The 44,625-nt window shown below is 45.2% G+C and carries 41 protein-coding genes and 1 other annotated feature; of the genes, 5 read left to right on the top strand and 36 right to left on the bottom strand.

Going from position 1 to position 44,625, the window contains the following annotated elements:
• Positions 1-60: 60 nt before the first annotated feature.
• Positions 61-225, bottom strand: coding sequence for a hypothetical protein (locus AB4Z17_RS10200; RefSeq protein ID WP_162839330.1), 165 nt, complete (start codon positions 223-225; stop codon positions 61-63).
• A gap of 141 nt (positions 226-366) precedes the next feature.
• Between AB4Z17_RS10200 and AB4Z17_RS10195 the strand changes: the two genes are divergently transcribed.
• Positions 367-879: a 2'-5' RNA ligase family protein gene (locus AB4Z17_RS10195; RefSeq protein ID WP_441959633.1), complete on the top strand. Its 513-nt coding sequence runs from the start codon at positions 367-369 to the stop codon at positions 877-879.
• Between the two features lie 67 nt (positions 880-946).
• On the opposite strand, the gene AB4Z17_RS10190 is transcribed toward AB4Z17_RS10195, so the two are convergent.
• The 16 genes from AB4Z17_RS10190 to lspA all read right to left on the bottom strand — a co-directional run bounded on the left by AB4Z17_RS10190 (position 947) and on the right by lspA (position 21,985).
• Positions 947-2,452, bottom strand: coding sequence for an ABC transporter substrate-binding protein (locus AB4Z17_RS10190; protein ID WP_441909641.1), 1,506 nt, complete (start codon positions 2,450-2,452; stop codon positions 947-949).
• A gap of 6 nt (positions 2,453-2,458) precedes the next feature.
• On the bottom strand, positions 2,459-3,349 hold the full coding sequence (locus tag AB4Z17_RS10185; RefSeq protein WP_441909960.1) for an ABC transporter ATP-binding protein: 891 nt from the start codon (positions 3,347-3,349) through the stop codon (positions 2,459-2,461).
• Positions 3,350-3,357: 8 nt separating this feature from the next.
• Positions 3,358-6,276, bottom strand: a complete 2,919-nt coding sequence (locus AB4Z17_RS10180) for an ABC transporter permease (RefSeq protein ID WP_441959631.1) — start codon at positions 6,274-6,276, stop codon at positions 3,358-3,360.
• A 3-nt stretch (positions 6,277-6,279) separates the two neighbouring features.
• Positions 6,280-7,341 (bottom strand): efflux RND transporter periplasmic adaptor subunit, encoded by a 1,062-nt coding sequence (locus tag AB4Z17_RS10175; protein ID WP_441959634.1) that lies wholly within the window; start codon positions 7,339-7,341, stop codon positions 6,280-6,282.
• Positions 7,313-8,044, bottom strand: coding sequence for an ABC transporter ATP-binding protein (locus AB4Z17_RS10170; RefSeq protein ID WP_076268190.1), 732 nt, complete (start codon positions 8,042-8,044; stop codon positions 7,313-7,315). Before AB4Z17_RS10170 ends, AB4Z17_RS10175 begins: the two co-directional genes overlap by 29 nt.
• Positions 8,045-8,221: 177 nt before the next feature.
• Complete coding sequence (locus AB4Z17_RS10165; RefSeq protein WP_441959629.1) at positions 8,222-9,949, bottom strand: methyl-accepting chemotaxis protein; 1,728 nt, start codon at positions 9,947-9,949, stop codon at positions 8,222-8,224.
• A gap of 177 nt (positions 9,950-10,126) precedes the next feature.
• On the bottom strand, positions 10,127-10,774 hold the full coding sequence (gene pyrE, locus AB4Z17_RS10160; RefSeq protein ID WP_076268188.1) for an orotate phosphoribosyltransferase: 648 nt from the start codon (positions 10,772-10,774) through the stop codon (positions 10,127-10,129).
• Positions 10,767-11,504 (bottom strand): orotidine-5'-phosphate decarboxylase, encoded by a 738-nt coding sequence (gene pyrF, locus AB4Z17_RS10155; RefSeq protein WP_441909646.1) that lies wholly within the window; start codon positions 11,502-11,504, stop codon positions 10,767-10,769. Before pyrF ends, pyrE begins: the two co-directional genes overlap by 8 nt.
• Before the next feature lie 137 nt (positions 11,505-11,641).
• On the bottom strand, positions 11,642-14,866 hold the full coding sequence (carB, locus tag AB4Z17_RS10150) for a carbamoyl-phosphate synthase large subunit (protein WP_441909647.1): 3,225 nt from the start codon (positions 14,864-14,866) through the stop codon (positions 11,642-11,644).
• Positions 14,853-15,998 (bottom strand): glutamine-hydrolyzing carbamoyl-phosphate synthase small subunit, encoded by a 1,146-nt coding sequence (gene carA, locus AB4Z17_RS10145; RefSeq protein ID WP_339208742.1) that lies wholly within the window; start codon positions 15,996-15,998, stop codon positions 14,853-14,855. The genes carB and carA overlap by 14 nt, the downstream gene beginning before the upstream one ends.
• A 60-nt stretch (positions 15,999-16,058) precedes the next feature.
• On the bottom strand, positions 16,059-17,345 hold the full coding sequence (locus AB4Z17_RS10140; RefSeq protein WP_441959627.1) for a dihydroorotase: 1,287 nt from the start codon (positions 17,343-17,345) through the stop codon (positions 16,059-16,061).
• Positions 17,346-17,385: 40 nt separating this feature from the next.
• A complete protein-coding gene (locus AB4Z17_RS10135; RefSeq protein WP_076268183.1) occupies positions 17,386-18,285 on the bottom strand; it encodes an aspartate carbamoyltransferase catalytic subunit in 900 nt (299 codons plus the stop codon).
• On the bottom strand, positions 18,282-18,857 hold the full coding sequence (pyrR, locus tag AB4Z17_RS10130; protein WP_441959625.1) for a bifunctional pyr operon transcriptional regulator/uracil phosphoribosyltransferase PyrR: 576 nt from the start codon (positions 18,855-18,857) through the stop codon (positions 18,282-18,284). Before pyrR ends, AB4Z17_RS10135 begins: the two co-directional genes overlap by 4 nt.
• A 339-nt stretch (positions 18,858-19,196) precedes the next feature.
• Positions 19,197-20,432: an LL-diaminopimelate aminotransferase gene (locus AB4Z17_RS10125; RefSeq protein WP_339208739.1), complete on the bottom strand. Its 1,236-nt coding sequence runs from the start codon at positions 20,430-20,432 to the stop codon at positions 19,197-19,199.
• A gap of 112 nt (positions 20,433-20,544) precedes the next feature.
• Entirely contained in the window at positions 20,545-21,483 is a 939-nt protein-coding gene (locus tag AB4Z17_RS10120) for an RluA family pseudouridine synthase (protein WP_441909651.1), read from the bottom strand.
• The gene (lspA, locus tag AB4Z17_RS10115; protein WP_441909652.1) at positions 21,464-21,985 is read right to left on the bottom strand and encodes a signal peptidase II; all 522 of its coding nucleotides are present in this window, start codon (positions 21,983-21,985) and stop codon (positions 21,464-21,466) included. Before lspA ends, AB4Z17_RS10120 begins: the two co-directional genes overlap by 20 nt.
• Positions 21,986-22,213: 228 nt before the next feature.
• Here lspA and AB4Z17_RS10110 point away from each other — a divergent pair, with 228 nt between their 5' ends.
• A complete protein-coding gene (locus AB4Z17_RS10110; protein ID WP_441909654.1) occupies positions 22,214-22,945 on the top strand; it encodes a TraR/DksA C4-type zinc finger protein in 732 nt (243 codons plus the stop codon).
• Here the strand turns inward: AB4Z17_RS10110 and AB4Z17_RS10105 are convergent, their stop codons facing one another.
• From AB4Z17_RS10105 to AB4Z17_RS10065, 9 genes are all read right to left on the bottom strand, one after another.
• On the bottom strand, positions 22,946-23,284 hold the full coding sequence (locus AB4Z17_RS10105) for a DUF5665 domain-containing protein (protein ID WP_256710892.1): 339 nt from the start codon (positions 23,282-23,284) through the stop codon (positions 22,946-22,948). It lies immediately after the preceding gene.
• Positions 23,285-23,429: 145 nt separating this feature from the next.
• Positions 23,430-26,528 carry an isoleucine--tRNA ligase gene (gene ileS / locus AB4Z17_RS10100; RefSeq protein WP_441959623.1) on the bottom strand — a complete coding sequence of 1,033 codons (3,099 nt, stop codon included), beginning with the start codon at positions 26,526-26,528 and terminating at the stop codon, positions 23,430-23,432.
• Between the two features lie 46 nt (positions 26,529-26,574).
• Positions 26,575-26,876: a binding site (T-box leader), on the bottom strand.
• A gap of 79 nt (positions 26,877-26,955) precedes the next feature.
• On the bottom strand, positions 26,956-27,453 hold the full coding sequence (locus AB4Z17_RS10095) for a DivIVA domain-containing protein (protein WP_076268175.1): 498 nt from the start codon (positions 27,451-27,453) through the stop codon (positions 26,956-26,958).
• A gap of 96 nt (positions 27,454-27,549) precedes the next feature.
• Positions 27,550-28,332, bottom strand: a complete 783-nt coding sequence (locus AB4Z17_RS10090; RefSeq protein ID WP_441909658.1) for an RNA-binding protein — start codon at positions 28,330-28,332, stop codon at positions 27,550-27,552.
• Positions 28,333-28,350: 18 nt separating this feature from the next.
• On the bottom strand, positions 28,351-28,617 hold the full coding sequence (locus AB4Z17_RS10085) for a YggT family protein (protein ID WP_054027981.1): 267 nt from the start codon (positions 28,615-28,617) through the stop codon (positions 28,351-28,353).
• A gap of 10 nt (positions 28,618-28,627) precedes the next feature.
• The gene (locus tag AB4Z17_RS10080) at positions 28,628-29,077 is read right to left on the bottom strand and encodes a cell division protein SepF (RefSeq protein WP_053375511.1); all 450 of its coding nucleotides are present in this window, start codon (positions 29,075-29,077) and stop codon (positions 28,628-28,630) included.
• Positions 29,078-29,079: 2 nt separating this feature from the next.
• A complete protein-coding gene (locus AB4Z17_RS10075) occupies positions 29,080-29,799 on the bottom strand; it encodes a YggS family pyridoxal phosphate-dependent enzyme (RefSeq protein ID WP_441959621.1) in 720 nt (239 codons plus the stop codon).
• Positions 29,800-29,802: 3 nt separating this feature from the next.
• Positions 29,803-30,654, bottom strand: a complete 852-nt coding sequence (gene pgeF, locus AB4Z17_RS10070) for a peptidoglycan editing factor PgeF (RefSeq protein WP_441959620.1) — start codon at positions 30,652-30,654, stop codon at positions 29,803-29,805.
• A gap of 102 nt (positions 30,655-30,756) precedes the next feature.
• A complete protein-coding gene (locus AB4Z17_RS10065; protein WP_076268170.1) occupies positions 30,757-31,038 on the bottom strand; it encodes a YlmC/YmxH family sporulation protein in 282 nt (93 codons plus the stop codon).
• A 178-nt stretch (positions 31,039-31,216) separates the two neighbouring features.
• Between AB4Z17_RS10065 and AB4Z17_RS10060 the strand changes: the two genes are divergently transcribed.
• Together AB4Z17_RS10060 and AB4Z17_RS10055 are read left to right on the top strand one after the other, a co-directional pair.
• Complete coding sequence (locus AB4Z17_RS10060) at positions 31,217-31,783, top strand: TetR/AcrR family transcriptional regulator (protein ID WP_441959619.1); 567 nt, start codon at positions 31,217-31,219, stop codon at positions 31,781-31,783.
• 16 nt (positions 31,784-31,799) lie between these two features.
• The gene (locus AB4Z17_RS10055; RefSeq protein ID WP_441959617.1) at positions 31,800-32,228 is read left to right on the top strand and encodes a DUF3995 domain-containing protein; all 429 of its coding nucleotides are present in this window, start codon (positions 31,800-31,802) and stop codon (positions 32,226-32,228) included.
• A 54-nt stretch (positions 32,229-32,282) separates the two neighbouring features.
• Here AB4Z17_RS10055 and sigG read toward each other — a convergent pair whose 3' ends face one another.
• The 3 genes from sigG to spoIIGA form a co-directional block, all read right to left on the bottom strand.
• The gene (gene sigG / locus AB4Z17_RS10050; protein ID WP_054027974.1) at positions 32,283-33,065 is read right to left on the bottom strand and encodes an RNA polymerase sporulation sigma factor SigG; all 783 of its coding nucleotides are present in this window, start codon (positions 33,063-33,065) and stop codon (positions 32,283-32,285) included.
• Between the two features lie 104 nt (positions 33,066-33,169).
• Positions 33,170-33,892, bottom strand: coding sequence for an RNA polymerase sporulation sigma factor SigE (gene sigE / locus AB4Z17_RS10045; RefSeq protein ID WP_054027973.1), 723 nt, complete (start codon positions 33,890-33,892; stop codon positions 33,170-33,172).
• 38 nt (positions 33,893-33,930) lie between these two features.
• Positions 33,931-34,848 (bottom strand): sigma-E processing peptidase SpoIIGA, encoded by a 918-nt coding sequence (spoIIGA, locus tag AB4Z17_RS10040; protein ID WP_441909666.1) that lies wholly within the window; start codon positions 34,846-34,848, stop codon positions 33,931-33,933.
• Between the two features lie 509 nt (positions 34,849-35,357).
• Here spoIIGA and AB4Z17_RS10035 point away from each other — a divergent pair.
• Positions 35,358-36,041, top strand: a complete 684-nt coding sequence (locus tag AB4Z17_RS10035) for a DNA-binding response regulator (RefSeq protein WP_441959616.1) — start codon at positions 35,358-35,360, stop codon at positions 36,039-36,041.
• 681 nt (positions 36,042-36,722) lie between these two features.
• On the opposite strand, the gene ftsZ is transcribed toward AB4Z17_RS10035, so the two are convergent.
• From ftsZ to AB4Z17_RS10000, 7 genes are all read right to left on the bottom strand, one after another.
• Entirely contained in the window at positions 36,723-37,838 is a 1,116-nt protein-coding gene (gene ftsZ, locus AB4Z17_RS10030) for a cell division protein FtsZ (RefSeq protein WP_441882996.1), read from the bottom strand.
• A 119-nt stretch (positions 37,839-37,957) separates the two neighbouring features.
• Positions 37,958-39,199: a cell division protein FtsA gene (ftsA, locus tag AB4Z17_RS10025; protein ID WP_339208723.1), complete on the bottom strand. Its 1,242-nt coding sequence runs from the start codon at positions 39,197-39,199 to the stop codon at positions 37,958-37,960.
• A gap of 236 nt (positions 39,200-39,435) precedes the next feature.
• Positions 39,436-40,188, bottom strand: coding sequence for a cell division protein FtsQ/DivIB (locus AB4Z17_RS10020; protein ID WP_441959615.1), 753 nt, complete (start codon positions 40,186-40,188; stop codon positions 39,436-39,438).
• A gap of 111 nt (positions 40,189-40,299) precedes the next feature.
• Complete coding sequence (murA, locus tag AB4Z17_RS10015; protein ID WP_441959613.1) at positions 40,300-41,568, bottom strand: UDP-N-acetylglucosamine 1-carboxyvinyltransferase; 1,269 nt, start codon at positions 41,566-41,568, stop codon at positions 40,300-40,302.
• Positions 41,569-41,583: 15 nt separating this feature from the next.
• Positions 41,584-42,489, bottom strand: coding sequence for a UDP-N-acetylmuramate dehydrogenase (gene murB / locus AB4Z17_RS10010; RefSeq protein WP_441959612.1), 906 nt, complete (start codon positions 42,487-42,489; stop codon positions 41,584-41,586).
• A 546-nt stretch (positions 42,490-43,035) separates the two neighbouring features.
• A complete protein-coding gene (gene spoVE, locus AB4Z17_RS10005; RefSeq protein WP_076268160.1) occupies positions 43,036-44,133 on the bottom strand; it encodes a stage V sporulation protein E in 1,098 nt (365 codons plus the stop codon).
• A 46-nt stretch (positions 44,134-44,179) separates the two neighbouring features.
• A partial coding sequence (locus tag AB4Z17_RS10000) for a glutamate ligase domain-containing protein (RefSeq protein ID WP_441959610.1) occupies positions 44,180-44,625 on the bottom strand: 446 nt, incomplete at its 5' end.

Raw genomic sequence — 44,625 nt, 5'->3', positions numbered from 1 at the left:
ATACTATATAGGTGTGTTTTAAGTCAAGCAAAATATTCTAATTTATTTTCTTTTTATTTTTTATGGTATAAACCTCACGCCGTATCGCCCTTTTCGGGATCGAAATACCTCTACCTCATGCGGAGTTTCATAGCCATACATCCAACCGTCATTCTCCATTCTCCTAACCAAACAACCCGCTTGAAATTTGGTTTCATATAGGCGAACCCAATATACCCATCTCATGTCATCCCTCCACTATCTTATTGGAGAAGCTGATGCTTATCACTCCAATAAAGGCTGTATACATTAGAATACCCCAAAATTGGGATCATACATGCAAATGGGGTATACTCAAAATAGGTCATTTCGAAGGAGCTGAAGACCATGTTATATGGAATTGTTGTTTTCCCCGAAAAGCATGTACAGGACTTCGCTAATAGCTGGCGAAGACGCCATGATCCGCATTACACAGCTGTACCTGCTCATTTGACAGTACGATACGCAGAAGATTGGTCAGACGATGAATTGCAGCTTGCAGTCGCTCATTTAGAGCAAACAACATCTAAGCTGCCTGCTTTCTCTATCCATTTGAACCGTGTATCTACTTTTTTCCCTGTAAGTCATGTGCTCTATTTAGCGCTTGAAGACACCGTTTCCATGCAGAAGCTCCAGGAGAACATATGCAGCGGTCCGCTGGCCATTGTCGAGCCCAAATATGTTTACACGCCACATGTCACGATAGGGCAAGAAATCTCAGCTGATGAGCTGCATGATTTATTCGGAAATCTGCGCATGCAGTCCATTGATCTTACTTCGAGAATTGATCGCATACATCTGATGTATCAGACCGAGAACGGCTCTTGGACCGCTTACCAGTCCTTTCTATTACGAGGTTAGACAAATATTAAGGAAAAAGCCCGCAAACGACGCAGAGGTCGATTACGGGCTTCTTTCTTATTTCAAATTATCTAGGCATTGGCATAATTTCGACTCCGCCGCCGTTGCCTTCTCCAGTTGGATTGTTTTTAATTTTCTCCAAAACCGCATTTCCGCGTGTTTCCCACTCAGCTAGCGCCTCACGAGCAGATTTTTTCTTATCGATTACGGCTTGGAACAGTTCATAAGCAGGTTGCTGTGCTTCCCATACGCCTGGTTTCTCACGGAAGATTTTGTCCGTATCTAAAGCTGGCATTGGCTTAAGTGAAGTAAATGCGTCAATATTGTATTGCAAACCGCCGATTGGCGTCAAAAATTCCTTACGTGCAACCATTTCATAAAGACTTCTTGATTTCAGCTTAGCCCATTCCTTGCTATTGGAGAACTTGATGAAATCCCAAGCGTCTTTATCGTTTTGAGCTTTGTTGTTAATACCCATCAACTGGCTCAATGAAATACTGCTGCCCACTTCTGGATCGCTTGGAGAAACGGGAACTGTCACAACGTCCCAATCAACAGCTTCAAAATCTTTAATTTTCGATGCGTTGTCCGAAGCTCTCTTAAGCTCATTGATATAACCATAATCACCGATCGTCATCGCAATTTTGCCTTTGATGAACAAATCACCATAGAATGGGTCATTGCCGCCTTCCGCGTTTTGCTTCTCATACATTTTATTCATAAATTCTTGTGTTGGAATAACTTCTTCTTGATACAGCGATGCAACAGTGCTCCATACATTTTCCCACTGATCGCTATTGACGAGCATTTTCTCGCCTTTGTCATCCCACATTTTTAGCTGCAATGCTTGGCTATAAGACTGCGCATTGCTAAAGCCGTCATTGGACCAGCGATTGAAGGAGAATCCAAATTTACGGTCCACGCCTTCACCTTTTGCCACTTGACGTGCCAAGTTAAGAACTTCAGTCCACTCCATTTTGTTTGTCGGAGGAGTTACACCAGCATCAGTAAACATTTTTTTGTTGTAGTAAAGTGCAGAAGAGTTAAAAGTTGGCGTCAATGCATACAATCCGCCATCGCCAGCAGCTTTAATGCCTTCAATAACAGTTGGAACATAATCCGACAAGTCGAATTTATCTTGTGCTACTAATGGATCCAGCGGTTGCAACAAGTTGTCTTGTGTCATCCGACGAAGCATATTGTAATCCAGAACAACAACATCGACTGGATTTGATCCAGTTAGCATTTCTTTCATTTTTTCATATGGATCTGGCTGCTTCGTTGGCTTTGCAGGATCTTGCTGTTCAAAGCGTTGATCATCATAGTTGATTGCGCCTACGATTTGGAACTCAATGTTAGGATGAGACATTTCATACATATCCGTGTATTGCTGACGGAAGTAAGGCTCATTATCCGAACCGCCATAAAGCACGCCAATGCGTAAAACCCGTTTTTCAGTAGAGCTGTCTGAGCCGCTGCTGCACGCTGCAAGCAGGCCAATAAGCAGGGTAAGTGTTAACGATACTAAAGTAAATTTGCGAATTCGCTTGCCTGACAATCTTTTATTATTCATTTGGTTTTAACCCCCTAGTGATTTAGGCGGAGTAATAATAATCCGCTCGCCGTCAAATTCCATCGTTGCTTTGTCTTTAATATTAAGAGCAGATAAATATTCCTTAGGCACTTGTAAACGTCCAACTCGATCTACCACGACATAGGCTTCATGCACAGACTGCAGTCCGCTGCTTGCAGCTGGAAGCTCTGCCTCACCTCCATCAAGATTAATATTCGGATTGCGTTTAATAAACTCGGTGCTCGTCAAGCCATCGCGAATGGCAACCACTCGGTCTACCTTGCCAGCAAGCGTCAAGTCATGCGTTACAATGACGATGGTAATACCGATCTCGCGATTCAACCTGCGGAAAATACCCATAATCAAATCGGAGGTAGCCGTATCAACCGAACCTGTCGGTTCATCCGCAAGCAGAAGCTTCGGGCGATTCGACAATGAAATCGCAATGGCAACCCTTTGCTGCTCACCGCCTGATAATTGATGGAGCTTGTTATGCATTCGCTCCTTCAAGCCAACCCATTCAAGCAGCTGCTTCGCATATGCGCGATCAACCTTTCCCGAGAGCATCATCGGCATTTCTACATTTTCGAGGGCAGTAAGATAAGGCAGCAGGTTTCTCGCATTATTTTGCCAAATAAATCCTACCGTCTCCCTCTTGTATTTCACTAGATCCTCTTCGGAAATCTTCAGAAGATCCCAAGGACCTACATGCACCTGGCCGGCTGAAGGGCGGTCAAGACCGCCCAGCGTATTCAGAAGCGTCGATTTCCCGCTGCCGCTGTTGCCGATGATAGCCATTAGCTCGCCTTCGTTTACTTTTAGGTTCAAGCCTTGCAGGGCAACGACCTCTAGATCGTCTGTCTTGTAAATTTTCACTAGACCTTCGCAATCGATCATCGCTGTTGTCATCGTTCTTCTCCCATCTTGACCGCTTGATGCACTCTAAGCCTGCGTATGTGCAGGAAGAGAAGCAATGCGCCGGTCAGCATCATAAATCCGACAACTATGAACAATTGGTTCGTATCGCTAGACTCGAATATGACTCGGAAAGGCGGTACTGTTTCTGCAACGTTTTCTGTCGTTTGCAAGAATGGAAGGAAGAGCAAGCTCACACCTTTACCAATTAACACGCCAAGTCCTATCGCAAGTCCTGCTGTAAATAGCTGCTCCAGAAGCAGCATCCCCGTAAGCTGTCTTCGCGATAATCCCATTGCCCGCAATACCCCGAATTGGACAACACGCCCTGAGAGATTGAAGAACCAGAATAGAACGTAGCCAGCTAGTGTGATGATGACCGAAACAAGGAAACCTAAGCTCAATATTCCGAATACGCCGCCCCTAGTTGGAAGCTTCGATTGAATGATTAGCTCGCTTCTTACATCTTTAATAGCTGCTATCTCCACCCCAGCCTTTTGCAGCGCTTCAACGATCGGAGCTACTTTAGCATCAGGCTTCATCTTCAGCCAAACCTCATAAGGAATAAGCGGAAGCTGGTCATAAATATAATCTAAATTCGTGATAATAAACGGTGATTTATCCGGATATTGGCTAGGCCAATAAGGCAAAATGCCAACGACCATAAAATCCACTTTACCTTCGGCGAATCCAACTGATACGGGATCTCCGATTTTTAATTGATATTTCTCTGCTACTTTCGAAGGAATAAGCGCCGCATGCTCATATTTACCCAAGTTATTTAAATAATAATTCGGATGTACAGGATATAAATCATTGCGGAACCAGCCGACCTTAGCAAAGTCGACATTATCAATACCCATTACGGTTCCTTGACCAATCGATTTGCCTGAAATGACTACGCTGCCCTTCGTCTGTAGTACACGAGCAGCCGCTTCTACGCCTTCAAGGGAACGGAATAGCTCAAATGGCGGTTCACTGAACAACATCTTTGAAGGTATGGTTTGACCGCCACCGCCTCCGCCGCCTGAACCACCGCCGTTGCCTCCTCCACCATTTCCGCCGTTTCCACCGCCGCCATTGCCTCCACTGCCGCCGTTACCACCATTTCCTCCGTTGTTGCCAGGCGTCGTAGTAATTTCCGGAGAGCCTTCCCAAACCGTTTGAATGGTTACGTCTGCTCCGTATTTATACAGCGTACGTTCCGTGGAGTTCAAATCAATCGTTCTAGCTGCCGATGCGTTATAAACACCAAGCCCCAGCGTCAGCACCAATAGAATCATCAATGGGTAATATCCCTTGGATGAACGTGATAGCTGAGTCAGCGTCAAATAAAGCGGAACCGGCAAAAATTTGCGTCCTAGCCATGTAAACACCTTCAATAGCCATGGGAATAATCTTAAGAAAAACAACCCAAATGCAAAGATTGATAAGGCAGGAACAAAAAATAAAAATGGCTGTACGTTTAATTGATCCGTTGTCATGCCTGTTTTGAAAGTCAACATTTGGCGCTCATTGAACATATACCAGCCATAACCAGCAGCGGCAATTAACAAGACATCAAGATACCAACGCTGCCAAACTGGCTTGCGATCAGAACGCGCAAGATCCTGCTTATAACTTACGATTGAAGATCTTGCATAAATAACAGCTGGAATAATGGTCGCCATAAGCGCTAGAAAGACTGCAGCTCCACCCGCAATAATGGCCTCCGTAGAGAAGCCTACCGGTATGGACTTCCGATTAACGAAAGAGAGGAAGCCATTGGCTGATCCGATACTCTTCGCCATGAACCAACCGATAAACGGACCGCTTCCAAGCGCGATACCGCCGAGCAGTAGTCCTTCGAGCAAATAAATCCATATGATTTGCCGTGTGCCGGCACCCCTGCTTCGAAGCACTGCAATGTCGCTTCGCTGCTTATCCAGTGACTGCCTTGCATTCATGGCAATGAAGAAAAACACCATCGCAAGCATTGGAGCAGCTAGCGTAAACAGCAATGTTTGCAGCTGCAGGCTTTGTTTCTTAAACTCTGTAAGCGTAGATGCAAAAGAAATTTCTACTCTTGTGTCCTTAAGACGCTGATACAGCTCAATATTCAAGCGTTCTAGCGTCTTGCTTAACGGTGTTAATTGACTCGTTTTTACTTCTGATAAATCAAATGCGTAGTACCAGCTTGCATTATGCAGCGGTATTTTTTTATTCGCTAACAGCGTCTTTTCGAATGCTGCTTTGCTTATTTGGAACGTGTTCAGCAAGCTTTCCATCCCTTGATACCAGTATGAACTCGTATCAGTAAGCGGTTTGACTGCTCCGACAATTTTCACTCGCAATGTCAGATCCAGTCCACCGTATATCGGATATTCAAAAACATCGCCGATATGTACATCATTTCTATACATTGCTTCCTCGAACATGACTGCTTCGAGTATGTCTCCATCCCCTTCGGTATTTGAAAACCATTTACCTTGGGTCAGCTCTGTATTTTTTTCAAGTTCTGACAAATTCATAATCGTCAGTTGACGGTTGCGTCCTGCGTCTACTTTGCTTGAATCCTCAGGAACGACCTCAGCACCGCGAATGGAATAGCTGTTTACATAAGTACCAAATGGAAATCCAATTTCTTTCGGTATTCCATCTTTAATATACTTTTCAAGCTCCGACAGCGCTGCTAAATCCGTTTTCCCGCCAGCAGGTGATTGATATCTCATGAGAAGCGAGCCCGCAGGTAATCCGGTACTCTTCTGCTGCAGTGATTCGGCTACTACTCTCTTGAGTGCGCCATCTGCATACATAGGGATACTCGTTGCAAATGCAACCGCCAGAGTTAGCCCAGCCAGCGTGCTTAAGGTTAGCCAGCGCGTGTTCCACATTTTGCGGAACAAAAAACGAAACAGCGGAATTCCCATTGGCTATCGACCTACAACTTTCTGCCCCGGTTTCAACCCTTTGAGGATCTCAATATTCGTCGAGGTTTGTTGGCCGACCTCTACGTCAACTTCGCGCTTAACTTCGCCTTCAATGACCTGCACGTACGTACGAGATCCAATAGAACGAAGCGTAGAAGGAGGAATAACAATAGCATTTTCAGTGCGCTTCGTAATGACTTTAATTGAAAGCGGCATTCCGCGGTTCAAGTTTTTAGGCAAATCCTTAAGATCAACGATTAAGAAGTCTTCGGGTTTCTCCGGTTTCTCTACTCCAGAACCACCGCCGCCGCCGTTGTTCTGTTCCTCCGTTTTGTATGGGAGCTGCTTGATCTTGCCTTTAAATTTACCAACGCTCGTAATATCAGCCGTTACTTCCAATCCAACGCCTAGTTTTTCTAGCTCTGACTTAGAAATTTTGGCTGCAGCTGTAATCTTGCTCGTATCGGCTACAATTGCAATTGGAGCATAGGCTTTAATCAAATCGCCCTTCTGCACGTTAAGCGATACAATCGTTCCGGCAAATGGAGCTTTTAATGTCGCTTTCCCGATTTCCTCTTCCATATCGACTAGCTTCTGCTTCTGTTCTTCAAAAGCAATCAGCTTACCTTCGAATTCAATCGGATCCATTTCATCACGCTGGCGAAGCGTGTCTTTCATCTCATTTTCGATTTTCCTAAATGAAAGCCGCTCTTGCCGCAAGCTTTTAACCAGTACATCAACGTCCAGCTGACCAATCACTTGACCTGCTTTTACAGCTGTTCCTACTTTCACATTCAGCTCTTTCAAATTCTTGCCGTCCAATGTGAAAAACATCGTCTCTTCTTCCAAAGAGATAAGCTTGCCGATCAGCGGTATCGACGTTTCTAATGTCGTCGTCGTTACCTCATACTCGGGCTTTTTGGATATTTGTGCAGGGGCAATCTCAGGTATAACCTCTTCTTCATCTTCTGCGGGAAGCAAGGAGCACCCGCTTGAAAGCACCAAAGAAGCACTTAATACAACAACCATTGAACGCTTAAATAAATTTTCCGTCCACCATTTCATAGACAATGTCAGCAACCTCCAAAATCGTAGGATCATGTGTAGTCATACAAATAGAAACTTGTTCAGTGCGAATAATATTTTGGAAAACCGCCATAATTTGAGCCGACATGCCAGTATCAAGCTCTGCCGTCGGTTCATCAGCAAGCAGCAGCATTGGCTTATGGGCGATCGCCTTAGCAATTGCGACCCGTTGCTGCTCACCGCCAGAAAGCTCGAAGGGACGATGATTCATTCGGCGCTCCAAACCAACCAGTTCAAGACATTGCGTAACTCTATCCTTCCATTCCGCTCGCGGTACACCAGCCATCCGAAGAGACAGCTCCACATTCTCACGCGCGGACAATAGCGGCATAAGTGCGAAGGCTTGAAATATAAAGCCCATGTGCTTTCGCCTAACTAAAGTGCGTTGGTCATCGCTCATGCTGTGAAACTTCAAACCGTTAAACAAAATCTCTCCTTTGCTTGGCGTATCGAGCCCGCCCAAGCAATTCAGCAGCGTCGTCTTGCCAGAGCCTGATCTGCCTCTGAGCATGACTAATTGACGCTCCTTAAGCTCCATATTGATGCCCTTCAGTACAGGCAGCGGAGTTCCTCCAACTTGGAAGGTTCGCTCTACATCAATAACTTTAAGCAGATCGCGTCTTTCCTCAGTCGTTTCAACCTGCTCTTCTACCTTCTGTTCTTCTTCCTGCGGAATGGCCATTAGCGCTTCCGATCCCTCCTCAACCAACTTTCATAATTCTCATCTTACATGATAGACGTAGGACATGCTCAAAAAGTTACGTCAAATTCAAACAACTTTTTAAAACCTTTTTCGAACAAAAAAAGCTGCTTTTAGCGAAGGCTTAAACTCCGCATAAAAAACAGCTTTTACATTATCTTACTTCACCTTGAAATGAGAAATAGCAAGGTCCAAATCGCGTACAATTTCCTCTAAATGAACAGCTGCTGAAGAAATGTTATCCATCAAAGCGAGCTGCTCTTCCGTTGCGGCAGCAACATTTTCTGTCTTCTCCAGATTAACGGCAGCTGTAGCAGCCGTTTGCTGCATTGAGGCGCTTACCTGCTCCGAGCTGGCTGACATTTGCTGAGTAATTGCAGAATTTTCATGAATCTGCTCACTCATCTGTGTAATAGAAGCAACGATGACATCCAAGTTCTGGCGAACCTCGCCTACCCGCGCGCTGCCTCGCTCCATTTCTAGAACCGTTTGCGACATGTAAGCAGAAGCTCCTGCGATTTCACTTCTGGTAATGTCTACGAGTTGATGAATCCCGTCAGCGGATGCAAGGGATCCCGCTGCCAGCTTCCGAATCTCTCCTGCAACGACCGCAAAACCTCTGCCGTGTTCGCCTGCACGGGCTGCTTCAATTGATGCGTTCAGCGACAAAATATTCGTTTGATTTGAAAAGCTCGTTATATTCTCGGCAATTGCACCTATCTCTTTGGAACGATGCTCAAGCGTTTCAATTGTATTCGATAGTTTGCCAGTTACTGAAGTTACCTCGCTCATTTGATCAATTAACCGGAGCAGCGCTTCATGACCAAGTTCAGCCTGCTTAGAGGTTGAAGATGATTTATCGGCAATCGAGGCTGTGTTTTCTGCGATTCGTTGAATGCCTATCGTCATCTCTTCGATCGCTCTAGATGTTTCTTCCGCACCTCTTGCTTGTACTTCTGAGCCATTCGCTACTTCCTGAATATTTTGAGCGACATGCTCTGCTGCATCTGCAGATTCCTTAGATGCAGTCGTTAACTGATCAGTTGATTTGGTCACTTCAACTGCATTGCTAGCAATACCGCTAATCAGCTGCTTAGTAGCTTCAATCATATGATCCACCGATTGCGAAATACGGCCAAGCTCATCCTTGCTGTATTTCTGATCCGGAAGAATTGTTAAATCCCCTTCTGCTACTCGCTGTGTCTTAAATACAACACTCTTGATTGTCTTCATTATATGACGCACTGTAAAGTACATAGCAATTAATATAACTAATGTAACCACAATGATGCAGATTAAGAGAGTAAGCTGCGTTTTTCTAAGCTCATTTGTAATATCATTAATTGTGGTTTGTGCATAAATTTTAATATTTTGACCGATTTCATCAATCCCTGTACGGCTTGTTAAGAAGCTATTATCAATCTGTTTATTTTGGAAATTGTTCTTTCCATCCGCTGCTGCTTTTATCGCTGCAGCTGACCAGAAATTAAAATTAGCCTTAAACTCAATTAAAATTTGGTTTATGCTGCGCTCAGAATCCCCTTCTGCTAAGTTCTGAAGGCCCTTCTCATATAAAATGGCTTGCGCTTCTCCTACCCGGTCTTCAACTTGTTTTATATTTTCGGCTAACTCCGCTCGAGCAGCGTCTGCATTTACTTGATCCAAAGTACCGGATTCTACTCTCAAGTAAGCTTGATAGGCCTGATACATATCCCTATCCGCGTTTAATACTAATGTGTCTACTTGATTAGAAGTTTCATAAATACGATCCGTCATGTCATTCAACACGCGCCACTGCTCATTGAGCAAATAAAGCCCTGTAAATGCATAAAACATAAGTGGAACCAAAGACAACAAGACTAGCCTAACACGTAAAGACAATTTCATTAAAACCCCGCCCCTCAATTCATGACTATACTCTATATTTATTTATCGGAGACAAATAGCTATTTAGAAGAGTCCCTTTCAAAAAAAATTAATTTTTAGTGTCGAATTATGAACAATTTTGTCACAAAAAAAAAGCGAGCTCTCATGGAAATGAGCACGCTTTTTTTATTTAAGCAATTATTTTCCAAACGATTGAGGATCTTGTCTCCAAGCTTGCAAAGCAGCTACATCTTCAGGAGCAACTTTTCCAAGCTCTACAGCCGTTTGAATAAGTGCGCTATAGCTAGATAATGTAACAAGAGGCATTTGCTCTGAAGCAAAGGCTTGAATCGCTGAATCGAATTCGTAAGTGAATATAGCAAGCACCGCCAATACTTCTGCGCCTGCTTCTCTAACTGCAAGACCAGCTTTAAGCGAGCTGCCGCCTGTCGATATCAAATCCTCGATCACAACGACCTTTTGACCAGGTAGAACACGGCCCTCGATTTGATTCTGCTTGCCATGACCCTTCGCTTTATCGCGAATATAAGCCATCGGCAGATTAAGCTTCTGTGCTACCCAAGCTGCATGTGGAATGCCGGCAGTTGAAGTGCCCGCTATAACCTCAGCATCAGGATAACGCTCACGAATGATCGTTGCGAAACCTTCTGCAACAAGATCGCGAATCGCTGGGTATGTCATCGTAAGGCGGTTATCACAATAGATTGGTGATTTAATGCCTGATGTCCATGTGAATGGCTCATTAGGGCGAAGTGCTACGGCTTCGATTTCGAGCAGGCTTTTAGCAATTTGATTAGGCAATTCAGATAAAGTAATTTTACTCATAGGAAATCAGCTCCTCAATAATAGATTCTAATGCTGCACGCGGGCTTGGTGCCGCTGTAATCGGGCGACCGATTACCATATAATCCGTTCCTTTGCGAAGCGCCTCACTTGGCGTCATAATGCGTGATTGATCATTAACATCCGCTCCAATGGGACGAATGCCTGGCGTTATGGTTTTGAAAGAGCTGCCGCATAGCGACTTAATAGCCTCAACCTCGGAAGGTGATGCGACAACACCGTCCAAACCCGCTTTTTTGGTAAGCTCCGCATAACGAAGCACTGCCGCTTCTACAGTTCCGCTAATACCGATCTGCTCATTGAGCATGGACTGACTCGTACTTGTCAATTGAGTTACCGCGATAACCGTTGGCTTACGAAGGCTGCTTCCTGTTAATGCAATATCTACGCCTTCAAGCGCAGCCTCCATCATATCACTGCCCCCTGCTGCATGGACGTTAAACATGTCAACTCCCAATTTCGTTACGCTATTAGAGCCGCCTTTGACAGTGTTCGGAATATCATGCATTTTCACATCAAGAAATACGTAGTAACCGCGCTCTTTCAAGCTTTGCACGAAGGAAGGACCGGCAGCGTAAAACAACTGCATGCCCACCTTCATAAAACAGGGAATGCCTTGCAGTTCGGCAATTAAACGTTCAGCCGCTGCTGCATCTGGATAATCAAGGGCTACCATAATCCGTCCAGCTGCTTGCTCTTTAGTCAATTTCATTCGAAATCGCTCCATTTCTCTGTTCATTTGCAAAATAAACGGCCATACGTTTGCTTCTAGCTATCTACCTTGAGACTAACGTCTTGAGGTAGATAACGAAGCAATAAACGCTGGCCGTACTTTTAAGCTCAGTGAGCTTATTTGTTTTGTAGCGCTACTGGCATTGAACGGGAGGAGAAGTTCAACGTTTCGAGCATGACAAGCAATGCACGAACGGTATCAAGCGATGTCATACAAACGACGCCATTCTCAACCGCTTCACGACGAATTCTGAATCCATCACGTTCAGGAGCTTTGCCTTTAGTCAACGTATTGACTACAAATTGCGCTTGCCCTTCACGTACTAGATCAAGAATATTCGGCGAGCCTTCGCTAAGCTTATTAACAGTCGTAACGATAAGGCCGGCTTCTTCAAGTGCTTTCGCCGTTCCGCCTGTAGCAATAATTTTGTAGCCTAGGTTAAAGAATCCGCGAAGCAACTCTGTTGCTTCCTCTTTATCTTTATCCGCAACTGTAGCAATGATAGCGCCTGATGTTGGAATTTTCATACCTGCGCCAATGAGTCCTTTATAAAGAGCTTTCGCATATTGAACGTCGCGGCCCATTACTTCACCTGTTGATTTCATTTCCGGCGTTAGCGTTGGGTCAACCCGGCGCAGCTTCGCGAAGGAGAAGACAGGAACTTTAACAGAAACATATTCATCTTCAGGCCACAAGCCTTCAACATAACCAAGATCAGCAAGCTTCGTACCGAGAATTGCTTTAGTAGCTAAGTTTGCCATCGGAATATTCGTAACTTTGCTTAGGAAAGGTACGGTACGCGATGAACGCGGATTAACTTCTATCACATATACTTTTTCTTGGTGAATAACGAACTGGATGTTAACCAGTCCAATTACGTTCAGTGCTTTAGTAATGCTAATCGTGATGTCAACAATTTGCTGTTTAATGTCTTCCGAAAGTGATTGTGGTGGATATACCGCAATGGAATCGCCTGAGTGAACGCCTGCGCGCTCAACATGCTCCATAATCCCTGGAATAACAACAGTATCGCCATCACAAATCGCGTCTACTTCAGCTTCTTTGCCTAGCATATAACGGTCGATTAGAACCGGGTGCTCAGGGTTAATTTTCACTGCAACTTCCATATAGTTAAGCAGTTCTTCGTCCGAGTACACAATTTCCATTGCGCGTCCGCCAAGTACATAGGAAGGGCGAACAAGTACCGGATAACCAAGACCTTGTGCCGTAACTACCGCTTCATCAACAGAGATAACCGTTTTGCCGTCTGGCTGTGCGATATTCAGGCTGCGAAGCAATGCTTCGAATTTCTTGCGATCCTCTGCTGCATCGATGCTCTCAAGGCTGGAGCCTAGAATGCGTACGCCAGCTTTGGAAAGCGGAGCTGCTAGATTGATTGCCGTTTGACCGCCGAATTGTACGATTACGCCAATCGGATTTTCTTGCTCAATAACATTCATTACATCTTCAAAGAACAATGGCTCAAAGTAGAGTCTGTCCGATGTGCTGAAGTCCGTTGAAACCGTTTCTGGGTTATTGTTGATAATAACCGCTTCATAACCTGCATTTTGAATTGCCCATACCGCATGAACCGTCGAGTAATCGAACTCGATGCCTTGACCGATACGAATTGGTCCAGAGCCAAGGACTAGAACCTTCTGTTTGTCCGTAACGGTTACTTCATTTTCTACTTCATAAGTGGAGTAATAATATGGTGTCGAAGCTTCGAATTCAGCTGCGCATGTATCAACCATTTTGTATACCGGCTTTAAGTTAAGCTGTTCGCGAAGTGCACGCACGTCAGCTTCCGTTGTGTGACTGCCATTCGGGAAACCTTCTTGACGAATTTCAGCAATAGAGCGATCTGAGAAACCTTTGCGTTTAGCTTCATACAACGTTTGTTGATTCAACGTTGATTCGCTGCGCATGCGATCCTCGAATGCTACGATAGACTGAATTTTATCAAGGAACCACCAGTCGATGTTTGTAATGTCTTGGATTTCTTGAAGCTGATAGCCACGGCGGAACGCTTCTGCTACGAGGAACATACGCTCATCATCCGGCTTCTCTAGACGTGCGCGAAGCACTGCATCTTCCAAAGATGAAGCTTCTTTCAAGTGAATGCGGTGAGCGCCAATTTCCAGTGAACGAACCGCTTTATGAATGGATTCCTCAAACGTACGGCCGATAGCCATAACTTCGCCAGTTGCTTTCATTTGCGTACCAAGTTTACGGTTCGCGTTAACGAATTTATCAAACGGCCAGCGTGGAATTTTCGATACGATATAATCAAGTGTTGGCTCGAAGCAAGCATACGTTTGTCCTGTAACAGGGTTTACAAGCTCATCGAGTGTGTAGCCGACAGCGATTTTTGCTGCCATTTTTGCAATTGGGTATCCTGTTGCTTTCGACGCTAGTGCCGATGAACGGCTTACGCGCGGATTTACTTCAATGACATAATATTGATAGCTTTGTGGATCAAGCGCGAACTGTACGTTACAGCCGCCCTCGATGTTCAGCGCACGAATGATTTTTAGGGAAGCTGAACGAAGCATTTGATACTCGCGATCAGACAAGGTTTGGCTTGGCGCTACGACGATGCTATCGCCTGTATGTACGCCAACCGGGTCAAAGTTTTCCATGTTGCAGACAACGATACAGTTATCGTTCGCATCACGCATAACCTCATATTCGACTTCCTTCATGCCTGCAATCGATTTTTCAATCAAGCACTGGCTAATCGGGCTATAACGGATTCCAGAAGCAACCGTTTCGCGCAGTTCTTCTTCATTCGCACAAATACCGCCGCCTGTTCCGCCTAGTGTATAAGCAGGACGAACGATGATTGGGTAACCGATCGTGTTAGCGAAGTTAACTGCATCTTCTACTGTAGTCACGATGTCGCTGTCTGGTACTGGCTGTTCCAGCTCACGCATAAGGTCACGGAATAAGTCGCGATCCTCTGCTTTCTCAATAGCTGTCAGCTGTGTTCCAAGCAATTTTACATTCTCGCGTTCAAGAACGCCTGCGCGTGCAAGCTCAACCGCCATATTTAGGCCTGTCTGGCCGCCAAGCGTCGGAAGAAGTCCATCTGGACGTTCTTGACGAATGATTTGTGATACAAAATCTAAAGTAATTGGCTCGATGTATACTTTGTCAGCCATGTTCGTGTCTGTCATGATTGTTGCTGGGTTACTGTTTATAAGAACAACCTCATAGCCCTCTTCTTTGAGCGCTTGGCAGGCTTGAGTACCGGCATAGTCGAATTCCGCCGCTTGTCCGATGACAATTGGACCGGAACCGATCACGAGAATTTTTTTGAGTTCATTATTTTTGGGCATACTGAAGCTCTCCTTTCAACGTCTCCGACAACACAGCTTGACGAGGTTTTTGTGGGTTATTTTTCTTGTGCGTACGGATCATTTCTAGGAACTCATCAAACAAATAGCTGGAATCATACGGTCCTGGCGCAGCTTCTGGGTGATATTGAACCGAGAAAGCTGGGAATGTATTGTGTTTAAGTCCTTCGATCGTGCGGTCATTGTTATTGATATGTGTTACTACAAGCGGCGTGTTCGCTACTGATTCTTCAAGCACCGTGTAGCCATGGTTTTGTGAAGTAATGTAGCAGCGGTTAGTTGCCAATTCTTTAACCGGGTGGTTTCCGCCGCGATGTCCGAATTTAAGCTTCGTTGTTTCTGCTCCGCAAGCTAATGCGAACAGCTGGTGGCCTAAGCAAATTCCGAAGATCGGGTATTCGCCGAGCAGCTCAGAAATCATTTTTACAGCATAAGGTGCATCCTGCGGATCCCCAGGGCCATTGGACAATTGAATGCCGTCTGGAGCTAGGCGACGAATTTGGTCTGCTGTTGTATCGTGTGGAACAACGACTACATCGCAGCCGCGCTTAGTAAGCTCGCGCAAAATACCGCTTTTTGCACCGAAGTCAACAAGTACGATACGCTCGCCTTGACCCGGGCTTGAGAATACATGAGATGTAGAAGTGCGTGCAACTTGATCCGTCATTAGCTTCGAAATGTTCAGACGTTCAGCAAGTTCTTCTACACGCTCGTTGCCTGTTGTAATTAGGCCCTTCATTGTACCGTAGTTACGAAGCTTGCGAGTAAGCATACGTGTATCGATGTCGCTGATGCCCGGAATGCCGTACTCTTTAAGAAGTTGTCCTAGTGAATATTGAGCGCGCCAGTTGCTTGGCACTTCTTCGTGGCGACGAACAACAAAGCCGTGAATAAATGGGCGCATCGACTCAAAATCATCACGTGTAATGCCGTAGTTGCCGATTAGCGGATAGGTCATCGTTACGATTTGTCCGCAGTAGGACGGATCGGATAAAACTTCTTGATAACCAGTAATTCCAGTATTAAATACAACCTCGCCCATCATTTGTGCTTCTGCACCGAACGAAAGTCCTGTGAACAATGTACCGTCTTCCAATAATAATCTTGCTTGCATCCGTATCACTCCTCAGGTGTTGATTGTCCCCATATATTGGCTTTAGTTAGTAAAAGTTATTTATTCTGACCAAACAACTGCGCCGTCAACGATCGTTGTCACAGGCCAGYCGCTAAGCTTCCAGCCGCCGAATGGCGTGTTGTTGCTTTTGGATGCGAATGTGCTCGGATCAACCGAACGCACATTATCCAAATCAACGATTGTAATATCAGCGGGAGCGCCTAGCTCTAAACGCCCCGTTGGAAGCCGGAAAACACGTGCCGGATCCGCAGTCATGCGCTGAAGCAGGAAGCCAAGCGTCCACTTGCCGGTTTGAACAAATTTTGTGTACAAGAGCGGGAAAGCTGTCTCGAAGCCAACGATGCCAAAAGGTGCAAGTTGAACGCCGCGAGCTTTCTCTTCCGCGCTATGCGGTGCATGATCCGTAACGACCATATCGATCGTTCCGTCTTCAATCGCTTCGATAACCGCTTGAACGTCACGCGGCGTTCGAAGCGGAGGATTCATTTTCCAATTCGCATCATCAAGGCCCGGAATATCCTCATCAGACAGCAGCAAGTGATGCGGGCAAACCTCAGCAGTAACGCGAACTCCGATTTGCTTAGCTAGGCGAATTAACCGTACCGATTGCTCAGTGCTAACATGGCATACATGATAATGAACGCCCGTCGCTTCCGCCAATAGTACGTCTCTGCCTACATGAATCGCTTCGGATTCATTTGGGATAGCTTTCAAGCCATGCTTGCGGGAAAACTCGCCTTCCGATGCCCAAGCGCCTTCAACCAATGAATCATCTTCGCAGTGAGCGATGATCGGCATATCCATGGAATGAGCAAGCGCCATCGCGTTTTTCATCATTTGCGCGTTCTGGACACCTACACCGTCATCCGTAAAGCCAATTGCACCCGCTTCTTTTAATGAAGCAAAATCCGTCAATTCGCGGCCAAGCTCGTTTTTAGTGATGGATGCGTATGGCAATACTTTGACAACGCCGACTTGAGCCGCCTTGTTCGTAATGTAGCGTACCGTTTCAGCAGTATCCGTTACAGGACGAGTGTTGGGCATACATGCAATCGTTGTGAATCCGCCTTTTGCCGCAGAGCGTGTGCCTGTTGCGATATCTTCTTTATATTCAAAGCCCGGATCGCGCAAATGAACGTGCATATCGATAAAGCCTGGCGATACCAGCTTGCCCTTTGCATCAACGACTTCTGCGCTTCCTGTATCTACTGATTCGGAACCGTCTATAATAGCTTCGATCTTGTTATTTTCAATCCGAATATGCTTACTTTCTAAGCTGCCCGAAGTTTCATTCCATACGTTACCGTTTATAATCCATAATGACATTGTTGTTTCACCCTCCGGATTTAGATCTATGTTGCTAAAGTTAGCTGAGCGCACGCTCTACTACCGCCATGCGGATAGGAACCCCGTTTTCCATTTGCGGGAAAATACGAGATTGTGGATGCTCAACCAGTTCATCGTCTATTTCTACGTTGCGGTTGATTGGAGCAGGATGCATAATGATCGCGTGATTAGCCAGCTTGCTGGCTCTCTCTACCGTCAAGCCGTAATGCTCGCGGTAACTTTCAGCAGAGTTCAGCATTCCGCTTTCATGGCGTTCCAACTGGACGCGCAGCATCATGACAACATCTGATTTTAATGCTTCATCTATAGAGACATAAGAGACGTCAAGTTCAGAGGCTTGCATATTGGGCGGTGAGCAAAAGTTCACATTAACTCCGAATTTTTGCAAAGCCCATAGATTCGATCTTGCAACGCGGCTATGCAGCACATCTCCAACAATCGAGACCGTCAAGCCTTTGAGTTGTCCAAAATGCTTGCGCATCGTGTACATATCCAGCAGCGCTTGTGTCGGGTGCTCGTTATTGCCATCACCGGCATTGATAAGCGGCACCTTGATCTTCGTTGCCAGTTCTGCAAGAACGCCGATCGGCTTTAAGCGAATGATGCCAACGTCAATTCCCATTGATTCAAGTGTGCGTACAGTATCGTAGATTGACTCGCCCTTTTGTACACTTGAAACCGCAGCGGAGAAATTCAGCACTTCTGTACCTAGTCGTTTCTCTGCTACTTCGAATGAAAAGCGAGTACGCGTGCTGTTCTCGAAAAACATATTGGCTGCAAATCTGCCTTGCATCGTCGTGTGCACTTTGTTTGAATGATTCTCCCAATAAGCAGCACGATCTAGTATCGATTCAATCTCTTCTTGGCTTAAATCTTTTAATCCGAGCAAACTCCGTTGTTTAAGCTGTGTAATGGTCATCCGGCTTGCCCCCTCTGATTAATAATGGTCACTTGGTCGATTTGATCGATTTCGGTAAGAGCCACATCGATTTGCTCTTGCTTAGAGCTTGGGACGTTCTTGCCTACAAAATCTGGTCGAATCGGCAGTTCGCGATGTCCTCTGTCTACAAGAACGGCGAGTTGAATGCTTTGCGGCCTTCCGCAATCCATAAGCGCGTCCATTGCAGCGCGAATCGTGCGGCCCGTGTACAATACGTCATCGAACAAAATAATGCGCTTGTCTTGAACCGTAAAGGGTATGCCGTCGGTATCGCCAATTGCTGCTGCTATTTCCATGTCTGCAGATATGATTGCTTTGCGATCATCACGGTATTGAGTAATATCAAGCTCGCTCACAGGAACAGGCTTTCCTTCAATTTCACCGATGCGCTCTKCAATGCGCCGAGCAAGGTAGATCCCTCTTGTGCGAATGCCTACAATCACACAGTTGTCGATTCCCTTGTTCTTCTCCACAATTTCATGAGCAATTCGCGTTAATGCGCGGCGAATCGCCGTTTCATCCATGATGACTAAATGCTCTTCTTCCGTCATTTCCGCTGACTCCTTCCATAACCGTCCAAAACTGCCAGGTTGCGACAAAAAGCTCCTTGCGAATTTCGCAAGGAGCTTGTGATAAGGCTTAAAGAGATAGGTGCAAGCAAGCAGAGCTCTCGTCACAGAAAGCAGTGCATAAAGCTGTCCTATTCCTCTCTTCTATAGACCTGTTATTCACGCTACCTTGCCAGCCTCTCTGGACTGAGTTAAAGGTACTGATGTATATCATAGGAATTATCCCACGTTCGACAAAAGATGTCAAGTAAAAACGATTATTTCCGCTTCAACTTAGTGTGGACCAATCCTGATAAACTATGCAAGGATAGCGATTATTTGTTACAGGCTTAATTTACGAATTCTTTCAACTGCTTTTTGAGTATTCTCAAGGCTTCCGAATGCTGTAAGGCGGAAATAGCCTTGACCGCTTTGGCCGAAGCCTACACCTGGCGTTCCAACGATGTTTGCTTCTGTAAGAAGCTTATCGAAGAATGACCATGAATCCATGCCGTTCGGTGTTTTCAGCCAAATATAAGGAGCGTTTACTCCGCCAAATACCTCAAGACCGATGGACGCAAGGCCGTCACGGATAATTGCTGCATTTTTCATGTAATAGTCAACCAATGATTTGATTTGCGCTTTGCCCTCTTCTGAATAGATAGCAGCTGCTCCACGTTGTGTAACGTATGATACGCCGTTAAACTTTGTCGTATGGCGGCGATTCCACAAATCATTGATCAACACTTCATTGCCTGAAGCGTCAAGACCTTTCAGCTCACGCGGCACAACTGTGTAGGCACAGCGAACACCAGTAAAACCTGCTGTTTTGGAGAAGCTGCGGAATTCGATGGCTACTTCACGCGCGCCTTCGATTTCGTAAATGCTGTGCGGAACATCTTCTTCCTGAATAAATGCTTCGTATGCGGAGTCATAAAGAATGATGCAGTTGTTTGCTTTCGCATAGTCAACCCATACTTTAAGCTCTTCTTTCGTAAGCGTCATGCCAGTTGGATTGTTCGGATAGCACAAGTAAATAATGTCTACTTTACGATCAGGAAGGCTAGGCTTGAAATCATTTTCAGCTGTACACTCCAAATACGCAATGTTCTCATAGCGCTTTGTATCTTGATTGTATTTGCCTGAGCGGCCAGCCATGACGTTCGTATCGACGTAGACTGGATAAACCGGATCTTGTACTGCAACGATACTGTTCTCGCTGAAAATTTCTTGTATATTGCCGACATCGCATTTGGAACCATCACTTACAAACACTTCATTTGTTGCAATGTCAATGCCGCGTGCTTTATAGTCATTTTCGATAATTGCATTTATTAGAAAATCGTAGCCCTGCTCAGGTCCGTATCCACGGAATGAACCTGGAGCTGCAAGCTCGTCCACTGCACTGTGCATAGCATTCAGAACCGAATCCGGCAAACCCCGCGTAACATCACCAATTCCTAAGCTGATGATTTCAGCATTTGGATTTTCTTGAATGAATTTAGTACGGCGTTTTGCAATTTCAGAAAACAAGTAGCTGCCTTGCAGCTCCAAGTAATTTTGGTTAATGGAAGTCATTTCACGTCACCTATCCTTATATTCATTTACTTCAGTTGTTATTGATTAGAATAACGTACTTATGTGCTTGAAATAATGAATAATGTGGTGAAAAGTTTGCACTATTGCACTATTACCTTGAACGCAAGCTGCTTAATACATTTTCGAAGTCTGCCGGCAAAGGCATTTCGAACTCCAGCCGCTCGCCGCTGCGCGGATGTGTAAAGCCAAGCAGCGTAGCATGCAAAGCTTGTCCTTTTAAGGCTACAGTCTTGTTGCGGCCGTAAACCGGATCTCCCGCAAGCGGATGACCGATATATTTCATATGCACACGAATTTGATGGGTACGTCCCGTCTCTAGCTGAAGCTCTACAATCGTGTAATCGCCTAAGCGCTCCAATACGTGAAAATGTGTTACTGCATGTCTGCTATTGTGCTCGGTTACCGTAAACAGCTTCCTGTCATTCAGGTCACGTCCGATAGGCGCATCAATTGTACCTTGGTCATGCGGCAAATTGCCGTGCACAAGTGCGATATATTTCCGCGTTACCGTATGCTCCTTAAGCTGCTCAGCAAGCGAGATATGCGCCAGATCGTTTTTGGCAGCCATCAACAAACCTGTTGTGTCCTTATCTATGCGGTGAACAATGCCCGGACGGATCAAGCCGTTAATGCCGGACAAGTCCTTGCAGTGATACATCAGCGCATTAACAAGCGTGCCTGAAGAATGACCAGGTGCAGGATGAACGACCATTCCGCGCTTTTTATTAATAACAATCAAGTCTGAATCCTCATAGATAACTTCAAGCGGAATGTTCTCAGGGACAATGGCCGCCTCTTCAGGCTCTGGGATAATCAGAACGACACGATTGCCCTCTGCTACCTTCAGATTCGCTTTTGCCACTTTGTCATCGACCTGTACGGCCCCTGCTTTGATCCATTCCTGAACCTGGGTTCGGGATACGCCTTGATCGTCAATACTGTCTGTTACAAACTTATCTACTCGTTCGCCGGATTGCTCCGCCTCTACGATCCATTCCAACGGTTCTTCATTATACAGGTTGCTGCTCATGATTGTTTTGATCCTTGTCCTCTCCATTTTGCAAACGTTTCTTGTCATCTCTAGCCGATAACAAGGTGTCAATTAGAATTAATGCTACACCACAGACAATCGCTGAATCCGCTACGTTGAATATTGGGAAGCCATAGCTGCCGAAGTTAAACTGCAGAAAGTCGACAACCTCACCATAACGCGCGCGATCGAGAAAGTTGCCAATTGCGCCGCCAAGAACTAGTCCGAGTCCTACTAGCAGCCAAGGCTTAGCTGATTTTCTCGATGCCTGTATGTACCAAATGATACCCAAAACAATGATAACGGTAATAATGATAAAAAACAGTCTTTGCTCTTGCAAGATGCCAAATGCAGCACCGCGATTTCGATGCGAAGTGATGAGAAAAAAATTACCGATAATGCTAATTTGATCCCCGATCTCCAATTTTGTCTCAATTAATTTCTTTGTTACAAAATCAAGGACTAACACTAATACCGCTACCCAGTAATAATAAAAACGCATCGAATCACTCCTAATTTTTTGTAAAGCAGCGTTTCCATTCAAAAGCACTTCAGGCTAGATGTGAAAAGCCAGCGCATTTCTGAAAGTTTGCTAATCAATTGTAGCATACGGAGCTAAATAAGAGCCAGCACCCGCCTGCTGTTCTTCCATTGAAGACCATACTGAAAAACCGTATTTCAGCAAAAGCTAATACTGCAATTATGTTCCCTGCTAAGGAGGGTGCTCAAAATGACAAAGCCAAACACTGCTCATATTCAGCTGCTGCAAGCCAGATTATTGGACGAGCAGCGCGAAATTGAAAAACGTTTCTCAGAAAACGATCATTATGGCTTAGCGAATTCGTTGCGTGACAATACCGGAGAACTATCTACAATCGATAATCATCCAGGTGATGTCGCTACTGAGCTTTATGAACGCGAGAAAGATGTAGCCCTTCATGAACAAGAGGAATTGCATCTGAATCGCATTGAGGCTGCGCTAACCGCGATTGCTGATGGAACATACGGCATTTGCAAAACATGCAATGAACCTATCCCGCTTGAGCGTTTGGATGCCGTGCCTGATACGCTTTACTGCATTGAACATGCGCCAAGACAGCATTTATCCCTGCGCAGGCCAGTTGAAGAATTATTTCTCGATCCGCCATTTGGTCGAACCAGCATGGATGAGCATGATTCCTACAACGGTTTTGATGGCGAGGATGCTTGGCAAATTGTTGAGCAATGGGGCAACGCTGATTCACCTGCCACATCTGAGAATCGAGATGTGGCCGATTATGAGCATGTAGGCATTGAAGCTTTCGAGAATGACGGTTTCGTTGAATCCATTGAAAGCTTTCTTGCGACCGACATTACAGGGCGTCATGTGTCCGTCATCCGCAACCGAGAATATAAAAATTACTTGGAGTCGGATGAAGGCGATCATGGATTAGAAGCTGATCTTGAGGATCAACACTTATAATCAATAAACTTTTCCTTCGAGCTGGATTTGGACAATTCGGACAATATCTGCGATATAGTCGCCGATTATCGGTAAGTTTAACGCTCCTAATATACGCAGAACATAAAGAATGGTCGCAGCAAAAAAGGTAAAGCCAATTGCGATTCCTACACCTCTGGCAGTACCAGCCAGGAGATTTTTCCAAATCATTGTCCATGGTCGGTTTAACAGATCAATGTAGTCCGCTATTTGGGTATGTTCCATTTCGGTAGCAATAGTTTGCAGTCGTTTATCAAGCTTGCTTAACGAAGTTTGTAACTCGTTCAAATTTTTCGGCTGTTCCGGGTTATTTGTATTCATACGAGGCATCCCCTTTGTCAAACAATAAAACGAGGCCTGACCTGCCGGACATTGCAAGCATCGCGACCATTCAGTCGTTTGCTGCAGCTGTCGGAAGGCGACGGCCTCGTTTTTTTCGCTTGTTAATTTCCTTTATACTATAACCTTATCCGCGGATGAAAATCCCTATTTCTTTTTCGCCAAGCACAACTTTCTCCATCCCCGGCTCATCACCATAAGTAACGGTTTGAACAAGCACGTTGTCTTGAAGCACTTGTGCGAACGCATCCAGCGCCGCTTTGAGCTCAGCATCAACATCAAGTACTAAATCGATGCGCTTCTCAATTGGCAGATCGAGCTTTTTGCGTGTATCCTGAACGGCGCGAATCACTTCACGAACCCAGCCCTCTTGCTCAAGCTCAGCTGTAATATCCGTATTCAGCGCTACAGTAACACCGTTGCCAGATGCAGATGCGAAACCTGACTTCGCTTGCTTCTCAACCAACAGCTCATCAACAGTGATCGACAGCTGTTCGCCTTCTGCACTTGTGAAGTTGAAGCTTCCGCCATTTACGATGTTTCGAGTTTGTTCTGCTGATAGTCCTTTTAGCTGAACTTGAATAGGTCCAACGTTTTTACCGTATTTTTTACCGGCAATTTTAAGATTCAGCTTAAGGGTGAAGTCAACAAATCCACTGTCTGAATTTTGTACGGTAATAGCTTTTACATTTATTTCATCCTTCACGATATCCTCGTAGTCTGCTACGTTGAAATCACGATCAAGCGATACGATTAGCTCCGACAAAGGCTGGCGCGTTTTGATTCCCGTTTCGTTCCGAACGTTGCGAGCAAGCTCAACGATTTGTTTTGCACTTTCCATATCGCGCTCCAACGTCTCATCAATAAGCGTTTCATCCGCTTTCGGATAATCAGCCAAATGAACGCTGCCTGCTCCGCCAAGGTTTCCGAATACATCCTCTGCAAGCAAAGGTGCATAAGGAGCGATCAGACGCGAGAGGGTAAGCAATACGCTGCGCAAAGTTTGATAAGCGGCTAATTTATCATCTGTAAGCCCGCTTCCCCAGAAACGATCACGTGAACGGCGGATATACCAGTTGCTCAGCTCGTCAACGAAAACCTCAATCGATTTAGCTGGATTCAGGAAATCATTTACTTCAAGACCCTTGTTCACTGTATTAATCAAGCTGTTCAGACGTGAAATGATCCAGCGATCCAGCTTGTTGTCTGATTTGATCTCTTCATGCGCTGTGTAGTCAAAGCCATCGATTGAAGCATATAACGCAAAAAACGCATGTGTATTTACGATGGTATCAATGACTTTCGATTTCGCTTCGCCAACAATGCCGCGTGAGAAGCGTTTGCTGTTCCATGGCGCGCTGTCTGCAAGCAATGCCCAGCGGAATGCGTCCGTTCCATATTCGTTGATGATTTCCCAAGGGTCGATTACATTGCCCTTAGATTTGGACATCTTTTGACCGTTCTCATCCAAAATATGGCCAGTCGAGATAACCGCTTTATATGGCGCTTTGCCATTATACAGCGTAGAAACTGCAAGCAAGCTGTAGAACCAGCCGCGCGTTTGGTCAATACCCTCACAGATAATGTCTGCTGGATATTGCTCAGCGAATTGCTGCTCGTTCTCAAACGGATGATGATGCTGAGCGAACGGCATCGAACCGCTGTCGAACCATACATCGATAACTTCAGGTGTTCGCGTCATTTCAGCACCCTCAGCGAAAGGTGATTTCAGCTTAATATCATCCACATACGGTTTATGAAGCTCAATGTCTTCTGGCACATCGCAGGTAGCCATCGCACGCAGATCAGCAATACTGCTTGGTGAATACTCCTTGCCTGTTACATCGCAGACCCAAACATTAAGCGGCGTGCCCCAGTAACGGTTGCGGCTGATGTTCCAATCCACCAAATCCTCCAAAAACTTACCAAAGCGTCCTTCACGGATGTGGCCAGGATACCAATCAACGCTGTTGTTGTTGGCGATCAACTGATCCTTAACCGCTGTTGTTTTAATAAACCAGCTTTCCATCGCAYAGTAGATGAGCGGCGTTTTGCAGCGCCAGCAGAATGGATAGCTATGCTCGTAGCGCTCCTTCGAGTAAAGAAGACCGCGTTCACTAAGGTTTTTGACGATGTCAATATCAAGCTCAGCGTCTTTCACGAAACGTCCTGCAAAGTCAGTAACCTCTGACGTATAGCGACCAGCCAAATCAACAACACTCAGCATGCTGATTCCGTTGTCGCGTGAAACTCGGTAGTCATCCTCACCATGTGCTGGTGCGATATGAACGATACCCGTACCGCTAGTGTCGCTAACGAAATCGCCTGCAATAACGATGTGGCCTTTTTCTAGGGTAACGTATTGGAATGGCGGCTCGTAGCTAAGACCAATAAGTTCAGCGCCTTTCAATACGGATAGAACTTCGTAATCTTCTTTAAGAACGCTCTCCGCTAGATTTTGAGCAACGATATACACTTCACCGTTTTTGGAAGCACGGATATAATCAAGCTCTGGATTTACGGCTAACGCCACATTTGCAGGAAGCGTCCACGGCGTAGTTGTCCAAGCGAGAACGAATTCTCCCGATTCTACTAGCTTAAACTTCGCTGTTGCGCTTAGATCCTTAACATCTTCATAACCTTGAGCAACCTCGTGTGAGCTAAGCGTCGTTTGACAATCCGGGCAATAAGGACTTACGCGATGACCGCGGTACAGCAGACCTTTTCCGTGGATTGACGATAAAATATGCCATACACTCTCGATGTACTCGTTTTTAAGCGTGATATATGGATTGTCTAAATCCGTCCAATACGCGATGCCTTCTGTCAGCTCACGCCACTGCTTCTCGTATTCAAAAACGCTGTCTTTGCATTTTTTCACAAACTTCTCTACACCGTATTCTTCGATTTCCTGCTTGCCGGAGATGCCTAGCTGCTTCTCAACTCCAAGCTCAACCGGTAGACCATGCGTATCCCATCCTGCTTTACGGATAACACGGTATCCTGCCATTGTCTTGTAGCGGCAAATAAAATCTTTAATTACGCGGCCAAGTACATGACCGATATGGGGTGCTCCATTAGCGGTAGGCGGCCCTTCATAAAACACAAAATTCGGCTTGCCTTCCCGGTTTGCTATTGATTTTTTAAACGTTTCATCTGTTTTCCATTGCTCCAGCACTCGCAGCTCACGGGTGCGGGCACGTTCCTTAACGTCTACGCGTTGCATCGCTTCAGCCTCCTAATTTAAACAAAAATAAAGCCTCATCCCTATGAGAAGGGACGAGGCTTAGTCGCGTTACCACCCTTGTTCCGCACTGCTGCTGAAATCCAGCAACAAGTTAATGAGAGCAGACAGCTACGTTCAGCTGTGCTTCATGCGGCACCTTAGTCGCGAACATAATATTCGCGTTCCCTGTAACGGGGGACAGCCGTCAGCACTTACTGCTGCTTACGCAGGTTCAGCACCGCTTCTCAGAGAGGATATTCCGCAATAGCTCACACACCGGGCTTTCAGCTGCCGCCGGCTCTCTGAGGAGTGAACTCAAAACGTACTTGTTCTCATCAACGAAGTTTAGATCATCAATTATTTACTATTAGTTATAGCTTAACAACAGGCTAAATGTCAAATGGCATTTCGCCTGTTGTTAAAAAAACTAGCCGCGAGTCAATTCATGCTCGGTTTGTCTAACATGTGGCTCCAGCGTATCCCAACCATCTACGGAAAGCAGTTCAAGCTGAGCTTCTACAAGTGTACGGAAACGAGCACGATAAACGGAAGCTTGTTTTTTAAGCTCTTCCACCTCAAGAGAAACCTTTCGAGACTTGGCAAGTGAATCATTAATAATTCGATCAGCGTTTTTCTCTGATTCCTTAATGATCAACTGTGCTTCCTTCTTCGCATTGTTTCTTACTTCATCGGCTGCTTCTTGTGCAACTATAATCGTTTTGCTAAGCGTTTCTTCGATATTCGTAAAATGATTCAATCTCTCCTGCAAGCCTAATACTTGGTTTTGCATTTCTTTATTTTCACGAATGAGCGATTCATAGTCTTTGATGACCTGATCTAGAAATTCATTAACTTCATCCTCATCGTAGCCACGCAATCTCCGACCAAACTCTTTGTTATGTATGTCCAATGGCGATAACGGCATTGGGGCACCTCCTTATGGTATTTGGAACATTCGTAACCGAAAATACACGATTTGATGAGAATAATTCGACAACTACAGGAAAATTCCTGCAATCATTCAAATAAATTTGCCGATCTTTACTCGAATTCTGCCTTTTTTTGTCACGCCATCCACCTCTAGTACTTTAAATCGGCCAAGTCCTTTGAATGACACAACGTCACCTGCTCGAAGCTGCTCGGATGGGTCTTCTTCCGATTTCCAATTCACCCTGCATCTTCCTGCTCGAATCGGATCAACGATTTTGGATCTGCTTATGCGATAAACATCGCTCGCAATCCCGTCCAATCGCATAGAAGCAACTGACAAACTCATTTCCTCCAGCTTAACCAAAGCCGTCTGAAGCTCAGATAGTGGAAGTACGTCTGTCAGCACATTAATCCGATGAACCTGTCTTAGATGGATATTCAAGTAATCCGCAATTTCATCCATAACAATGATATGACAAAAATGATCATGCACATGTATGTCACCAATTCGGTCACGTTTTATACCAAGTCCAAGCAGTGCTCCTAAAAAATCACCATGATCTAATTCCATTTGGGCTTGTCCCGGTCCATTAACTACAAGAACAGATATGCCAGCATTTTCGTCATCCAAATTTCGATAATCTGGACCTATAATGGCTCGTCTACGCTCAGCTTGATCATAACCGCCGTCAAACCGGACATTAACATCAGGGTTGCGATTTGCCAAAATAGTCAATATTTGTGCTTGTCTTGGGTCTAAAAAATCGGTCCGCTTCAGCTCATGCTGCTGTGCGGACCGCTCTATCCATTCCTCCGCCCGATCTACGAAAGGTTTCTCATCGGGATGGAAATGATCGTATATTCCTTGTTTCATATAAACTCATTCCTTTAATCAAATAAAAAATCCGATTACTGCAATCAGGCCATACGCTACAAATTGCAAAGCGAACACGGCAAGGATTGGCGAAAGATCCAGCATGCCTCCGATTGGCGGAATAAACTTTCTGAAAATACCTAAGTATGGCTCAACCAGCTTACCTAGAAATACGCCGATAAAGCTTTCACGAGCGTTAGGCAACCAAGATAGCAGCACATAACCAATGATCATAAACGTGTAAATTTTTTGTACCAGCATCACAATACTATAAACTTCATCCATTAACTCAAGGTCACCTCATTTTGTTGTAGTCGTTCTCCTCCGCCAGCATTTCCGTTATAGCACCTTGAATTTCGACTGAATCCGGCGTACAAAGAAAAATATTGGGTCCTAGCTTAGAGATGCTTCCGCCTAAAGCGTACACGGTACCGCTTAGAAAATCAACAATTCGAACAGCAAGATCGTTGCGAACACGTTGAAGATTCACGATTACTGCACGGCGTGAACGTAGATGATCAGCAATTTCTTGCGCTTCATCATAAGACCTTGGCTCGCTAAGCACTACCCGGACATTCTTCTGTGAATGAATGCTGACGACATTATTGCTCTTCGTGTTTTTACGTGCCTCGAAGGGAGAAGTTTCAGCTTCTTGTTCTTCCTGCTGTACAACACGTTCTCTCTCTACAACTTCTTCTTCATCTTGCAAGCCAAGAAAACTCATAAAGCGGTTCATGACGCTCATCCCTATTCCTCCTCTTTCCCTACTAATATCGTACCAAGGCGAATCCATGTCGCTCCTTCTTCGATGGCAACCTCATAATCATTCGACATGCCCATTGATAACTGGGTGATGGTGTTTGGATGTTCCGAGCGCCGCTCTAATTCATCCCTCAGCTCTCGCAATGCTCTAAAGACGGGTCTCGTTTGCTCTGGTTCGGCTTCATAAGGAGCCATCGTCATCAAACCAATTGGCTTGATCGAATTAAACTTAGCAAGCTGCTCCACAAAGGGAAAGAGCTTGTTTGGATTAATGCCTTGCTTGGAATCTTCCCCAGATACATTTACTTGAATAAAGCAAGGAACGATAATCCCTAGCTGGGAAGCACGCTTATTTATGGCTTCAGCAAGCGATAGCCTGTCCAACGAATGCATGTATGTAAACTTCCCAATGACGTCCTTCACCTTATTCGTTTGCAATGAACCGATAAAATGCCAGATAGGCTGATCCTCTGCTGCTAGATCGTCACTGCCGCTTATCGCTTCCCACTTCGCCTGCGCGTCCTGCCAACGATTTTCACCCAAATGAAGCAAGCCTTGCCCTAGGGCAGCCTTCGTAGTATCTAAAGAAACATATTTCGTAACAGCAATAATTTGAACTTCATCTCTGCTGCGCCCGGCACGCTCGCAGGCTTTCTTAATTCGCTCTTCCACAAGCTCAATTCTATTCTCTAATGTGAATGACATGTTTCACCTCTCCCGAATGCCGATCCAACTGGCCATTCGGCCGGTTAAGCCACCTTCTTTGCGATGAGAAAAAAATAAATCCCGTCTGCATCCAGTGCACCACTCTGTTAATTCGATACGTATCGGCAAAATTCCTGCTTTTATCATAATCTGTCGGTTTATTTCTTTCAAGTCTAAGTTCGCTTTGCCATCCTCGGTTTGCTTAAGCATTGATTCCGCTTCTTCTGGCGTCAAGCTCAGATCAGTCAAAAGCGCCTGTACTTGCTCTATGACTGGACCATCCACCTCATAGCAGCAGCCTCCTATAGAAGGCCCTATCGCTGCCACAAGCGCTTTAGGGTCGGTTCCATATGCTTGCTCCATTGCTCGTACCGTTTCAATAGCGATCTGCTGGACGGTTCCCTTCCAACCGGCATGGGCAAGCGCCACCGCATCATGCTCTGGATCATAGAAATACAATGGGACACAATCTGCGTAAAAAGAAGTCAGCAGCACCCCAGGGACGTTAGTCATGATAGCATCACAATCCCTGAGCACATCGTCCAGACTATTTCTACCCTTGCCTTTATCTGCTTCAGTCACTTGCCATATCCGGTTCCCATGCACCTGTTCAGCACAAGTCCATGCTTCAAAAGGCCAGCCGATAGCATCCGTCAGCAATCGCCTGTTCGATATAACCGCGGCATCTTTATCCTTGACGTGCAAGCCCATGTTTAACGATGAAAAGTGGCCTTCGCTAACCCCGCCTTGACGTCCTGTAAACCCCGCGTTCAAACGATCATAATGTGATTCCCATTCAGACAATAAAAAAAGCGAAGGTCCCTTCGCTGATTGATTATGTTTAAAAGATTCCATTTGTTCACCTCTTAAAGGTTTGCAGAGCAAACCTACTTCGTAAGCATAAGCTTTGGTTTGCAGAGCAAATCTGCTTTGCTGGTATAGTCACAGTTTAGCGTTTTATGAGCGAGCGTGCAAATCTTCTTCCTCGGAACGAAGCTGTTTCGTGTCATCCATTCGAACGAGCACAACATCTGCCCCAATTTTCACAATATTGCGCCATGGAATAACGACTTCCGTGCCGCCACCGCCAAACATCCCCAAAAACTTAGTATACTGCGGCACCACAATAGAATCGATTCGACCTTGCCGCAGATCAAGCTCCAAATCCGTTATTTGACCTAGCTTTTTTCCGTCCACAATATTAATAACGTCCTTTGTTTGAAAATCAGATATTTTCATTTCCGCTCACCACTTTTCAAGTAGAGTGATCACCCGTTTGTCTCTCCTATAACTATATGTGGAAATCGCCCAAAATGTCCTTCTTATCATGAAAAGGAGCCTCTTATTTCAAAATTTGATTTTTATGTACGATAGCGTACAATAAAAGAATATCAGAGGATCGAATAAGGAGCATATCATGCCAAAAATCGTCGCAACGGAACTCGATTGGATCAAGCTTGGATTGCAAAAATTTGCTGAAGGGGGTGTCGAAGCTCTCGTTATCGAACATCTCGCTAAGCAGTTAAACAGCAGTAAAACCAGCTTTTATTGGTATTTTAAAAATCGTATTTTGTATATTGATCGTATTATTCATTACTGGCATGAACAAACAACCACATCAATCATCGCTCATATTCAGCAGCATGATTCATTAGAACCGAAGCAAAAGGTACACCAGCTGCTCAGCGTCATGTTCAGCACGATAGCAGGAAAAGATTTTATTTATCATTTCCGAAAATTAGGAACGACATCGCCTGCGTATGCTGAGCTGCTTCAGCAAATTGAGCAGCAGCGCTTGGATTATATGAGCGGCTTGCTCATAGCGTGTGAATTATTAGAACATGAGGCAAAGAATACATCTGAACTCTTATACAGTTATTACTTGGGATGGTACGAACGAAATAAACATCGTACTCTCAATCCGGAAGAAACCCAGAAGCAGATTGACCTGCTCATGCCGTTTATTGAAAAAAAACATACATGACACGGAGGGATATGTGATGCAATCGTTATTAGCAGCGCTCATTAGTACGGTGTTGTTCGTCATCGGCGCGATACATATATATTGGGTGTTAGGCGGTCGGCATGGAATCTCCATTGCTGTCCCGACAAAGAATTACACATCTCAGCCTCTTTTTAAACCTCGTCCTGTCGGAACGGCAGCTGTTGCAATACTTTTCTTTGCGGGCGCCGCATTCATTCTTATGTTTGCTGATATTATCCCTGTCATCGGATCAACATCGCTGCCCTCCATTGCAGGCTGGGCACTTGCTATTGTTTTTTTGGCTAGAGCAGTTGGTGAATTTCGTGCTGTCGGGTTATTCAAAACGATTCGAAACACACATTTTGCACGGATGGATACGTATGTTTACTCTCCGCTTTGTCTGATCATCAGTGTCTTATCTTTTTGGTTGATGATTATTGGTTAGTCCTCTTCAATAAATCACATAAACATAAAAAACGGTGCCTCTCGGCACCGTTTTTTATGTTTTTACATGCTTTTGCATTTGCTGAATAGCCGACTTTTCCAAACGAGATACCTGTGCCTGTGAGATGCCGATTTCATCGGCTACCTCCATTTGCGTCTTGCCTTCGAAAAAGCGCATCGACAAAATCATTTTTTCACGGTCGTTCAGCTTATGCATAGCTTCCCGAAGCGCGATTTCCTCGATCCACGATACGTCTTTGTTTCGTTCGTCACTAATTTGGTCCATAACATAAATAGGATCGCCGCCGTCATGGTAGATCGGTTCAAACAATGAAACAGGATCTTGAATGGCGTCCAGAGCGAATACGACATCTTCCTTCGGAACGTTTAATGCTTCCGATATTTCAAAAATCGTCGGTTCGCGTGAATTTTTGTTCGTCAAGCTATCCCTAACTTGAAGCGCCTTGTAGGCAATGTCTCTCAAGCTGCGTGATACGCGTATAGGGTTGTTGTCACGCAAGTAACGGCGTATTTCCCCGATAATCATCGGTACGGCATAGGTGGAAAATTTGACATTTTGGCTAAGGTCGAAATTATCTATCGCCTTCATAAGTCCAATGCATCCGACCTGGAATAAGTCGTCTACAAACTCTCCCCTATTGTTAAACCGTTGTATAACGCTAAGCACTAGCCGCAGATTACCGTTTACTAATTTCTCTCTTGCTGCCCACTCATTACGGGTTTGCAATGCCGTAAACAATTCTCTCATTTCGACATTATTAAGGACAGGCAGTTTCGCGGTATCCACTCCACAGATCTCGACTTTATTTCGGGTCAACGTGATTACCTCCCAAGGAGAAACATTAATGTACATTATCTCCTCAGGAGTCCTTTTTATTCCTCTTGCGACATCGTTCGACAACTGCAAGCAGGATGCGGGATCTAAACCATTTTGTTAAATTCTTTGCGAAGCCTTTTAATAATTCGCTTCTCAAGGCGTGAAATATAGGACTGTGAAATGCCAAGAAGATCAGCAACATCCTTTTGTGTTTTTTCCTCGCCGTCGGCAAGACCGAAGCGAAGCTCCATAATAATTCGTTCACGCTCTGACAATTTATCAAGCGCTTTGTGAAGCAGCTTACGATCTACCTGCTCTTCAATGTTACGGTAAATCGTGTCATTCTCCGTTCCGAGCACATCCGATAGAAGAAGTTCATTGCCGTCCCAGTCGATGTTAAGCGGTTCATCAAAGGACACTTCGGTGCGCGTCTTACTATTGCGGCGCAGGTACATCAATATTTCATTTTCAATACAACGCGAGGCGTAGGTGGCCAGCTTAATCTTTTTCTCAGGATCAAACGTGTTAACCGCCTTAATTAGACCGATCGCGCCGATTGATACGAGATCTTCAATATGAATGCCGGTATTCTCAAACTTACGAGCGATGTATACGACTAGCCTTAAATTACGTTCGATTAGCATTGCGCGAATAGCCGTATCGCCGGTAGGCAGTTTTTCCAGCAAATATTCTTCCTCTTCACGTGTTAGGGGAGGCGGTAATGCCTCACTGCCACCAATATAATAAATTTCTTCACTTTTTAATCCGAATAAAAACATGACACGATAATAATATAACTGAAGGATCAGTTTGTACTTGACGAGCATTTGGCCCATCCCTCCTCGTTTGTATGAGCATACGTTCGTTACTGTTGTACCATAGACGGATGGATAATGGCTCGATATGCCCCATCAGACGTTAACTTACCGCCGTCAAGCCCGATAAGCACCTTCCGCGTTTCAAAAACTTGTCCTTCCCTAGTAATTTCAACCGCATCCGGCTTTATCGCTAGCATGAACTGTGACCCTCGATTGACACCTCTGAATGGTACAAGACGAAGTCGATCTTGCCAAACAAAGGTGTGCTCATCCATTCCCGCTACAAGACGATCCACTTGTGCATCTCGTATGCTATTCAACCACGATTCAGGTAAATCATCTTGCCACAAGGATGCCTCCATTACCATGACCGGTGTCCGTGTAAGTGGATCATAAAGCTGATTGCCGGTGTCGATCAGGCCTATGCAGGTTTGTATACGTTCTCCAATCATAATTTTCACTTCTGCCAAATGAGTTTGCACCAGCTCCCTTTCTCTTTTTTGCGTCAATACGGCACGGTATATATACAATCCGATACATAACGCAGCAATCAAATAAAACAATCCCATCTTAAGCTCCACACGCATGTTTCCGTTTACGAACATCATCGTTTTCCAAACCTCACGGGACCCTTGCATGAACAAATAATAAAGTCCAAGCACAGCTCCAGCAGCCACAAAGTTAACCGCATAAAACGCTGCAACATTCCTCATATAGTGCTGAATCGAGGCAAAGCCAAAAGCAATCCATAAAATCAATAACGACGTAGCAACCTTAACTGCAAATGTGAATAAAAAAGATAATTGTGGAAAAAGCATTAAAACGACATAACAAGCTCCGACAGCAGAAGCCAATAATACTCGCCAAGGCTTCGGTTTAAGATGACGTGCCCAAGCAGTAGTTAATAGAATAGCACCGTCAACGAGCAGCTCTCGCAAAAACATAACATCAACATAAACAGCCACTTCGGTCACCTTCCTGCAACTGGCGGTAAACGGCCTGCAGCCGGCACCCGGGAGAACGATTGACACTAGTATATTAAAATCCTATTTCAAAGTCTGTCTATTCATGACGGCATGACGTATCTTTTTTTGTCGAGTAGGGGTATAAAAAACGGCAAGTCTTTTACGTTTAATTTTGCAGAGGCTTGTATCTTTAGCTCGTCCTATTTTGCTAACAGTTCATTAAACTAGGGAAGCTCCTGTGAGGGATCACTCCTATGTCAGGCTGAATCTACTTTTTTGTTTCTTTTTGAGGTTCCCGCCATCACTTGTCATTGCTAAAATAATTTTCGACTAATTAATCTGGCCGTTTTTTTAAAAAATACAAAAAAATTTGGAATGGATACTTGTTCAACTTTGGCAATTAGATTATCATTCTAAATAGATAGAAGCAGTGAAGCACACCGCTTACTCGGGAGATCTCTCTCCCGCAGTATGCGGTTTTTTTTATTTTCCGGAGGAGGATGATAAATTTGTCGTTTCAATCGGTATATGAATGTTGGCTGGAACTTCATCTAAAAAAGAGTAGTGGAGAAAATAGACGGAGGCTGGAGCAAGGACATGGACACGCTGAAAAATTATTTTTAGAAAAGGTATGGTATCCTGCCTTCCATCAACTTGAGGGACTTATTCCAGAGTTTGAGATTGCTGATTTTCGAGACGGCACTCGTTTTTTAGACTTTGCATATTTAAAATCAGGCTTGCGGCTAGCGATCGAAATTGATGGATTTCGCACTCATTCCTCAGAAATCACTCGCTGGCAGTTTTCAGATTCATTAATGCGTCAAAACCACCTAGTGCTCGACGGTTGGAAAATATTGCGTTTTTCCTATGATGACCTAAAAGAAAAACCGCGAATGTGTAAGCAGCTTCTCCAACAATTTATGGGTAGGAGCTTAATTGGCAATAAACAAGATACAAGCGCTGATGCATTCTTGCAGTTGGAAGTATTACGTTATGCTTCTCAACTACAGCATCCTATCCGGCCCACTGACGTAATCGATCTTCTAAAAATCAAAAAACGCGAAGCTCAAAAACTGCTTCACCGTATGGTTCTCAATCAAGCCTTGTTGCCCGCAGGAAATGGCACCCAGAGAATTCGATGCTACAAAGTAAACCAAGAGCAGCTGCATACTCTTTTATTTACCTCACTTTAACAGGTACATTAGAGGGTTGTTAGCATTTACGATATGCAGCTTCTCACCCTTGCTCATTCACCAAGCATTGGCTGTAAGAACGTATAGGTGCTTATTCGCAGCAAACTAAGGCTTCTTTCATGCTGTAAGAACCTATGTGTTCTTACAGCGGCTTATTTACCTTGCTCATTCGCAAATAGTAGGCTATAGGAACATATAGGCGCTTATTGGCAGCAAACTAAGGCTTCTTTCATGCTGTAAGAACCTATGTGTTCTTACAGCGGCTTATCTACCTTGCTCATTCGCAAATAGTAGGCTGTAAGAACGTATAGGCGCTTATTGGCAGCTAGCCATGGTTTCTTTCATGCTGTAAGAACCTATACGTGCTTACAGCGGCTTATCTACCTTGCTCATTCGCTAATAGTAAACTATAAGAACGTATAGGTGCTTATTCGCAGCAAACTAAGGCTTCTTTCATGCTGTAAGAACCTATGTGTTCTTACAGCGGCTTCTCTAGCTTGCTCATTCGCCAAGCATTGGTTGTAAGAACATATAGGTGCTTATTGGCAGCTAACCATGGTTACTTTCATGCTGTAAGTGCATATGCGTGCTAACAGCTGCTTCTCCCCTTTTCTCAATCAACTTACAATCAAAAAAATAAAAAAAGCCTCACCATAATGGCGAGGCTTAGTACAAAAAGTTTTAGCGATCGTTGCGAGGGCGATTGCGCAAAAATGCTGGAATTTCAAGCTGGTCGCTTGAAGTGTTGTTAGCTCCGAAAGGCTTAACTGCATTGGAGCTGCCCTGTTGCCTTGTATCAACCGCTTCTGGCTGCTGTTGTGGAACACGACGCGCAGCTGGTGACTTGTGCTCGAAGCCCGTTGCTATAACGGTTACTTTAATTTCGTCCTTCAGATCTTCATCGATGATCGCACCAAAGATCATGTTCACATCTGGATCAGATGCTGAAATGACAATTTCAGCTGCCTCATTCACTTCATAGAGTGAAAGATTGCTGCCGCCAGTAATGTTCATAATAACGCCGCGAGCGCCGTCAATTGACGTTTCAAGCAGCGGGCTCATAATCGCTTTTCTCGCTGCTTCAGCAGCACGGTTCTCGCCCGTAGCAATACCGATACCCATCAATGCGGAGCCGCGTTCTGTCATAATCGTTTTTACGTCTGCAAAGTCAAGGTTGATTAGGCCTGGTACTTGAATAAGGTCTGAGATGCCTTGAACGGCTTGACGGAGCACGTTATCCGCTTCACGGAAAGCTTCCAGCATTGGTGTCTTTTTGTCTACAATCTCAAGCAAACGGTCATTAGGAATGACGATAAGCGTATCTACTTTTTCTTTAAGTGCTTCAATCCCAAGCTCAGCTTGTCCAGCACGCTTGCGTCCTTCAAAGGTAAAAGGCCGAGTAACAACCCCTACAGTGAGTGCGCCGCATTCGCGAGCGATTTCGGCAATAACCGGAGCTGCTCCCGTTCCCGTACCGCCGCCCATTCCTGCTGTCACGAATACCATGTCCGAGCCTTTAAGCTGGTTCATAATAATTTCGCGAGATTCCTCTGCAGCCTTGCTGCCTACATCAGGATTGGCACCCGCACCAAGTCCACGCGTCAGCTTATCGCCGATTTGCAGCTTATGCTCGGATTTAGCCAAATGCAGCGCCTGAGCGTCGGTGTTTACCGTAATAAACTCCACGCCTTTAACACCATTTTCTATCATTCGGTTAACGGCATTGCTACCGCCACCGCCAACACCTATTACTTTTATTTGAGCAAGCTGCTCAAGCTCAAAGTCGAATTCCAACATCTTTCATTTTCCCCCAGTCAAGCGTAAACTGCTGATAACATCTATGAGACGGCACAGCAACGTTTCGCAGTAAAATATAAGTATCGTATATAAGGTGAAACTTATATTATCTTAAATCCTCAAATAAATTCATTAAACATACTTTTAATCCGCTCGAACATACCGGGTTTAGTAGAAGGTGTTGGACTTGCTTTGCGGCTTGCCGTTTTCTTCACTGCTCCAGTTCCGCGAGCTCCCATATATTTTGACACATATTGAATCATGCCAACGCCGCTGCTATACGCCGGGTCTCTTACACCAATATAATCAGGGAGTGCAATTCGGACGGAAGACTCAAGCTCTGCCTGGGCCAAAGCGAGTGTTCCTGGCATCGATACAGTGCCACCGGTCAACACATAACCGTTAACCTTGTCTCCATAACCAAGTCGACGTACCTCTTGTCGAACTAAATGGAAAATCTCTTGCATGCGAGGCTCAATAATACTAGCAAGATCAACCTGTGAAAACTCTTTTTCCACATTGCTGCCCATTCGTGCTACTTTAAACTTCACATCTTCAGCTGCATCCAATACATTAGAACAGCCATATTTAAGTTTGATTTTCTCAGCTTGCTCACTTTGCGTGCGCAAACCATAAGCTATATCATTTGTTACATATTCGCCACCAATTGGAAGCGTTGACGTAGCAGCTAGGCCGCCTTGATCATAAATGGCAATCGTACATGATCCTGCTCCTATGTCTGTAAGAACAGTCCCTATCGATTTCTCATCTTTGGTGAGCGAAACCACGCCTGAAGCGAGTGATAACAAAATGACACCAGAAATACGAAGGCCTGCTTTCTCTACACAACGCATAAGGTTATGTATAGCAGTCTTCGTCCCCGTGACGATCGTCGCCTCAACCTCAAGGCGAACGCCAATCATACCGCGCGGATCGGAAATACCTTCCAAGCCGTCTACTAGATACTGCTTTGGAACCAAGTTAATGATTTCACGCTCTGGAGGGAGCGCCACTACTTTAGCAGCTTGTAATACTCGTTCAATATCTTCTTCACCAATTTCACGGTCCTCATTGGATACTGCAACGACGCCTCTATTGGTTTGCAAAGCAATATGATTGCCTTGAATACCAACATATACGTCTGATATTTGAATGCCTACCATGCGCTCCGCATGCTCTACGGCATTACGGATCGATTGCACAGTCTGGTCAATATCTACTATTGCTCCTTTGCGAATACCCTCTGAGTCGGCAGATCCAACTCCAATAATATTAATGGCTCCATTATTCACTTCACCAATAATAGCACGAACTTTGGATGTACCGATGTCCAAACTGACGATGATGTCGTTGCTGCTCATCTTGCGGCACCTCCGTTTCAAATAATTAATTATTTTACCACATGTTAAGGTCTTCCTACATATTCAACGCTTTTATTATTTTCCCTCTTTTTTCAACAAATTTTTCGATGTTTCTCGCTTTGTGTCGAGCACCGCCCCTTGCGATTCTCTATATTTCCTATGTTTATCCAGCTTAATCGAGTATTAATGCATAAATAAAATTCTACCATTCTTTCAGACTATTGAGTAGTATAATTTTACTCAGAATCTATATTTTCTGGACTTTCACTTACRAAAGGCACATATGTATCCGCCAGAAGCATCGTGATCTTACCTGGCTCTTGGGTCTCGATTACTGCATTCAACGCTTCAATCTTCTCTGGAAGAACCGACACCGCTGTTACCACTTCAAATTTTGTGCGAGTGTACATCAGAATCCGATCGGGATAAGCGGTTGACGGAAATGGTAAAATCTCAGACAGGTCGGAGAGCTGCTTCGTCGATATTTTTGCAAGCTGCTTCGTGAGCTGTGCTTTTACGGGATCTCCATCTGTCCAGCCTGACAATACAGGCTTGTCCACAAGCTGCATTTCATCGCTGTCAGCCTCAACTGTCGTTCCATTTGTCAATAACGCTGTCATTTCCCCTTGCTTGKATAGCTCGAATGCAACAACTGGAAACTCCTCTACATGAATCTTCACCACACCTGGAAATACCTTCGTAACCTTGGCCCCTTTAATTTGTGGCAATGTGACAATTCTATCTTCTATAGTAGAAGACGAAGTTCGAAAAAAAGCATCGCCAACCAGAATAGCAGCTGCCTTGCCTATTTCTTCTCTCGTTACGAATCTAGTTCCTTCAATTTGGATTTCTGATATTTTGCTAATAGAGGAATTAAAAAATAATACAGCCAAAAGCGCCACAAACAATAATATAAGTATGGTCAACAGCTTCCGACTGCCCATTCTTTTTTTCGGTGGTTCCTTAAGTACTGGCATCTGTGCACTCATAACTTGTCCCTTCTTTCCCCAAAAAACATCCGGTTAACCTCTCCGCGTCAGCCTTCGCTTAGCATCAAAAGGGTACCGGCTGTTTCTATCTTGCAGCTCATGCGCATAGTATTAGTTATTAGGCACTGGCGAATAACGCGAAATCCGCGCACCCAGCCTAGACAGCATCGTTTCGATTTTTTCGTAGCCTCGATCAATGTGATGAATTTGCTCAACGACCGTCCTTCCTTGCGCTGCTAAACCAGCTATGACAAGGGCGGCACCCGCTCTCAAATCCGTTGCTTCCACCGTCGCTCCATAAAGCCTTGGCACGCCGCGAATGAATGCCGCATTCATGTCTACGCGAATGTCTGCACCCATACGTGACAGTTCATCCACATGCTTTAATCTGCCTTCAAAAATCGTTTCTTTCAATATGCTCACACCATCTGCAAGCGTAAGCAGCACCATAACCTGAGACTGCAAATCGGTAGGAAAAGCCGGGTATGGAGAGGTTACGATTCTTTCAACCGCTCTAGGCCTTGTTGCACTGCCAACTTTAATTATATCATCGTCGACAACAATTTGAACACCTGCCCGGCGCAGAACATGAATCAAGGAAGATAAATGGGCTGGCTGCGTATTTTGGAGCGTGACTTGACCGCGTGTTGCAGCGGCGGCTACCATGATGGTCCCTGCTACAATACGATCCGGAATCACTTTATAACGACAAGGTGTTAGCGACTGTACCCCATCTATCGTTATCGTGTCGGTTCCGGCCCCCATTATTTTAGCGCCCATTGCATTTAAAAAGCCTTGCAAGTCTTGAATTTCCGGTTCCCTTGCAGCATTGCTTATTGTGGTTCGGCCTTCTGCCAAAGCAGCGGCCATCATAATATTTTCTGTTGCACCGACACTTGGAAAGCTTAAGTGAATATCCGCTCCCCTTAGTTTCTCGGCACGGCATATGATCCGGTTACCCAATTCTTCTATTTCTGCACCCAGAGCCTGAAGACCTTCTAAATGAAGATCAATTTTCCGCTCACCGATTGCACATCCACCTGGTTGATAAACCTGAGTTTCCCCAAATCTAGCAAGCAAAGGCCCCATTAAAAAAATAGAAGATCGCATCTGTCTCATTAACGATTCCGGCACGTGGGATGTATGTGCAGTCTCAGTGTCCAGCACCACAGTTCCTCCCGTATGCTCGGCGCGGCATCCTAATTCGCGCAAAATGTTCAGCATGACATCGATATCTAGCAAATCAGGCACATGATCTATCGTTGTTGTGCCTTCGGCCAATAGACTGGCAGCCAGAATCGGCAAAGCGGCATTTTTCGCTCCTTGGATAACTATGGTTCCTGAGAGAGGTTTCCCACCTTCAATCACCAATTTGTCCAATGTATCACCTCCGAATTACCGCTCACCCACCACCAATACTTCCGGCACCAACAGGATGCCATAGCGGTCCTGAACAGTGCTTTTTATATGAGTCATGAGGGCGAGAACGTCTTCAGCTGTTGCTTGACCGGTATTCACAATAAAATTGGCGTGCTGCTTCGATACTTGCGCTCCTCCGAGGCTTTCACCCTTTAATCCAGCCTCTTGAATGAGTCTAGCGGCATAATCATTAGGCGGATTGCGAAATACGCTGCCTGCACAGGCAAGCTGCAAAGGCTGCGTTCTCAATCTTCTCTCTTTGTAGGAGGCCATCCTAGCGAGTACTTCCTGCCTATCCCCTTCTGCCAGCTCAAAGGCGGCTTCAATGACAATGCCTTTTTGCTCGTGAAGTATGGAATGGCGGTAAGCGAAGTTCATAGCCTCACGATCGTAGCGAACCAATTCTCCTGTTTCCAGTACAATATCAGCTGACTTAAAAATACGTGACACATCTGATCCATGCGCGCCAGCATTCATATAAACGGCTCCGCCTACCGTACCTGGGATTCCCCCCGCGAATTCAAGTCCGGTCAGACCTTGTTTCCCAGCCATGACTGATAGCTTAATTAAAGAATATGAAGCACCGGCTATTGCTGTCGATCCTTCAAAACGCAAGTAATCGAGCCCTCTGTGCGGTTTTATTACAACGCCGCGAATCCCTTTATCACTTACCAGCATGTTCGAGCCTCTGCCTAAATTAGTCCAGGGTATTTGATGTTTTTGCACCAAACGTACCGCCGATACCAATTCATCTTTGCTGCTAGGGAGGATTAAGATATCAGCGAGACCGCCGATTTTCCAGGTTGTATAGTTCGATAGCGGTTCGTTGTACAAAACTTCGCCAAGATTAGCTTGTTCCAATTCCGCTTTAAAAGCTTCCATTCGTTGAACCTCCCTAAGGTTTTGCGTAGCAAAACCTACTTCGTAAGCAAATGCTTAGGTTTTGCGCAGCAAAACCTACTTCGTAAGCAATCGCTTCGGTTTTGCGCAGCAAAACCTACTCCGCAAGCACATGCCTGGCTGTGTAAGAAGAAAAAGAAATTCCCCTTCAGCAGCCTGAATCGCTGCTGCCGGTTTTTCTGTTGTAATCACCGCTCCTTTCGGGTGACGGTCACGAATATAGTGTATCTTATGCCCATATAGGCTCTTGTGTGACAATGGCCTATATCGAGCCAACTGGCTCACTGATTGGTATGTGCAGCAGAGCAGTACTCAAAGCTGGTTGCCGCTTTAGCGAATTGACTGTTTCTTTCAAAAAAAAGTGTATTCAATATCTCATCATATTAAAGGTGCAAATTTTCCTGTAAACAACAATATCCGGCTTGGATAGTTGCAGCTGCTGTTAATGCAACCTGCAGCTATCCAAGCCGGACGTTTATTGTTTTTTTCTACTAAGCATCTGCTGGTTATTGCCCTAGGCATGAAGCCTCACCTCGAATAACGAGATATGTTCAACAAAATCCCCAGTGCAGTTAAGAGAAGCGTTAGGGATGAACCCCCATAGCTAACAAGCGGAAGCGTAATTCCCGTAACGGGCATCATGCCAATGACGACACCAATATTAATCAATACTTGTACACCGATAATGCCTGTGATGCCAACTGCCAGCAAGCTCCCGAATGTATCCGTAGCTGCAATAGCAGCGCGTATCCCCCGCCAGATAACAACTAGAAATAATAGTATAAGAGTAACTCCGCCGATGAAGCCAAGCTCTTCCGCTAAAATCGAGAATATAAAATCGGTTTGAGGCTCTGGCAAATAACTGAACTTCTGTCGGCTCATACCTAGACCGAGCCCAACGAGTCCACCTGGTCCGATCGCATATAAGGATTGAATAATTTGATAGCCGCCTCCGAGCGGGTCTGCCCATGGATCAAGAAAATTCGTTATTCGCTTTAATCGATATGGCGCAGCGATGATAAGGCCAACAAAACCTGCGACACCGATGAGCGCCAAGCCGCCTAAATGAGATAATCTAGCGCCAGCTGTAAAAATCAGAATTAAAGAAGCGCCAACCATCACCGCTCCTGTACCTAGATCAGGCTGCAGCATTATAAGTCCGAAGGCTAGTCCAACAAGCCCTAGCGGCGGCATAAGCCCTTTTGTGAACTGCGTAATCGTTTGCTGCTTCTCAGAGAGCCATTTTGCTAAAAATAATATCATCGCCAGCTTCATAAATTCAGAAGGCTGAATACCGAAGGAGCTAATGCCAAGCCAGCTGCGTGCGCCGCCGCGAACGACGCCGACACCAGGGATCAGCACGAGCAGAAGAAGGCCGAAGCAAACCAATAAAGCCATTGGCGCCCACTTTTTCCAAACCGTATAATGCGTATTCATCGTAAACAACAACGCGCCTATACCGAGTCCAGCAAATAGCACCTGACGCTTTACATAGTAAAAACGATCACCGAATTCATGAAAAGCAAGCACTGCGCTAGCGCTGTACACCATAATCAACCCGATAGCGAGAATGAGCCCAATTGCAGTCAGCATCCAAATATCCGGGGCAGAACGCGCTTTGGCCATAGCGAACACACCTCTTAGCATGGGAAAGTAGGGACATGCCCCCTACTTACAAGGTATGCGCCGAATCTTTAAAAATGCGCCCTCTTTGCTCATACGATGTAAACATATCCCAGCTTGCGCATGCAGGCGACAACAAAACGATATCACCAGGCTCTGCGATAGCTGCAGCTTGTTTCACCGCTTGCTGAAGGACGGACTCGGCGTCCTCACTAGGTTCGACGATTTCCACCTTAGCTAAACCTGCCAGCTCTGCTACACGGGAGAGCTTTTCTCTCGTTTCGCCTAAAGCAACAAGCCCCTTTAAGCGGTCGCGGAATAAAGGTACAAGCTCCATATAGTCAGAGCCGCGGTCAAGTCCTCCAGCCACTAGAACGATCGGTGCGGATAACGAGCGAACGGACATCATCGTTGCAACCGGGTTTGTCGCTTTCGAATCATTATAATATTTGACACCCTTCACGTCACGGACGAACTCCAGGCGGTGCTCCACGC

This window comes from Paenibacillus sp. TAF43_2 (assembly GCF_052113545.1).
GTDB lineage: Bacteria > Bacillota > Bacilli > Paenibacillales > Paenibacillaceae > Pristimantibacillus.
Note: the sequence above shows the minus strand (reverse complement) of the source record. Positions and strands in the feature narration are given on the sequence as shown.

Coding starts and splice junctions, on each gene's coding strand:
- AB4Z17_RS10200 (WP_162839330.1), bottom strand. CDS start 225: ATGAGATGGGTATATTGGGTTCGCCTATATGAAACCAAATTTCAAGCG.
- AB4Z17_RS10195 (WP_441959633.1), top strand. CDS start 367: ATGTTATATGGAATTGTTGTTTTCCCCGAAAAGCATGTACAGGACTTC.
- AB4Z17_RS10190 (WP_441909641.1), bottom strand. CDS start 2,452: ATGAATAATAAAAGATTGTCAGGCAAGCGAATTCGCAAATTTACTTTA.
- AB4Z17_RS10185 (WP_441909960.1), bottom strand. CDS start 3,349: ATGATCGATTGCGAAGGTCTAGTGAAAATTTACAAGACAGACGATCTA.
- AB4Z17_RS10180 (WP_441959631.1), bottom strand. CDS start 6,276: ATGGGAATTCCGCTGTTTCGTTTTTTGTTCCGCAAAATGTGGAACACG.
- AB4Z17_RS10175 (WP_441959634.1), bottom strand. CDS start 7,341: ATGAAATGGTGGACGGAAAATTTATTTAAGCGTTCAATGGTTGTTGTA.
- AB4Z17_RS10170 (WP_076268190.1), bottom strand. CDS start 8,044: ATGGCCATTCCGCAGGAAGAAGAACAGAAGGTAGAAGAGCAGGTTGAA.
- AB4Z17_RS10165 (WP_441959629.1), bottom strand. CDS start 9,949: ATGAAATTGTCTTTACGTGTTAGGCTAGTCTTGTTGTCTTTGGTTCCA.
- pyrE (WP_076268188.1), bottom strand. CDS start 10,774: ATGAGTAAAATTACTTTATCTGAATTGCCTAATCAAATTGCTAAAAGC.
- pyrF (WP_441909646.1), bottom strand. CDS start 11,504: ATGAAATTGACTAAAGAGCAAGCAGCTGGACGGATTATGGTAGCCCTT.
- carB (WP_441909647.1), bottom strand. CDS start 14,866: ATGCCCAAAAATAATGAACTCAAAAAAATTCTCGTGATCGGTTCCGGT.
- carA (WP_339208742.1), bottom strand. CDS start 15,998: ATGCAAGCAAGATTATTATTGGAAGACGGTACATTGTTCACAGGACTT.
- AB4Z17_RS10135 (WP_076268183.1), bottom strand. CDS start 18,285: ATGACCATTACACAGCTTAAACAACGGAGTTTGCTCGGATTAAAAGAT.
- AB4Z17_RS10125 (WP_339208739.1), bottom strand. CDS start 20,432: ATGACTTCCATTAACCAAAATTACTTGGAGCTGCAAGGCAGCTACTTG.
- AB4Z17_RS10120 (WP_441909651.1), bottom strand. CDS start 21,483: ATGAGCAGCAACCTGTATAATGAAGAACCGTTGGAATGGATCGTAGAG.
- lspA (WP_441909652.1), bottom strand. CDS start 21,985: ATGCGTTTTTATTATTACTGGGTAGCGGTATTAGTGTTAGTCCTTGAT.
- AB4Z17_RS10110 (WP_441909654.1), top strand. CDS start 22,214: ATGACAAAGCCAAACACTGCTCATATTCAGCTGCTGCAAGCCAGATTA.
- AB4Z17_RS10105 (WP_256710892.1), bottom strand. CDS start 23,284: ATGAATACAAATAACCCGGAACAGCCGAAAAATTTGAACGAGTTACAA.
- AB4Z17_RS10095 (WP_076268175.1), bottom strand. CDS start 27,453: ATGCCGTTATCGCCATTGGACATACATAACAAAGAGTTTGGTCGGAGA.
- AB4Z17_RS10090 (WP_441909658.1), bottom strand. CDS start 28,332: ATGAAACAAGGAATATACGATCATTTCCATCCCGATGAGAAACCTTTC.
- AB4Z17_RS10085 (WP_054027981.1), bottom strand. CDS start 28,617: ATGGATGAAGTTTATAGTATTGTGATGCTGGTACAAAAAATTTACACG.
- AB4Z17_RS10080 (WP_053375511.1), bottom strand. CDS start 29,077: ATGAGCGTCATGAACCGCTTTATGAGTTTTCTTGGCTTGCAAGATGAA.
- AB4Z17_RS10075 (WP_441959621.1), bottom strand. CDS start 29,799: ATGTCATTCACATTAGAGAATAGAATTGAGCTTGTGGAAGAGCGAATT.
- pgeF (WP_441959620.1), bottom strand. CDS start 30,654: ATGGAATCTTTTAAACATAATCAATCAGCGAAGGGACCTTCGCTTTTT.
- AB4Z17_RS10065 (WP_076268170.1), bottom strand. CDS start 31,038: ATGAAAATATCTGATTTTCAAACAAAGGACGTTATTAATATTGTGGAC.
- AB4Z17_RS10060 (WP_441959619.1), top strand. CDS start 31,217: ATGCCAAAAATCGTCGCAACGGAACTCGATTGGATCAAGCTTGGATTG.
- AB4Z17_RS10055 (WP_441959617.1), top strand. CDS start 31,800: ATGCAATCGTTATTAGCAGCGCTCATTAGTACGGTGTTGTTCGTCATC.
- sigE (WP_054027973.1), bottom strand. CDS start 33,892: ATGCTCGTCAAGTACAAACTGATCCTTCAGTTATATTATTATCGTGTC.
- ftsZ (WP_441882996.1), bottom strand. CDS start 37,838: ATGTTGGAATTCGACTTTGAGCTTGAGCAGCTTGCTCAAATAAAAGTA.
- ftsA (WP_339208723.1), bottom strand. CDS start 39,199: ATGAGCAGCAACGACATCATCGTCAGTTTGGACATCGGTACATCCAAA.
- murB (WP_441959612.1), bottom strand. CDS start 42,489: ATGGAAGCTTTTAAAGCGGAATTGGAACAAGCTAATCTTGGCGAAGTT.
- spoVE (WP_076268160.1), bottom strand. CDS start 44,133: ATGGCCAAAGCGCGTTCTGCCCCGGATATTTGGATGCTGACTGCAATT.